The sequence below is a fragment of the Nocardioides sp. ChNu-99 genome (genome assembly GCF_029493445.1).
Classification (GTDB): Bacteria; Actinomycetota; Actinomycetes; order Propionibacteriales; family Nocardioidaceae; genus Nocardioides.
The window spans coordinates 1-42,434 of the sequence record NZ_JAHWBL010000033.1 but is presented as its reverse complement, the minus strand read 5'-3'; the positions used below and the strand labels follow the sequence as shown (position 1 = coordinate 42,434).

At 74.7% G+C, this 42,434-nt stretch carries 36 protein-coding genes; 10 read left to right on the top strand and 26 right to left on the bottom strand.

Translation table 11 applies throughout. The features are described 5' to 3' along the window. The 3 genes from KK617_RS12155 to KK617_RS12145 all read right to left on the bottom strand — a co-directional run. Positions 1 to 613, bottom strand: a 613-nt coding sequence (locus tag KK617_RS12155) for a TerD family protein (RefSeq protein WP_277500295.1), incomplete at its 3' end; no start/stop codon positions are given. A gap of 31 nt (positions 614 to 644) precedes the next feature. After that, positions 645 to 1,727 (bottom strand): GNAT family N-acetyltransferase, encoded by a 1,083-nt coding sequence (locus KK617_RS12150; RefSeq protein ID WP_277500294.1) that lies wholly within the window; start codon positions 1,725 to 1,727, stop codon positions 645 to 647. Positions 1,728 to 1,780: 53 nt separating this feature from the next. Then, positions 1,781 to 2,212 (bottom strand): organic hydroperoxide resistance protein, encoded by a 432-nt coding sequence (locus KK617_RS12145; RefSeq protein WP_277500293.1) that lies wholly within the window; start codon positions 2,210 to 2,212, stop codon positions 1,781 to 1,783. An 81-nt stretch (positions 2,213 to 2,293) separates the two neighbouring features. On the opposite strand from KK617_RS12145, the gene KK617_RS12140 reads away from it, so the two are divergent. After that, on the top strand, positions 2,294 to 3,298 hold the full coding sequence (locus tag KK617_RS12140) for a YihY/virulence factor BrkB family protein (protein WP_277500292.1): 1,005 nt from the start codon (positions 2,294 to 2,296) through the stop codon (positions 3,296 to 3,298). A gap of 90 nt (positions 3,299 to 3,388) precedes the next feature. Here KK617_RS12140 and KK617_RS12135 read toward each other — a convergent pair whose 3' ends face one another. The 4 genes from KK617_RS12135 to KK617_RS12120 all read right to left on the bottom strand — a co-directional run bounded on the left by KK617_RS12135 (position 3,389) and on the right by KK617_RS12120 (position 6,048). Next, on the bottom strand, positions 3,389 to 3,985 hold the full coding sequence (locus KK617_RS12135) for a DUF3618 domain-containing protein (protein ID WP_277500291.1): 597 nt from the start codon (positions 3,983 to 3,985) through the stop codon (positions 3,389 to 3,391). Continuing rightward, positions 3,961 to 4,395: a phage holin family protein gene (locus tag KK617_RS12130; RefSeq protein ID WP_277500290.1), complete on the bottom strand. Its 435-nt coding sequence runs from the start codon at positions 4,393 to 4,395 to the stop codon at positions 3,961 to 3,963. Before KK617_RS12130 ends, KK617_RS12135 begins: the two co-directional genes overlap by 25 nt. Beyond that, positions 4,392 to 5,261: a hypothetical protein gene (locus KK617_RS12125; protein WP_277500288.1), complete on the bottom strand. Its 870-nt coding sequence runs from the start codon at positions 5,259 to 5,261 to the stop codon at positions 4,392 to 4,394. The genes KK617_RS12130 and KK617_RS12125 overlap by 4 nt, the downstream gene beginning before the upstream one ends. 160 nt (positions 5,262 to 5,421) lie before the next feature. Further along, complete coding sequence (locus KK617_RS12120) at positions 5,422 to 6,048, bottom strand: hypothetical protein (protein ID WP_277500286.1); 627 nt, start codon at positions 6,046 to 6,048, stop codon at positions 5,422 to 5,424. 173 nt (positions 6,049 to 6,221) lie between these two features. Here KK617_RS12120 and KK617_RS12115 point away from each other — a divergent pair, with 173 nt between their 5' ends. Further along, positions 6,222 to 7,064, top strand: a complete 843-nt coding sequence (locus KK617_RS12115) for a PRC and DUF2382 domain-containing protein (protein ID WP_277500285.1) — start codon at positions 6,222 to 6,224, stop codon at positions 7,062 to 7,064. Positions 7,065 to 7,153: 89 nt separating this feature from the next. On the opposite strand, the gene glmM is transcribed toward KK617_RS12115, so the two are convergent. The 3 genes from glmM to rplM form a co-directional block, all read right to left on the bottom strand. Then, positions 7,154 to 8,509 carry a phosphoglucosamine mutase gene (gene glmM / locus KK617_RS12110; protein WP_277500284.1) on the bottom strand — a complete coding sequence of 452 codons (1,356 nt, stop codon included), beginning with the start codon at positions 8,507 to 8,509 and terminating at the stop codon, positions 7,154 to 7,156. Positions 8,510 to 8,531: 22 nt separating this feature from the next. Beyond that, on the bottom strand, positions 8,532 to 9,032 hold the full coding sequence (gene rpsI / locus KK617_RS12105; RefSeq protein WP_277500283.1) for a 30S ribosomal protein S9: 501 nt from the start codon (positions 9,030 to 9,032) through the stop codon (positions 8,532 to 8,534). A gap of 64 nt (positions 9,033 to 9,096) precedes the next feature. Beyond that, positions 9,097 to 9,540 carry a 50S ribosomal protein L13 gene (gene rplM, locus KK617_RS12100; protein WP_277500282.1) on the bottom strand — a complete coding sequence of 148 codons (444 nt, stop codon included), beginning with the start codon at positions 9,538 to 9,540 and terminating at the stop codon, positions 9,097 to 9,099. Between the two features lie 350 nt (positions 9,541 to 9,890). Here rplM and KK617_RS12095 point away from each other — a divergent pair, with 350 nt between their 5' ends. Continuing rightward, complete coding sequence (locus KK617_RS12095) at positions 9,891 to 11,198, top strand: citrate synthase (protein WP_277500281.1); 1,308 nt, start codon at positions 9,891 to 9,893, stop codon at positions 11,196 to 11,198. A 167-nt stretch (positions 11,199 to 11,365) separates the two neighbouring features. Here the strand turns inward: KK617_RS12095 and KK617_RS12090 are convergent, their stop codons facing one another. The 12 genes from KK617_RS12090 to wrbA form a co-directional block, all read right to left on the bottom strand. Further along, the gene (locus KK617_RS12090) at positions 11,366 to 12,685 is read right to left on the bottom strand and encodes a M1 family metallopeptidase (RefSeq protein WP_277500280.1); all 1,320 of its coding nucleotides are present in this window, start codon (positions 12,683 to 12,685) and stop codon (positions 11,366 to 11,368) included. Beyond that, positions 12,682 to 16,632: a Pls/PosA family non-ribosomal peptide synthetase gene (locus KK617_RS12085; protein WP_277500279.1), complete on the bottom strand. Its 3,951-nt coding sequence runs from the start codon at positions 16,630 to 16,632 to the stop codon at positions 12,682 to 12,684. Before KK617_RS12085 ends, KK617_RS12090 begins: the two co-directional genes overlap by 4 nt. A gap of 46 nt (positions 16,633 to 16,678) precedes the next feature. Then, positions 16,679 to 18,346 carry a long-chain-fatty-acid--CoA ligase gene (locus KK617_RS12080; RefSeq protein ID WP_277500278.1) on the bottom strand — a complete coding sequence of 556 codons (1,668 nt, stop codon included), beginning with the start codon at positions 18,344 to 18,346 and terminating at the stop codon, positions 16,679 to 16,681. Positions 18,347 to 18,413: 67 nt separating this feature from the next. Continuing rightward, positions 18,414 to 18,971, bottom strand: a complete 558-nt coding sequence (locus KK617_RS12075) for a hypothetical protein (protein ID WP_277500277.1) — start codon at positions 18,969 to 18,971, stop codon at positions 18,414 to 18,416. Then, on the bottom strand, positions 18,968 to 20,929 hold the full coding sequence (locus KK617_RS12070) for an alpha/beta hydrolase (protein WP_277500275.1): 1,962 nt from the start codon (positions 20,927 to 20,929) through the stop codon (positions 18,968 to 18,970). The genes KK617_RS12075 and KK617_RS12070 overlap by 4 nt, the downstream gene beginning before the upstream one ends. Continuing rightward, on the bottom strand, positions 20,926 to 21,249 hold the full coding sequence (locus tag KK617_RS12065) for a hypothetical protein (protein ID WP_277500274.1): 324 nt from the start codon (positions 21,247 to 21,249) through the stop codon (positions 20,926 to 20,928). Before KK617_RS12065 ends, KK617_RS12070 begins: the two co-directional genes overlap by 4 nt. After that, complete coding sequence (locus tag KK617_RS12060; RefSeq protein WP_277500273.1) at positions 21,246 to 22,049, bottom strand: hypothetical protein; 804 nt, start codon at positions 22,047 to 22,049, stop codon at positions 21,246 to 21,248. Before KK617_RS12060 ends, KK617_RS12065 begins: the two co-directional genes overlap by 4 nt. Further along, entirely contained in the window at positions 22,046 to 22,807 is a 762-nt protein-coding gene (locus KK617_RS12055) for a hypothetical protein (protein WP_277500272.1), read from the bottom strand. The genes KK617_RS12060 and KK617_RS12055 overlap by 4 nt, the downstream gene beginning before the upstream one ends. 108 nt (positions 22,808 to 22,915) lie before the next feature. After that, positions 22,916 to 23,329: a nucleoside-diphosphate kinase gene (gene ndk / locus KK617_RS12050; RefSeq protein ID WP_277500271.1), complete on the bottom strand. Its 414-nt coding sequence runs from the start codon at positions 23,327 to 23,329 to the stop codon at positions 22,916 to 22,918. A gap of 34 nt (positions 23,330 to 23,363) precedes the next feature. Continuing rightward, positions 23,364 to 23,792 (bottom strand): DUF4233 domain-containing protein, encoded by a 429-nt coding sequence (locus KK617_RS12045; RefSeq protein ID WP_277500270.1) that lies wholly within the window; start codon positions 23,790 to 23,792, stop codon positions 23,364 to 23,366. After that, positions 23,789 to 25,162, bottom strand: a complete 1,374-nt coding sequence (locus KK617_RS12040; protein ID WP_277500269.1) for a folylpolyglutamate synthase/dihydrofolate synthase family protein — start codon at positions 25,160 to 25,162, stop codon at positions 23,789 to 23,791. The genes KK617_RS12045 and KK617_RS12040 overlap by 4 nt, the downstream gene beginning before the upstream one ends. 40 nt (positions 25,163 to 25,202) lie before the next feature. Further along, on the bottom strand, positions 25,203 to 25,826 hold the full coding sequence (wrbA, locus tag KK617_RS12035) for an NAD(P)H:quinone oxidoreductase (protein ID WP_277500268.1): 624 nt from the start codon (positions 25,824 to 25,826) through the stop codon (positions 25,203 to 25,205). A 163-nt stretch (positions 25,827 to 25,989) separates the two neighbouring features. On the opposite strand from wrbA, the gene valS reads away from it, so the two are divergent. Then, complete coding sequence (gene valS / locus KK617_RS12030; protein WP_277500267.1) at positions 25,990 to 28,611, top strand: valine--tRNA ligase; 2,622 nt, start codon at positions 25,990 to 25,992, stop codon at positions 28,609 to 28,611. Between the two features lie 124 nt (positions 28,612 to 28,735). Here the strand turns inward: valS and clpX are convergent, their stop codons facing one another. The 4 genes from clpX to KK617_RS12010 all read right to left on the bottom strand — a co-directional run bounded on the left by clpX (position 28,736) and on the right by KK617_RS12010 (position 32,842). After that, positions 28,736 to 30,016: an ATP-dependent Clp protease ATP-binding subunit ClpX gene (clpX, locus tag KK617_RS12025; protein ID WP_277500266.1), complete on the bottom strand. Its 1,281-nt coding sequence runs from the start codon at positions 30,014 to 30,016 to the stop codon at positions 28,736 to 28,738. A 187-nt stretch (positions 30,017 to 30,203) separates the two neighbouring features. Further along, positions 30,204 to 30,809, bottom strand: coding sequence for an ATP-dependent Clp protease proteolytic subunit (locus KK617_RS12020; RefSeq protein WP_277500265.1), 606 nt, complete (start codon positions 30,807 to 30,809; stop codon positions 30,204 to 30,206). 17 nt (positions 30,810 to 30,826) lie between these two features. Then, positions 30,827 to 31,432: an ATP-dependent Clp protease proteolytic subunit gene (locus KK617_RS12015; protein WP_277500296.1), complete on the bottom strand. Its 606-nt coding sequence runs from the start codon at positions 31,430 to 31,432 to the stop codon at positions 30,827 to 30,829. Between the two features lie 117 nt (positions 31,433 to 31,549). After that, a complete protein-coding gene (locus KK617_RS12010) occupies positions 31,550 to 32,842 on the bottom strand; it encodes a hypothetical protein (protein WP_277500264.1) in 1,293 nt (430 codons plus the stop codon). Positions 32,843 to 32,990: 148 nt separating this feature from the next. On the opposite strand from KK617_RS12010, the gene KK617_RS12005 reads away from it, so the two are divergent. From KK617_RS12005 to KK617_RS11980, 6 genes are all read left to right on the top strand, one after another. After that, positions 32,991 to 33,842 (top strand): hypothetical protein, encoded by an 852-nt coding sequence (locus KK617_RS12005; RefSeq protein WP_277500263.1) that lies wholly within the window; start codon positions 32,991 to 32,993, stop codon positions 33,840 to 33,842. 63 nt (positions 33,843 to 33,905) lie between these two features. Next, the gene (locus tag KK617_RS12000) at positions 33,906 to 34,175 is read left to right on the top strand and encodes a hypothetical protein (protein WP_277500262.1); all 270 of its coding nucleotides are present in this window, start codon (positions 33,906 to 33,908) and stop codon (positions 34,173 to 34,175) included. Positions 34,176 to 34,407: 232 nt separating this feature from the next. Further along, complete coding sequence (locus KK617_RS11995) at positions 34,408 to 36,126, top strand: peptidoglycan-binding domain-containing protein (RefSeq protein WP_277500261.1); 1,719 nt, start codon at positions 34,408 to 34,410, stop codon at positions 36,124 to 36,126. A gap of 143 nt (positions 36,127 to 36,269) precedes the next feature. Further along, on the top strand, positions 36,270 to 36,533 hold the full coding sequence (locus KK617_RS11990) for a hypothetical protein (protein WP_277500260.1): 264 nt from the start codon (positions 36,270 to 36,272) through the stop codon (positions 36,531 to 36,533). A 272-nt stretch (positions 36,534 to 36,805) separates the two neighbouring features. Continuing rightward, complete coding sequence (locus KK617_RS11985; protein ID WP_277500259.1) at positions 36,806 to 41,098, top strand: FtsK/SpoIIIE domain-containing protein; 4,293 nt, start codon at positions 36,806 to 36,808, stop codon at positions 41,096 to 41,098. After that, on the top strand, positions 41,095 to 42,434 hold a 1,340-nt coding region (locus tag KK617_RS11980; RefSeq protein WP_277500258.1), incomplete at its 3' end, for a hypothetical protein. The genes KK617_RS11985 and KK617_RS11980, both read left to right, overlap by 4 nt.

Below are 42,434 nucleotides of genomic sequence, written 5' to 3'. Positions count from 1 at the left end.
GGGCGGGCGGCTGCTGCGGGGCGGGCGGCTGCTGCGGAGCCGGGGGCGCGGCGGGAGCGGGGGCCGGTGCGGCCGGTGCGGCCGGAGCGGCCGGAGCGGCCGGAGCGGCCGGGGCGTCGTCGACGCTGACCCCGTGGTCGGCGATCAGGTCGCCGAGACCGCCGTCGTACCCGCGGCCGACAGCGCGGACCTTCCAGTCGGTGCCCCGGCGGTAGAGCTCGAGGGCGACGACGATGGTCTCGCGGTCGAGGCCCGTCATGGGGAACTCGGCGACGGGGCCGGTGTCGGCCGACACGCGGGCCACCGGCTGACCGACCTGGCCGAACACCTTGCCGTCGTCGTCGAGGGAGGTCACCAGGCGCACGGCGTGCACGTCGGCCGGCACGGCCGCGAGGTCGACGTCGACCCGCCACTGCCCGCCCCCGCTCGGCGGCACGCAGGTCACGCCGGGGCCGCTCGGCTGGTTGTAGAACACGAAGTCGGCGTCGGTGCGGACCTTGCCCGCCTCGGTCACGAGGAGGGCCGAGAGGTCGGCGGAGGCGGCGACGTCGACGGTCACGGAGACGCGGGACACGGCCAGCGGCGCGTTCCCGCCCTTCGTCAAGGTGATCACGGGACGCGAATCTATCCGACCGCCCGCGATCTCAACCCTGCTCGGACGGATCCGTCAGCCGTCGCTGCAGCTCGACGTCCCGCTCGACGACCCGGAACCCCAGCTGCTCGTTGACGGCGAGCATGGGGCCGTTGTCGGCGGCGTTCCACGTGAGGACCTCCGTCGCGTCCGGCCACACCTCCTGCGCCCGGCGCAGGTTGGCGATCTTGACGGCGAGACCGAGGCGGTGGCCGCGGTGCGCGGTGTCGACGATCGTGCTCCACTGCTGCAGCTGGACCGACCCGGTGCTGCGCCACAGCTCCGTGATCGCGACGACCTGGCCCCCGGCGTCCAGGGCGGCCGTCGCGACGTTGCGCCGGCCCTGGCGCTGCGACTCCGCCTCGCGCTCGCGCCAGACGTCGACGGCGGCGGTGCGCGCCTCGACCTCGAGGCTCCCGCTCGGCGCCTCCACGTCGACGAGGGCGTCCATCCGCGCGTACCCCGCCACGAGGTCGTCGCGCACCGGCCCCTCCCAGGTGCGCAGCGCGTACGCCGTGTGGTGCGGTGCGACCTCGCCCGCCAGACGGTCGAGGACCGCGGGGTCCACCGGGAGCGCCGCCCGGCTCTGCAGCCCGGCCAGGGCCACCTCGTAGCCGCGGGCGCGGGCGAACGGGAGCCCGCCCAGGGCGGTCTCGGCTGCCGCGTCGTCGCCGGTGTGCGCGTCGGCCTGCAGGACGTGGCGTCCCAGGTCGCGCACGGCGTCCTCCTGGGCGGCGGCGAGCGCCGTGCCGACGCCCTGGCGCCTCCACCGCGGTGGCACCCAGACCGCGATCGACGCGGTGTCGCGGTTGTCGAGCAGCGGGAGGTCGAGCAGCCCGGCCCCCACCACCGTGCCCTGGGGCGCGCCCGGGAGGGCACCCTCCCGGGCGCGGGCCACCCAGGCGGTGCGCCGCGTGTGGGACGCCCCCGCCGTCAGGGACACGACGATCTCGTCGAGCGACCACGGGTTCGCCGTGGCCGCGCGCAGGTGGCGGGCCACCTCGTCGTACACGGCGTGCCAGGCGGCGACGTCGTCGGCCCAGGTGGGGGCGGTCGGGTCGAGGGCGACGACCTCGACGGCAGCGGCGCGCGTCATGGCCCGGGAGCCTAGGACGCGCGCCGCTGCGAGGGCGACGGGTTTTCCGGGGCTCAGGCCCCCACGCCGCGCACCGTCACGGGGACGTTGCCGCGGGTGGCGCGGGAGTACGGGCAGACCTGGTGGGCCTGCTCGACGAGGTCCTGCGCGGTGGCGTCGTCGACGCCCGGGATGGTCGCCGTGATGTCGACGGTGAGGGCGAAGGAGGTGGCGTCGGGACCGAAGCCCACGGCGATGTCGAGCGTCGACCCGGACGCGTCGACGCCCGCCTTCTTCGCGACGAGCCCGAGCGCGCCCTGGAAGCACGCGCCGTACCCGACGGCGAACAGCTGCTCGGGGTTCGTGCCCGTGCCGGGGCCGCCGGTCTCCTTCGGCGCGGTGAGGTCGAGGTCGAGGACCCCGTCCTCGGACCGGGCCCGGCCCTGGCGACCACCGGTGACGGTGGCGCGGGCGGTGTAGACGATCTTGTCGGGTGTGTTGGTCATGCTGGCGACGCTACGGACCCGCCGGTTGGCGCGCGCCCACCCGGTGCGGCGCCGGCCCGCCGGGTGCGGCACCGTGACCCCATGACCACCGCGCGCCTCGTGCCCGTGACCACCGAGATGGACGGCGACGAGCTCGACGCCGAGGACGCGTTCCACCTGCTGCGCCGCGTCGGCGTGCGCCGGGTGCTCGTCGACGCGTTCGTGCGGTTCCGGTACGGCGACGGGTTCAGCAGCAGCCGGGCCCTCGCCCTCCAGGCGACCCTGGCCGTGGTGCCGTTCCTGCTGGCCCTGACGGGCCTGGCCGCCGACCTCGACGCGGAGCGGCCCGCGAAGGTCATCGCGGCCACCGTCGACGCCGTCTCGCCCGGCACCGCCGGCGACGACGCGCTCGTCGACGCCCTCACCCAGGCCGACGACGCCGACGGCGACGAGGACGCCCAGGAGATGGCGGGCGAGATCGCGCTCGGCGGCGGTCTCGCCTTCGCGCTGTTCTCGATGACGGTGGCGATGGCGCAGGTCGAGCGCGGCACCAACCGCGTCTACGGGATCCGGCGTGACCGGCCGGCGCCCGCGAAGTACGGCCGCGCCGCCCTCCTGGCCGCCTGCCTGGCCGGCCCGGTCGGCATCGGGTTCCTGCTCCTCGTCACCGGCCCCACGTTCGTCGAGGCCATGGCGACCGAGTACGGGTGGGGCGAGACCGCGCAGACCGCCTGGAGCGTCGGGCGCTGGCCCGTCGGGATCCTGCTCCTCGTCGTCACCATCGCGGTGCTGCTCGAGCGGGCGCCGCGGCGCCGGCAGCCGGCGCTGTCGTGGGTCGCGTTCGGCTCGGCCGTGACGGTGGTGCTGGTGCTCGTCGCGTCGGGCGGGCTCGCGGCGTACGTCGGGGCGACCGGCTCGTTCAGCACCGTCTACGGCCCGCTGACGGGCGTGATCGCCCTGCTGCTGTGGGCGCTGCTCTCCGCGGGCGCGCTCTTCTACGGCGCCGCCGTCTGCGCGCAGATGGAGGCCTGCCGCGCCGGCGAGCCGGAGCCGGCGTACGACGACCCCGGTCGCCCGCACGGCACGGTCGTCGGCGACGCGGACTGAGGCCCCCCGCAGACGACTCCGGGCCCCCGTGCAAGCACGGGGACCCGGGGTCGGTGGGACGTCGGGCGCCCGAGGACGGCCGACGCGGTGTCAGCTCGTCGTCTCGGACTTCACGTTCTGCGCCGACGACGCGCCTTCCTCCTGCACGTGCGAGGCCGCGTCCTGCGCGGTCTGCTTGACCTCCTCGACCGAGGAGGCGGCGCTGTCGCGCAGGCTCTGGCCCACGTCGGCGGCCGCAGCCTTGGCGTCGTCCACGAGGGGCGCCGCCTGCTCCTTGATCGTGTCGGTGACCTGCGCGGCCGCGCGGGCCTCGACCTTGCTCGCCGGGATCAGCGCGGAGATGACCATGCCGAGGCCGAAGGCGGCCACGCCGGCGGCCAGCGGGGCGCCGTCGTAGCGCTGCTGGGCGGTCTCGGCTGCCTGGTGCGCGGTGTCGGCCGCCTGCGAGGCGACGTTCGAGGCGGCGTTGGACGCACCCTCGGCCCCGCCGGCGACCTTGCCGCGGGCGTCGTTGGCGCCCCCCATGACCTTCTCCCGCACACCCAGCACGCGCTCGCGGGCCGCGGCCTTCTTGCGGTCGACGATGGCGCTCGGGCTCACCTTGTCCTGCAGCTCGTCGAGGTCCGAGGCGAGGGCGCCACGGGTCCGGGCGATCTCTGCGGTCAGCTCTTCTGGGCTCTGGCCCATGATGCGTCCTCCTTGAGGGTCTGCTGCGTCTTCGGCAGCTGGGGGTTGGCCTTCTTCAGCTCGGAACGACCGAGGGCGGCGAGCACGCCGGCGGCCACGGCCCACAGGAGCGTGGTGATGAGCGCGGCGAGCTCGATCGGCATCCAGTTGTCGAGCAGGAACATGAGCGTCAGCGACAGGAACACCAGCACGAGGTGGCCCGCGACCGCGGCACCGCCGAGCATGCCGGCGCCCTTGCCGGCCTGGGTCGCCTCCTGCTTGAGCTCCGCCTTCGCGAGGTCGAGCTCCTGCTTGACGAGCGTGCTGAGGTCCTGGGAGACGTCGCTGACGATCTCGCCGAGGCTCCGCTCACCGCCGTGGCTGCGCGGACCCGCCGGATCGTGGGGCGGGGGGTTGACGGGGGTGCTCACGCGGGCCCCTCGAGGCCGTCGCGGCGGCCGTAGCCGGCGGCGTTCGTCCCCATCGGCCCGTCGTCGTCGAGGGCGGGGCCCGGGTCGACCGTGCCGGGCGTCTCGCCCGGGAGCGGCGGGAGGGGCGGGAGGCCCTGGCCCGGGTCCGCGACGTGCTGCGGACGGGTGTCACCGGCGAGCGGGTCGCTGCCGTAGCCCTGGCCGACGGGCGGGGCCGAGACCGGGGTGGGGCTCACCGGCGGCGGCGGGTAGGAGCCGACGGCGCCGGGGGTCTCGCCGTACCCGGGGGCCGCGTAGCCCGAGCCGTAGCCCGAGCCCGAGCTGTAGCCGGACGTGGGCGTGGCCACGGGAGCCACGGGCGTCGTCGGGGTGGGGGCCGTGCTGCCGGCGCCGGCCTGCGGGGCGTCCTTGGCCCCGCGCACCACGCGGCCGGCGACCACGCCGGCGACGAGCGCGCCGAGCAGGAACACGCCCGGACGACGACGGGCGAAGTCACGTGCGTCGTCGAGGAGCTCGCTGGGGTCGCGGCCGTCGAGGTAGGACTGCAGCGAGCGGGTGCGGTCGGCGACCTCGCGGGCGGCCTGCACGGCGAGGCCGGAGCTCTCGCTGCGGTCGGCCATCTGCGACAGGTCGTCGCTCAGGGTGCCGAGCGTGCCGACCAGCTTGTCCCGCTGCTGCCGCGACTGGTCGTCGAGCTGCTGCGCGACCTGCTGGCGGGTCTCGCCCACGAGCTGGCGCGTCTGCGCGGAGACCTCGGAGGCCACGTTCTGCGCCTCGTCCTTGGCGACGCCGGTGACGTGACGGCCCTCGTCGACCGCGGTGGACGCGGCGGCCTGGGCCTTTTCGGTGGTGGATGGGTCGGTCATCTGTTCCTCCTGGGTGGTGGAGCCATGCGGTTCGTGCTCTGCGGGGCCGAGGTGCTCCGCCGCAGGTGGGTGGGCGACGTCCTGTCGGAGGTCGTCACCCGGGGAGACGGCGTCGGGCGTGCCGTCGAAGGACCGGGAAGGTGCGGGGGGGTGCGGGGGGTCAGTGCCGGATCACGGCGCGGTCGACGCGGTCGTGGTAGCGGTGGCCGACCTTGCCGCCGAGCACGGCGGCGAGCAGGGTGCCGGCCACGACCGCGAGCGCGGTGATCACGGCGCCGATGCTGAGGTCCTGAGTGGAGACGGGGATCCGGGGCAGGCTGACGCGGTCGAGGATGTTGTACTGCGAGCCGAAGACGGCGCCGAGCACGACGGCCGCGATCGTCACGACGAGCCCGATGACCCAGACGCCCACCCCCTGGCGCCCGCCGTCGAAGCGCGACATGCGCCCCGCGACGTAGCCCCCGGCGTAGTAGCCGACCAGCAGGACGACCAGCAGCACGACGGCCGCGGTCACCCCGATCGTGCCGCTCTCCCGCTCGGCGTCGGTCTGCGTGATGCCGGTCGAGGAGCCGACGGCCGCGACCACGGCGCCGACGATGCTGGTGAGCAGGATCGCCACGGCCACGGCCACGAGCCACCCGAAGAAGCAGGCCCCGAGGTTGAGCCCCGCGAAGCGGTCGCGTGCAGCCGAGTCGTCGACGGCCGTCCGCCGCCGCTCCTGCACGGCGTCGAAGGTGCTGGCGCCGCCGCCCTCGGTGGGCCGGTCGTCCCTGTGGTGTCGTGTCACGTCGCTCTCCTTCGTCGTGCCCCGCGGACCACCGGTTACCCGATCCGCGCGGTTCACCCGGTCTGATCGCCGTTTCGTCCGAATTTCAGAAAATTGCCGCCTCCCACGTCTAGGACGCCCGACGCGGGTACCGGTGGGCGGTCAGCAACGGGGAACCTCAGAAGGAGAACCACATGCTCAACGAGACCCAGGCCCGCGACGCCATCGGCACCACCGCCTACACCCAGAGCGGGGACAAGATCGGCAAGGTCGGGCAGCTCTACCTCAACGACTCCACCGGTCAGCCGGAGTTCGTCACCGTGAACACGGGGCTGTTCGGGATGAAGGAGTCCTTCGTGCCGGTGACCGACGCGACCCTCGACGGCGACCGCCTGACGGTGCCGTTCACCAAGGACCAGATCAAGGACGCCCCCTCGATCGACGTCGACGGCGGCCACCTGGACGAGGCCGAGGAGGCCCGTCTCTGGCAGCACTACGCCGGGCACCGCGGCCAGCACGTCGGCCACGACACGCACGACACGCACACGACGGACACGACCGTGGGCCACGACGCGACCGCCGGCCACCACACCGCGGGCACGGACTCCGTCACCACCGGTCGTGCGCCCGTCGGCCACGACACGTCCGGTCGCACCACGGACGAGGCCATGACCCGCTCCGAGGAGCACGTCGAGGTCGGCACCACCACGCAGGAGGCGGGCCGCGCCCGGCTCCGCAAGTACGTCACCACCGAGCACGTCACGCAGACCGTCCCGGTCCGCAAGGAGCACGCGGTGCTCGAGACCGAGCCCATCACCGAGGCGAACGCCGGCCAGGCCCTCGACGGCCCGACCATCTCGGAGGAGGAGCACGAGGTCGTGCTGCACGAGGAGAAGCCCGTCGTGCAGAAGACCGCCGAGCCCGTCGAGCGGGTGCGTCTCGGCACCGAGACGGTCGTCGACGAGGAGACCGTCGGCGAGGACGTCCGCAAGGAGCACATCGAGGTCGAGGGCGACGTGGCCGACCGCCGCCACTGATCCACCCCGCACGAGCAGGTGCCCCCGTCGGTCGGACCGACGGGGGCACCTTTGTGTCAAGGCCGCTGCAGCGGCAGCGGCGGGCGGGCCTAGGCCAGGGTCAGGCGCCGGCGTACGACGTCGGCGAGCCGGTCCGCGACGTCGCGCGCCTCGGTGTCCGTCGTCGCCTCGACCATCACGCGCACGAGCGGCTCGGTGCCCGAGGCCCGCAGCAGGATGCGACCGGAGTCGCCGAGGCGGGACTGCTCCGCGGCGACCGCCTCCTGCAGCACGTCGTCGTCGGTGCGGGCCTTGTCGACGTCGGGCACGTTCACGAGCACCTGCGGCATCCGCGTCATGACGCCGGCGAGGGCCGCGAGGCTCTCCCCCGTGACCGCCATCCGCTGCGCGACGTGGAGCGCCGTCAGCAGCCCGTCGCCCGTCGTGGCGTGACGACGCATGACGACGTGGCCCGACTGCTCGCCGCCCAGCACGCGGCCGGCGGCGTTCATCTCCTCCAGCACGTAGCGGTCGCCCACCTGCGTGGCCGACACGGCGATGCCGTGCGCGGCCAGGGCGCGGGTGAACCCGAGGTTGCTCATGACGGTCGCCACGACGGTGTCACCGGCGAGCTCGCCGGCGTCCTTGAGGGCCACGGCGAGCACGGCGAGGATCTGGTCGCCGTCGACGACCTCCCCGTCGGCGTCGACCGCCAGGCAGCGGTCGGCATCGCCGTCGAGCGCGAACCCGGCGTCGGCGCCGTGCGCGAGCACGGCGGCACGCAGGGGCCCGAGGTGCGTGGACCCGCAGCCGTCGTTGATGTTGAGCCCGTCCGGCGAGGCGTGGATGGCCACGACCTCGGCGCCGGCGGCACGCAGCGCCGCGGGACCGACCTCGCTCGCCGCACCCTCGGCGCAGTCGAGCACGAGGCGCAGGCCGCTCAGCGACGTGCCCAGCGTGCCGGCGAGGTGCGCGACGTACTGCTCCTGCCCGCCGGGGTACGGCGTGACGCGGCCGACCGCTGCCCCCGTCGGGCGCTGCCACGGCTCGCGCAGGCGGGCCTCGATGGCCTGCTCGAGGGCGTCGTCGAGCTTGACGCCGCCACGCGAGAGGAACTTGATGCCGTTGTCCGGCATCGGGTTGTGCGAGGCCGACAGCATGACGCCGAGGTCGGCGTCGAGCGCGTCGGTCAGGTGGGCCACCGCGGGGGTCGGCAGGACGCCCAGGAGCAGGACGTCGACGCCGGCCGAGGCGAGGCCGGCGACCACGGCGGCCTCGAGGAACTGCCCCGAGACGCGCGTGTCGCGGCCCACGACGGCCAGCGGGCGGGACCCGTCGCGGTGGGAGAGCTCGCCGGACTCGGCGAGCACGTGGGCGGCAGCAACGGAAAGGTCCAGGGCCAGCTCAGCGGTGAGCACACCGTTGGCCAGGCCCCGGACCCCGTCCGTGCCGAAGAGTCGCGTCACGAAGGAAGACGCAGGACCGCGATCAGCGCTTGCTGAACTGCGGAGCCTTGCGGGCCTTCTTGAGACCGGCCTTCTTGCGCTCGATGACGCGCGCGTCGCGACGCAGCAGACCGGCCTTCTTGAGCGAGGGACGGTTGGCGTCGACGTCGACCGCGTTGAGGGCGCGGGCCACGCCGAGACGCAGGGCGCCGGCCTGACCGGTGATGCCGCCGCCGTGGATGCGGGCGATGACGTCGAAGCGGCCCTCGAGCTGCGTCGTCGCGAACGGCTCGTTCACGACCTGCTGGTGCAGCTTGTTCGGGAAGTACGAGTCGAGCGTGCGGCCGTTGATGGTCCAGACGCCGGTGCCCGGCACGATGCGGACGCGGGCGACGGCCTCCTTGCGACGGCCGGTGGCCGCCGACGGGGCGATCGTGGCGATGCGCTCGGGGGCGTCGGCGCTGGGGGCGCTCTCGCTGCTGTAGGCGATGCCCTGCTCGTTGACCTCGAAGGTCTCCTCGACCTCGGTCTCGGAAGTGCTCACGGTGTTCCTCACTGATCCTGGGAAGTACGGGGGTGCGCGATGGCGGTGTCGGTGGAGGCCAGCGTCACTGCGAGATCTGGGTGATCTCGAAGGGCTTGGCCTGCTGGGCGCTGTGCGGGTGCTCGGGGCCGGAGTAGACCTTGAGCTTCTTCAGCTGCTGCCGGCCGAGGCGGTTCTTGGGGAGCATGCCCCACACCGCGTTCTCGATCGCCTTGCGCGCGTCCTTCTCCAGGAGCTCACCGATGGGGGTGGCCGTGAGACCGCCCGGGTAGCCCGAGTGACGGTAGGCGACCTTCGTCGTCTTCTTGTTGCCGGACAGCGCGACCTTCTCGGCGTTCACGATGACGACGAAGTCGCCCGTGTCGGCGTTGGGGGCGAACTGCGGCTTGTGCTTGCCGCGCAGGAGGTTGGCCGTCTGCACGGCGAGGCGGCCGAGGACCACGTCGGTCGCGTCGATGACGTGCCACTCACGCTGGATGTCAGCGGGCTTCGGGGCGTACGTACGCACGATGAGCCTTCTTCTCGTTCGTCGGTCCCGACGGGAGGTCCCCGTCGGGTGGGGTGGAACCACGTCCTCTGACGAACACGGCCCGGCTCGACCCACCTGGTGGGCCGTCCGGATCTGCACCGGGGTCGTCGCTCCCGGAGGGATCCGGGCGACCTCGACGCGGCAGGGGACGCGACGGGTCACGATACGCAGCCCGGCGGGAGGGGGTCAAAACGGCCGCGACCCTCCGTCGTACCCGCCGGTAACCAGCCCCCCAGGAGAACGGTCGGGCGGGAGGGCTAGGTTGGGCGACGATCCCATCCGGCAGGGTGCACCCCCGGGCGCGCCCGCCCGACCGACGAGGAGTCGACGTGACCGACGCAGGAACTGCGGGCGCCTCCCTGACCATCCGTGACAACCGCACGGGTCAGGAGTACGACCTCCCCATCGTCGACGGCACCATCCGCGCCGCCGACCTGGGCAAGATCAAGACGGACGACGAGCAGCCCGGCCTGGCGGTCTACGACCCCGGGTTCACCAACACCGCCTCGTGTCGCAGCGCGGTGACCTACATCGACGGCGACAAGGGCATCCTGGAGTACCGGGGCTACCCCATCGAGCAGCTGGCCGAGAGCTCGACGTTCCTCGAGGTCGCCTACCTGCTCATCCACGGCGAGCTGCCCACCAAGGAGCAGTACGACGCGTGGGAGCACGAGATCACGTTCCACACGTTCGTCCACGAGAACGTGAAGTCGCTGATGCAGGGCTTCCGCTACGACGCGCACCCGATGGGGATGCTGATGTCGTCGGTGGGGGCCCTCTCGACGTTCTACCCCGCGGCGCGCGACATCGCGGACCCGGCGAACCGGCACATGCAGATCGTCCGCATGATCGCCAAGATGCCGACCCTGGGCGCCTGGTCGTTCCGCCACGCGCAGGGCAAGCCGTACGTGTACCCGGACAACGACCTGTCCTACACGGCCAACTTCCTCTCGATGCTCTTCAAGATGAGCGAGGTGAAGTACGAGCCGGACGAGCGCCTGGTGAAGGCCCTCGACGTGCTCTTCATCCTCCACGCCGACCACGAGCAGAACTGCTCGACCAACGCGGTCCGCTCCGTCGGCTCCTCGCAGGTCGACCCGTACTCGGCCGTGGCCTCCGGCATCGGCGCGCTCTTCGGCCCGCTGCACGGCGGCGCCAACGAGGCGGTGCTGCGGATGCTGAAGCGCATCGGCAGCAAGGAGAACATCCCGGCGTTCATCGACGGGGTGAAGAACGGCAACGAGCGCCTCATGGGCTTCGGCCACCGGGTCTACAAGAACTACGACCCGCGCGCCCGGATCATCAAGAAGGCCGCCGACGACGTCTTCGAGGTCACCGGGGTCAACCCGCTCCTGGAGATCGCCCTCGAGCTGGAGAAGATCGCGCTCGAGGACGAGTACTTCGTCAAGCGCAAGCTCTACCCGAACGTGGACTTCTACTCGGGTCTCATCTACGAGGCGCTGCAGTTCCCGCCGGAGATGTTCACCGTGCTCTTCGCGATCGGCCGCACGCCGGGCTGGCTCGCGCAGTGGGACGAGCTCGTGCAGGACAAGGAGCAGAAGATCGCCCGCCCGAAGCAGGTCTACACGGGCGACCGCGGCCTCACCTTCACCCCGCGCCACGAGCGCTGGGCCTGAGGCTCCCGCACCACCAGCACCCCACGGACGCCGTGCGGGGGCGGGCCACGGCCCGTCACCGCACGGCGTCCGTCGTCCGGGGGTACGGCGGAGCGGCGGAGCGGCGGAGCGGCGGAGCGCCCGCGGGCCGGCGCGGCAGGCCGGGAGACCGACAGGCGGGCCGGCGCTCAGGCCGGCAGGTCGGGCAGGTCCGCCTCGGTGAGCCAGGCGTAGAGCAGCACCCCGACGTCGGCGCCCGTCGCGGCCGAGGCGTGGGCCAGGAAGTCCTCCGTCGTGACCGAGCCGCCGCGGTGCTCGGCGACCCACGAGCGCAGCAACCCGAAGAACGCCTCGTCCCCCACCGCTCCGCGCAGCACGTGCAGCGCCAGGGCGCCGCGCTTGTAGACGCGGTCGTCGAACATGAGCTCCGGACCGGGATCGGCGAGCACGAGGTCCTGGTCCTGCTCGGCGAGCCGGGCGTGGTGGTGCTCGGCCCACCACGCGGCGCTCTCGTGGCCCGACTCCTCCGACCACAGCCACTCGCTGTAGCAGGCGAAGCCCTCGTGCAGCCAGATGTCGCGCCACCGGGCGAGGGTGACGGCGTTGCCGAACCACTGGTGGGCCAGCTCGTGGGCCACGAGGCGCACCTGGTCCCAGTCCTCGGAGACGAAGTTCTTGCCGAAGGTCGACAGGCTCTGGCTCTCGAGCGGGATCTCCAGGTCGTCGCCGGTCACGACCGCGGCGTAGGAGGCGAACGGGTAGGGCCCGAACCAGCCCTCGAACGCGCGGACCATGTCGGCCTGGCGGCCGAAGCCGGCGTCGTACGCCGCGCTCCGCTCGCGCGCCGTGCCCTGGGGCACGGCCGAGACCAGCGGGACGGGGGCGTCGTGCTCGACGATGTCGTAGCGCCCGATCTGGACGGTCGCGAGGTAGGTCGCCATGGGCGCGTCCATCTCGTAGGTCCAGGACTCCCCGCTCCCCCGTCGCCGGCGCTCGACCAGCAGGCCGTTGGAGACGACCGTGTAGCCGGCGGCCGTGGTGACCGTGATGCGGTAGGTCGCCTTGTCGTCGGGCCGGTCGTTGCACGGGAACCACGTGGGGGCGCCGTGGGGCTGGCCGGCGACGATGACGCCGTCGGTGAGCTCCTCCCACCCCGCGTCGCCGTGGTGCTTCTCGACCAGCGGCTCGGGGCGTCCGCCGTACTTGACCACGAGGGCGAGCTCGGCGCCGGGCTCGGCCTCCTCGCGCAGCTTGACCACGAGGCGGCCGCGGCGGGTGCTGAACTTGGCGGGCGGCTTGCCGTCGACGCTCACCTTGGCGACGTCGAGACCGGCGAGGTCGAGCACGAGGCGGTCGGTGGGCTCGAGCACCTCGGCCCGGATGCGGGCCTCGCCGTCGAGCCGGTTGCCCTCGAGGCCGTAGGTCAGGTCGAGCGCGTAGGACCGCGCGCCCCACGAGCGGTCGCCGTGACCGGGCAGGTAGTCGTCGGCGCTGGGCAGGCCGCTCACGCGGTCACCGCGGCCGGCTCGGGCACGCCGCCCGTGCCCGGGGCCGGCGGCTCGGCCCAGGGGCCGATCGGGTTGCCGATCCAGACGGTCCCGCCGGGGACGGACTCACCACGCATGACCAGGGACACGGGTCCGACCGTAGCGTGACGGCCCAGCTCGGCCGCGGGCAGGATCACGCTGTTCGGGCCGAGGGTCGCGCCCCGGTGCAGCACGACGCGGTCCATGGTCAGGACGCGGTCGTGGAAGAGGTGGGTCTGCACCACGGTCCCGGAGTTGACCGTCGCCCCGTCGTGCAGGTGGACGAGGTCGGCCTCGGGCAGCCAGTGGGTGTCGCACCACACGCCGCGACCGATGTGGGCGCCCATGGAGCGGAACCACACGTTGAGCAGCGGCGTGCCCGTCACGGTGCGCGCGAACCACGGCACGGCGAGGGTCTCGACGAAGGTGTCGGCGAGCTCGTTGCGCCACACGAACGAGCTCCACAGCGGGTGGTTGCCGGGCCGCATCCGCCCGACCAGCAGCCACTTCGCGCCCGTCGCGACGACGGCCGCCACGAGTCCCCCGACCGCGAGCACGGGGCCGACGAGCAGCACGGCGAGGAGCACACCGAGCGCCGGGTGCCCGGTGTCGAGCAGCGCCCCCAGGGCGACGACGACGCCGACGGTGAGCGCGACCGAGACCACCACGGGCACGAGGCGGCACAGCTCCACCAGCGCCCGGAAGACGTGCAGGCGCCGGGGCGGGGCGTAGGTGCGGCTCGCGTCGGCCTCCTCCGCGGTACGGCGCAGCGGCGCCGGCGGGCTGCCGAGCCACGAGGCGCCCGAGCGGGCCGTCTTGCGCCGGGGGGCCGCGGAGAGCACGGCGACGAGCGACGCCTTGGGGACCTTGCGGCCCGGCGCGGCCATGCCCGAGTTGCCGACGAAGGCGCGCTTGCCGATCTTGACCCGCTCGGCCCGCAGCCAGCCGCCGCCCAGCTCGTAGCCCCCGATGAGGGTGTCGTCGGCGAGGAACGCGTGCTCGTTGACCTGGGTCAGCGATGGGATCATCAGCACCGTCGACGCCTCGACGCCCGGCCCGATGCGGGCGCCGAGCGCCCGCAGCCACCACGGCGTCAGCGAGGAGGAGTAGAGCCCGAAGAGCCACGTGCGGGCCTCGTCGAGCACCCGCATCGTCGTCCAGACCGCGAGCGCGGGCCCGCTGCGCACGGGGTGGACGCCGGTGCGCACGCCGAGCGCGCAGACGCGCACGACGAGGAGCACGAGCGCGGCGAGGACGAGCAGGCCCGCCAGCACCCCCAGGGGCGCGCGCACGAGCAGGTGGGCGAGCAGTCCGCCGTACCCCTCGACGTCGCCGATGCCCGGCAGCGCCACGAGGAGACCCACGAGCACCGCGAGGGCCGGCAGGGTGCCGACGACGGCGGCGCTGACGGCGTACGCACCGATCCAGGCGCGCGAGCGTGCCGGCCGGTCCTGCCACGGACCCCGCGCGGCCTTGCGCCGCCGGCGGGCGGGCGACCCGGCCCAGAACTCCCCGGCGGGCACCGCGCCGAAGACCGCCGACCCGGCGGCGACCTCGGCGTCGGCGCCCACGCTCGCGCCGGGGCACAGCGTCGAGCGGGCGCCCACGCGGGCGCGCGGCCCGACCTCGATCCGGCCGACGTGCACGACGTCGCCGTCGATCCACCAGCCCGACAGGTCGACCTCGGGCTCGACGGAGGCGCCCCGGCCCAGGCGCAGCATGCCCGTGATGCCCGGCAGCGAGTGCAGGTCGACGTCGCGGCCGACGTCGGCGCCCAGCAGCCGCGCGTACCAGGTCATGAGCGGGGCCCCGGCGAGCGCCGTCGCGCCGATCTCGTCGGCCAGCCGGTCGGCCAGCCAGATCCGCAGGTGGACCTTGCCCCCGCGCGGGTAGGTGCCCGGCTCGACGCCCCGCAGCAGCAGGCGCGCCTGCGCGGCCGACAGAAGCATCCGCCCGGGCGGCGTGAGGGCCGCGGCCCAGACGAGCACCAGCACCCACCACGGGTACGACGGCAGCCACCCCAGGCCGGCCACCTCGGCGAGCAGCGTGGAGCCGATCATGGCCCAGGCCACCCACCGCAGCCCGCCGACGGCGCGCGCGAGCAGGGTGCCGAGCACCTGGCCCCGCTGGCTCTTCGCCGGGATGGGGCGCACGGAGCGGTCCGTCGTGGTCGCCGACGGGCCCGCGAGCGTGTCCAGGTGCGCCGCGAGGACGCCGACGGTCGGTCGCTCGTAGACGTCGCCGACGGTGACCTCGGGGAACCGGGTCCGCAGGCGGGAGACGATCTGCGCGGCCGTCAGGCTGCCGCCGCCCAGGTCGAAGAAGTCGTCGGTCGGGGCGGTGACCTCCGCGCCGAGCACGTCGAGCCACAGCTGGGCGATCCACGACTCGGTGTCGGACAGGTCGGCGCCCGCCCCACCGGCCCCGCCCGCTCCCCCGGCCGCGCCCCCGGCCGCGCCCGGCAGTGGCCAGGGCAGCGCGTCGCGGTCGACCTTGCCCGACGTGCGGGTCGGCAGCGTGTCGACGACCGCCAGCCGCGGCACCAGCGCGGCGGGCATGGCGGCGCGCAGCCGGTCGAGCGCCGAGGGCGGGTCGAAGGAGGGGTCGACGGCGACGTAGCCGACGAGCAGCTGGTTGCCCGCCGCCGTACGCCGGACCGCGGCCGCCGCGCCGTGCACGCCGGGCAGGGCCAGCAGCGCCGAGTCGACCTCGCCGAGCTCGATGCGCCGCCCGCCCAGCTTGACCTGGTCGTCGGCGCGCCCCGCGAAGAGCAGCCCGGCCGGGTCGTTCACCACGACGTCGCCGGAGCGGTAGGCACGCTCCCAGCCCAGCGTCGGCATCGGCGCGTACTTCTCGGCGTCCTTGGCCGGGTCGAGGTAGCGGGCCAGGCCGACGCCGCCGATGATCAGCTCGCCCTGCTCGCCCTCGGCGACGGGCTCGCCGGTCGCCGGGTCGACGACCGCGAGGTCCCACCCGTCGAGCGGGAGGCCGATGCGCACCGGCGCCTCGCCGGTGAGCTCGCAGCCGCAGGCCACGACGGTGGCCTCGGTGGGCCCGTACGTGTTCCACACCTCGCGGCCCGGGCGCACGAGGCGAGCGGCGAGCTCGGGCGGGCAGGCCTCGCCGCCCATGATGAGCAGGCGGACCCGCTCGAGCGCCTCGGCCGGCCACAGCGCGACGAGGGTCGGCACCGTGGAGACGACCGTGACGCGGTTGGCCACGAGCCACGGGCCCACGTCGACGCCCGAGCGCACCAGCGCCCGCGGCGCGGGGACGAGGCACCCGCCGTAGCGCCACGCGAGCCACATCTCCTCGCAGCTCGCGTCGAACGCGACGGAGAGCCCGGCCATGACCCGGTCGCCGACGCCGAGCGGGGCCTGCGTCAGGAACATCCGCGCCTCCGCGTCGACGAACGCGGCCGCGTTGCGGTGGGTGACGGCCACGCCCTTCGGCGTGCCGGTCGAGCCCGACGTGAAGATCACCCAGGCGTCGTCGTCGGGCGTCGGCTCCTCCCGCTCGCGCGGCGCCGCCTCCCGACGTACGTCGACCGCGAGGTCGTCGCCGACGACGGCCGCGACCCGGGCCTCGCCGAACACCAGGCGGGCGCGCTCCTCCGGGTCGTCCGCGTCGACCGGCACGTAGGCGGCGCCGGCCAGCAGCACGCCGAGGATCGCGACGTACAGGTCCGTCGTGCCCGACGTGACGCGGATGCCGACCTTGTCGCCGGGCCCCACGCCGAGGCCGGCCAGCTCCTCGGCCAGCGCGTCCGCGGCCTCCTCGAGCTCGGCGTAGGTCAGCACCCCCGCCCCGGCGTCGACGGCCGGCTCCTCGGCCGCCTGGGCCGCGGTGTCGCGGAAGACGTCGACGAGGGTGCGGGGCGCGGGCGCGAGGTGGGCCCGCCGCAGCGGGTCGTGGAGGAGGTCGCTCACCCGGGCATCATCCCCGTGCCGGGTGAACGGACGGTGCCCGCCGGTCTCACACGATCGTCGAGGACCGCCCGTCCCAGTACGGCGCCCGCAGGTCCTTCTTGAGGATCTTGCCCGTCGGGTTGCGCGGCAGGGCCGGGAGGACGTCGACGCTGCGGGGGCACTTGAAGTGCGCGAGCCGCTCGCGGCAGAAGTCGACGATCTCCTGCTCCGTCGCCTCCGTGCCCGGCTTCAGCGCCACGACCGCCTTGACCGTCTCGCCCCACCGGTCGTCCGGCACCCCGATCACGGCGCACTCGAGCACCGCCGGGTGCTCGGCCAGCACCCGCTCGACCTCGGGGCTGTAGATGTTCTCCCCGCCCGAGATGATCATGTCCTTGATGCGGTCGTGCACGTAGAGGAAGCCCTCGGCGTCGAGGCGGCCCACGTCGCCGGAGCGGAACCAGCCGTCGGCCGTGATGACCTTCGCCGTCTCCTCCGGCTTGCCGAGGTAGCCCTTCATCACCTGCGGGCCCCGCAACCAGATCTCGCCGTTCTCGCCGACCGCGACGTCCTCGAGCGTCGCCGGGTCGACGACCCGCACCTCCATCTGGGGGAGCGCGACCCCGGCGGAGACCAGACGCTCCGGGTGCTCGGCGTCGCGGTGGTGCTCGGGCATGAGGTGCGTGGCCACGCCCGCGACCTCGGTGAGGCCGTAGACCTGGATGAAGTCGGTGGCGGGCCACGCCTGCATCGCCGCGCGCAGGAGCGGCGGCGGCATCGGGGCCGCGCCGTACGTGTAGCCCGTCAGGGCGGAGAACAGCTTGATCGCGTCGGGGCCGGACTGCAGCACCTGGGCGAGGACGGCGGGCACGAGGAAGGTCTTGGTGGCGCCGGCCATGATCGCGCCCGCCAGCGAGGCGCCGTCGGGCTCCCGCGTCATGATCGACCGGATGCCGTCGTGGATGCCGAACAGCACGTACGACGAGCCGCCCACGTGGAACAGCGGCATCGCCACCAGCGAGACGTCGTCGGGCTCGAAGGTCCAGCCGTCGTGGCCGTTCACTGTGTGGCTGACCATGTTGCGGTGCGTCAGCATGACGCCCTTCGGCCGGCCCGTCGTGCCCGAGGAGTACATGACCAGGCAGGTGTCGTCGGGCTCCACGGCAGGGTCGCGGGGTCGCGGGGTCGCGGCGGCGAGCCACGCCTCGTACTCGTCGGGCTCCCCGCCCTCCGTCGTCCCGTCGGGGGTGACGACCACGATGCGCTCGACGGCGACGAGGCGGTCGCGGATCGCGTCGATGGTCGGCAGCAGCTCCTCGCCGACGACGAGCAGGCGGGCGCCCGAGTCGTTGACCGCGTAGTCGACCTCGTCGCCGGCGCTGCGCCAGTTGACGATCGCGTTGGCCGCACCCAGCGACGCCGCCGCCAGGGAGAGCTCGACGCAGGCCGGGTGGTTCTTGTCGAGGAACGAGACGACGTCGCCGCGCCCGATGCCCGCCGCCGAGAGCGCCCCCACGAGCCGTCGCACCCGCTCGTCCCACTGCGCCCACGTCCACGTGCGCCCGCGGTAGGTCATCGCCGGTGCGTCGGGCGTGTGCTCGGCCCACCACGCCAGCCGGTCGTCGACCAGCACGGGCGGCGGGGCGTCGGCCGGGTCGCCGAGCACGGGGATGGGGGCGGTCGAGGTGGTCGGGGTGGTCGGGGTGGTCTCCCCGGGTGCGGCGGTGGTGCTCAACGGGTGTCCCTCCGGCATGGCCGCCGCCGTCGGGCGACCGTGCCGCGATTGTGACGGCGATCACAGGTCAGGGCAAGGGGTGCGGTCGCCCGTCCGCGACCGCGCGGGCCGCCTCGGTCCGCAAGGCCCGGGCCCGCTCCCGTCCGACCCGCACCGCCGGGCTCCAACGCTCGAGCACCCACCGCTGCGTGCCGGGGGCGTACGACGCGCGGCAGCGCCCCTGTGGACCCCCCGCGTGCAGCACCGCGAGCGCGGGCCCGGTGGTGCGCCGTACCTCCTGGCCGCGGCCCGCGAGCAGCGAGGCGAGACGCTCGACCGCGTCCGTCGCCGTGGGCTCCTCCACCGTGCGGGCCACGCGGGCGTGCCAGCGCACCGCGTCCGGGCTGCCCCCGGCGAGCAGGCGCACCTCGGGCTCGTCCGGCAGCAGGGCGCCCAGACCGGCCGCCTCGAGCAGCCGGGGCACGTCGAGCACGACCCGCTCGCGCTCGTCGGCCAGGTCCACGTCCCCTGCGGCGGCGCCCGCCACGCCGGGGCGGCGCAGCACGACGTCGACGGTCGGGTGCCGGCGGCGCAGGAGGTCCCAGAACAGGTCCCCGGTCGGGGTGCCGGGGGGCACGACCCTCACCGGGTCAGCTCCGGGTCGAAGCCGTCGCCGAGCCAGCCGGTGTCGGAGTGCGGCACCCGCTCCACGTCGTCGCCGCGCCCGCCCGTGATCAGGCCGAGGTTGTCGAGCGACTCCGAGCCCTCGTCGAAGTAGGAGGTGTGGTGGTCGAGCGGGTTCGAGCTGCCCTCGGAGCGCTCCGCGCCGAAGCGCTGCGCCCCGAACGCCTCGCTCGTGGGGTCGGTGCCCAGCTGGCCCTCCGAGTCGGGGTACGGGCTCGGCAGGTCGTCGCGCGGGTCGTTGTCCTCCCACCAGTCGTCGACGGGGTTGATCTTGTCGACCAGCTGGTCGATCGGCCCCTGCTGCAGCGGGCCGAGCGGGTTGGTGGGGTTGGGCAGCACGTCGAGGGGATCGACGTTCGGCACGAGGCCGAGCCCGGGCGGGCCGAGGCCGAACGGGCCCAGCTGGAACGGCAGGCTCGCGCCCCCCTCGCCCAGCACGGCGACCGGGTCCCGGCTGTCCTTGCCGGCCCACACGTTCTCGCGGTCGGTGTTCTCGTAGTCGCCCGCGTCGTGGTCGTCGCCCCCGTCGCCGGGGCTGCCGAGGAAGACCAGCTCGTCGGTGTCGATGTGGTGGTCCTCCGCGGCGATGCCGACCGTCGTCGAGCCGTAGGAGTGGCCGATGGTCGTCAGGTGGGTCTCGCCGGCGCCCGTGTACGTCGCGCGCAGGCCGTCGATGGTCGAGGCCAGCCGCTCGGCGCCGCGGGCGGCGGCGTCCTGGTCGCGCACCTGCGCCATGTCGGCGGCGTCGTCGGAGGGCGCGTCGTACCCGATCCACGCCACCGTCGCGACGCTCTCGTCGGCCCCGACCGATCCGCGGGTGGTCTCGTAGAGGGCCCAGGCGTCGTCGTGGAAGCCGTCGATGTTGGCGCCCGTGTTCGTGATGCCGGGGACGATGACACCGGTGTGGTCCGCCGTCTCCAGGTCGCCGTAGGCCACCGCCGCCGCCCCGTCCCCGCCGAACGCGGTGGGGTCGTAGATCAGCAGCGACGCGGGCACGGGCTCCCCCGTCACGGGGTCGGTGCGCTCGTCGGCGAGCGCGGACTCCGCTGCCTCCGCGTTGCGCAGCATGTCGCGCTCGGTGTCGGTGAGCTGGTCGTCGTCGAGCTCGCGCAGCGCGGCGAGGTCACGGGTCAGGCGCACGCGGTTGGCCTCGTCGCGGGCCGACGGCGGCACCCCGTCGAGGTTGCCCACGGACCCGGGCGAGGCGGCGAGCACCGCCTGCTGCTCGGCCGTGCTCAGCCCCGCCCACCACTCGGCGACCTCCTCGGGGTCCGACCCCGGTGGCGGCATGCTCGCGAGCGCGGCGTCGGCGGGGTCCTCGACCCCGCCGTACAGCCGGTCCACCTGCTCCAGGTCGAGCACGCGGGCGAGCTCGGCAGCGTAGGCGGCCTCCTCCGCGAGGAGGTCGCGGGTCCAGGTGTCGAGGCCCAGGTCGAAGACCTGGACCCACCGGGTCAGTCGCCCCGCCTCCTCGGCCAGCGCGACCGCGGCCGCCTCCGCGGCGTCGGCGGCCTCCGGGGTCAGCTCGACCCCGCGGGTGCGCACCAGGAGCGCGTTCACGCGCTCGGAGAGGTCGCGGATCTTGGCGACGAGCTCGACCCGCTCGGCCTCGGCCGCGACCCGGCGGACCTCGAGGTCGCGCAGCACGTCGGCGTGCTCGTCGGTGCGCCGACCCACGTGGCGCAGGGCGAGGCTCATGGCGTCCGCCTGCCGGCCGTACGCCGGGAGGCCCGCGTGGTACGACGCGCCGGCCCCCCCCTGCCACCCGTCCACCCGGGCCTCGCCGGCGGTGAAGGAGCCGACGTCGTCGATCTGGGCCGAGGCGGCCAGCAGCTCGACGGCCTGGGCCGCGACCCCGTCGGGGTCGGCGTCGAGGGTGGGGACGGTCCGCGGCAGTGGCGGCAGGGCGATGGTGGTCATCGGCGCTCCTCGAGGGCGCCCCGCAGCAGCAGCGCCGCGGGGTCGAAGACGGAGCCCGAGGCCTCGTCGGTCTCGAGGTAGTCCCGGATCGCGCCGCGCATGCCGTCGGCCCGTTCCTCCGCACCCGCCGCGAGCTCCTCGACGTGCCGGGTCCAGGCCGTGCAGAAGCCCGACACGGCGCCGCGGACCGCCGGGGTGAACGCGGCGGTCGCGCCGCTCACACCCCCGACCTGTCCGCCGGCGGCCCGCAGGTCGACGGCCTGCTGGTCCCACTCCCGAGATCGGCCGGCGACCTCGACGTAGGCGACGTCGATCGTCACGACCGGCCCCCGTCCGTGGCCGGGAAAGCGCGACCGGGCTCGCCCCGCCAGGGCAGCGGCTCGGCGGGCGGCACCTCGGGGGGCGTCGCGTCCCACGGCAGCGGCTGGGGCGCGGGCGGCGCCTCGGGCGACGGGTCGTACGGCAGCGGTCCCCGGTCACCGGGTCGGCGGTCGAACGGGTCGACGGGACGTGCCGGCGGTCGTGGACCGTCGTCGGAGCGGTCGCGCCGCCGCGGGGCATCGCCCGGGCCACCCGGGCCACCCGGGCCCGCGGGCCCCACGGGCCCGTCGGGCACGTCCGCAAGGACACCGTCGAGGACCTGCGCCATGCGCCGCTCCTCGGCGTACACCTCCTCCCACCACCCCTGCACCTCGGCGTCGAACGCCGCGACGTCACCGCGGTAGGCCTCGATGACGGGCAGCAGGGTGGGCAGCACGAGGGGCGAGGCCGCCAGCAGCTCTGCCTGGCGGGCCAGGAGCCCCTCGCGGCGGGCGACCAGCCCGTCGCGGGTGCTCCTCAGCTCGTCGAGGCGGCCCCCGTGGGTCGTCGCGTCCTCACCCAGCCGGCGCAGCGCGGCGGCCAGCGCCGAGGCCTGGGCCGCGATCGGCCCGTTGGCCTCGTGGTACGCCGCGGCGCCCCGGCCCTGCCAGTCGCCGACCCGCGCACCTGCGCGGGCGAAGTCGGCCAGGCCCTCGGGCTCCGCGGCCGCGACGAGGTGCTGCTCGCCGTACGTCGCGACCAGCGCCGGCTCCGCGTGCAGGACGGGCACCTCGGCGGGGGTGGGCAGGACGATGCTCATCGGTCCTCCTCCAGCGGCTCGGCGCTCGGCGCCGCGGGGGCGGGCCGGGGCTCCAGGGGCTCGGCGTCCGGCACCGTGGGGGCGGACTGCCACTCCAGCCGCTCGCCCAGCGGCGCGGCGGGTGCGGGACCCCACTCCAGGCGCTCACCGCCCGGCGCGGCGGGCTCCCACAGACGGTCCGCACCCGGGGTCGGCGCCTGCTCCCACTCCTCGAGGTGGGGCCGGCCCCCCGGCGCCCACGGGGTGCCGATCAGCTCGGCCTCGAGGGTGCGGGGCGGGCGGGGATCGGTCTCGAGCCGCATCGCGAACGCCGCGCGGCCCTCGTCCGACGGGGCGCCACCGGACCCGCCACCCGACCCGCCACCCGACCCACCACCTGCCGACGGGGCGCCACCAGCCGACGGGGCGCCACCGGACGAACCGCCCGACGGCTCGCCACCGGTGGGCGGTGCCGGCGGGGCGGACGAGCCGGCACCGGGAGCGTCGCCGTACCGCGCCCCCTCCCCCGCGTCCGTGCCGGAGAGGTCGTCGCTGAACGCGTCGAGGCCCTCGGCCTGGGCGCGGGCGCGGGACGCGAGCCGCACGAGCGCGGCGGACAGCGCCTCGGCGCACGCGGCGGCCTGTCCCTGCAGCGCCGGGGTGAAGCCGCCCGCGGGCGCCCCCTGCACCGAGCCCGACGCGACCAGCTGGCGGTCGGCCTGCGCCCGCCACTCCTGCGCGAGCGGCGCCAGCCGCTCCGGTCGGTTCACCACTGCCATCGCATCCCCCTCGAGAAGAAGGAGCGCCCGCAGCCGGCGGGCACCCGCCCTAGGGGGTCCCCCGGTGTGACCGGGGTCAAACGCGAGGAGAGGTGGCAGGCGGGTCGATCAGCCGGCGAGCGCGGGGAACCAGAGCGCGATCTCGCGCTCGGCGGACTCCGGGCTGTCGGACCCGTGCACCAGGTTCTCGCGGTTGGACAGCGACAGGTCGCCGCGGATGGTGCCCGGGGCGGCCTTGCGCCCGTCGGTGGCGCCGTTGAGCGCACGCACGACCTCGATCGCCTCGTCGCCCTCCAGGACCGCCGCGAGCAGCGGGCCGCTGGTGACGAAGGTGCGCAGCGGCGGGTAGAAGTCGCGCTCGACGTGCTCGGCGTAGTGCGCGTCCGCCTGCGCGGCGTCGATGGCGCGGAGCTCGAGGGCGACGATCGCGAGGCCCTTCGCCTCGAAGCGGGAGAGGATCTCCCCGACCAGGCCCCGGCGCACGGCGTCGGGCTTGAGGAGGACCAGGGTGCGCTGCGTCATGGCGCTCACCCTAGCGAGGGTCCGGCGACCGCGTTCAGGCGCCGTCGACCGCGTCGTACTGCTGCCAGGCGGCACCGCGCTCGCGGTCGATCTTGCGACCGAGCAGGTCGGCCGTCGCCCACAGGCCGGCGAACAGGCCGCCGAGGAAGAGCATGGCGGGCACGAGCACGGCGAGGCCGACGGCGCCGACCTGCAGCACCCACCCGACGGTGTAGCCCCACGGGCGCCGCAGCAGGCCGCTGACCACCAGGCACGCCAGGGCGAGGCCCCCACCGACCGCGACCGCCACGGCGGGGTCGACGTCGCTCACGCGGATGATCACCGGCACCGTCAGGGCCAGCGCGATGGCCTCGAGGAAGAGGACGGCGGCGCACATGCCCCGACGCGGCGACTTGTGGCGCTCCGGGTCGTCGGGGGCCCCGGCGGGGACGAGGCGGGGGCCCTCCTCCGGAGCCGCGCTCACTTGGGGCCGCCCAGCAGCAGGCGGGCCTCGCCGACGGTGACCACCGAGCCGGTGACGAGCACCGCGCCGGACCCGATCGACGCACCGACCGCCTCGCCCGCCTCGGCGAGCGCCGCGGCCTGGTCGATGGCGTCGGCCAGCGTGTCGGCGACGCTGACGCGGTCCTCGCCGAAGACCGCGCGGGCCTCCGTAGCCAGCGCCTCCGGGTCGAGCGAGCGGGGCGTCGAGTTGCGGGTGCACACCACGTGCGACAGGTGCGGCTCGAAGGCGGCGAGCAGCCCCTCCAGGTCCTTGTCGGCCATGACGGCGAGCACGCCCACGAGCGGCGAGAACGTGAAGGAGTCCTCGAGGGCCGCGGCCGTGGCCTCGGCCCCGGCGGGGTTGTGGGCCGCGTCGAGCACGATGGTCGGGCTGCGGCGGATGATCTCGAGCCGGCCGGGCGAGCTGACGTCCGCGAACGCCGCGCGCACCACCTCGTCGTCCAGCGGGCGGTCGCCCACGAGCGCCTCCACCGCCGCCAGCGCGACCGCCGCGTTCTGGGCCTGGTGCGCGCCGTACAGGGGGAGGAAGAGCTCCGCGTACGTCGCGTTCGCGCCCCGCAGCGTGACGACCTGGCCGCCGACGGCGGGAGCGCGGTCGACGACGCCGAAGTCCACGCCCTCCGCGACGACGCGGGCGCCCACCTCGAGCGCGCGGGCCAGGAGCACCTCGGCGACGTCCTGCTCCTGCGCGGCGAGCACCACGACGGAGCCGGGCTTGATGATGCCGGCCTTCTCCTCGGCGATGGCGACGGGCGTGCCGCCGAGGTACGCCGCGTGGTCGAGCGACACGGGGAGCACCACCGCGACGTCCCCGTCCGCGACGTTCGTGGCGTCCCAGGAGCCGCCCATCCCGACCTCGACGACGGCGACGTCGACCGGCGCGTCGGCGAACGCCGCGAAGGCCATGCCGACGACCGTCTCGAAGAACGACAGCGGGTGGGGCTGGTCGGCGTCGACGAGGTGGGTGAAGGCCGCCACGTCGTTGAAGGCCCGCACGAACGCCTCGTCGTCGAGCGGCGCGCCGTCGATGCTGATGCGCTCCGTCATCCGCTCCACGTGGGGGCTGGTGAAGCGCCCGGTGCGCAGGTCGAGCGCCCGCAGGAGCGCGTCGACCATCCGGGAGGTGGTGGTCTTGCCGTTCGTGCCCGTCAGGTGCACCACGCGGTAGGCGTGCTGCGGGTCGCCCAGCAGCTCGGTGAAGGCACGGATGCGGTCGAGCGAAGGCTCCAGCCGCGTCTCCGGCCAGCGGGAGAGCAGCGCGTCCTCCACCTCGGCGTAGGTCCTCGCGGGGCGGGCGGCCGGGGAGTCCCCGGGAACAGAGTCAGTCATCGCGCGGACGAGTCTAGGCGCGACCCGTCCGCGCGCCGACTCACGCGTCGTCGCGGCTCGCGCCGTTGCCGCCGGCCTCGAGGCGGCGGGAGATGGCGGCCGTGCGGTTGACCAGGTGGTCGATGGCGGCGAGGTCGTCGTCGTCGAGCTCGGCCGACGCGCCGGTCACCTTGCCCACGCCGTACGGGTTGCCGTCGGAGAACTTCTGCGGGTCGGTGTAGCCGGGCGCCACCACGATGCCGCCGAAGTGGTAGAAGCTCGTGTAGAGGTTGAGCAGCGTCGACTCCTGGCCGCCGTGCTTGGTCTGGCTGGCGGTGAAGCCGGCGTAGACCTTGTCGGCCAGCTTGCCCTGGGCCCACAGCGGGCCGAGCGTGTCGATGTAGGCCTGCAGCTGGCTCGTGATGTGCCCGTAGCGGGTCGGCGACCCGAAGAGCGCCACGTCCGCCCAGTCGAGGTCGTCGGGGGTGGCGACCGGCTCGTCGGCGACGTCCCGGCGGTGCTGCACCCACGCCTCCTGGCTCTCGATCGCCTCCTGCGGCGCGAGCTCCGCGACGTGGCGCAGCCGGACGTCGTGACCGGCCGCCTCGGCCGTCGCCGCCGCGCGGCGCGCCATGGCGTCGACCGTGCCCGTCGAGGAGTAGTAGATGATCGCGATCTTCGTCATTCCACGTGCCTTCCGTCGTGTCGTCCACTGGCCCCACCGACGGTAGCCAGCGCCCCCGAACCGCACGGGCGGGGAGGGCGCCGCGCCCGCCCGCGCGACACGCGACGCGACCAGCCCGGATGCGGCGTCGTCCGGCGCCGCGGGCTTCCGTAGCATTCCGCCCATGACCGAGACCCAGAACGCCGAGCAGTCCCCGACGACGCCGGAGGCCCCGGCCGTCGTCGTACCGGACAAGCCGGCACTCGAGGGCCTCGAGGCCAAGTGGTCGCAGGTGTGGAAGGAGCAGGACACCTACGCCTTCGACCGCACGCGCCCGCGCGAGGACGTCTACTCCATCGACACGCCCCCGCCCACCGTCTCGGGGTCGCTGCACGTCGGGCACGTCTTCTCCTACACGCACACCGACGTCGTGGCCCGCTACCAGCGGATGCAGGGCAAGACCGTCTTCTACCCGATGGGCTGGGACGACAACGGCCTGCCCACCGAGCGCCGGGTGCAGAACTACTACGGCGTGCGCTGCGACCCCTCGCTGCCCTACGACCCCGACTTCACGCCGCCGGAGAAGCCGGACCCGAAGAAGCAGGTGCCGGTCAGCCGCCCCAACTTCGTCGAGCTCTGCTCCACCCTGGTGGAGGAGGACGAGAAGGTGTTCGAGTCGCTGTGGCGCACGCTCGGCCTCTCGGTCGACTGGTCGCAGCAGTACACGACGATCGGCCGCCCGGCCCAGACCGTCAGCCAGCGCGCTTTCCTGCGCAACCTGGCCCGGGGCGAGGCCTACCTGCAGGAGGCGCCGACCCTCTGGGACGTCACGTTCCAGACCGCCGTCGCGCAGGCCGAGCTGGAGGCGCGCGAGTACCCCGGCGCCTACCACCGCGTCGCCTACCGACTGCCGTCCGGCGAGGCCCTGCACGTCGAGACCACCCGGCCCGAGCTGGTCGTCAGCGCCGTGGCCCTCATCGCCCACCCCGACGACGAGCGCTACCGCCACCTGTTCGGCACCACCGTCACCTCGCCGGTCTTCGGCGTCGAGATCCCGGTGCTGGCCCACCCCGCCGCCGAGCCCGACAAGGGCGCCGGCATCGCGATGTGCTGCACCTTCGGCGACCTCACCGACGTGCAGTGGTGGCGCGAGCTGCAGCTGCCCGTGCGCACCGTCATCGGTCGCGACGGCCGCTTCCTGCGCGAGACCCCCGAGTGGCTCACCAGCGACGCCGCCCGCGCGGCGTACGACGACCTGGCCGGCAAGACGGTGCACTCCGCCCGCGAGGCGACCGTCGCCAAGCTCCGGGAGAGCGGCGAGCTCGACGGCGAGCCCAAGGCCACGCAGCGCATGGCGAACTTCTACGAGAAGGGCGACAAGCCGCTCGAGATCGTCGCCACCCGCCAGTGGTACATCCGCAACGGCGGCCGCGACGCCGGCCTGCGCCGCGACCTGCTGGCGCGCGCCGAGGAGATCACGTGGGTGCCGACCCACATGAAGCACCGCTACGACAACTGGGTCGGCGGCCTCAACGGCGACTGGCTCGTCTCGCGCCAGCGCTTCTTCGGCATCCCGTTCCCCGTCTGGTACGCCCTCGACGCCGACGGCGAGCCCGACTACGAGCACCCGATCGTGGCCAGCGAGGCCGAGCTGCCGGTCGACCCCTCGACCGACGCCCCGCGGGGGTACGACGAGGCGCAGCGCGGCGTGCCCGGCGGGTTCGTGGGCGACCCCGACGTCATGGACACCTGGGCGACCTCCTCGCTCACCCCGCAGATCGCGGGCGGCTGGGAGTCCGACCCCGACCTGTTCTCCCGGGTCTTCCCCATGGACCTGTGCACGCAGGGCCACGACATCATCCGCACCTGGCTGTTCTCGCGCGTCGTGCGCGCCCACTACGAGTCGGGCGTCGCGCCCTGGTCCCACGCGCTGCTGTCGGGCTGGGTGCTCGACCCGGACCGCAAGAAGATGTCGAAGTCGAAGGGCAACGTCGTCGTCCCGACGGAGATCCTCGAGAAGTACGGCGCGGACGCCGTGCGCTGGCGGGCCGCCATGGCCCGGCCCGGCCTCGACTCCCCCTTCGACGAGACGCAGATGAAGGTCGGGCGCCGCCTCGCGATGAAGGTGCTCAACGCGTCGAAGTTCGTGCTCGGCAGCGTCGGCGCCACCGAGCTCAGCCGCTTCGAGGTCTCCGAGCCCATCGACTGCGCCATGCTCGGCCTCCTGCGCGAGACCCTCGCGCGGGCCACCGACGCGTTCGCCGCCTACGACTACGCCACCGCGCTCGAGGCCGTCGAGCGCACCTTCTGGGAGTTCTGCGACGACTACCTCGAGCTCGTCAAGGAGCGGGCGTACGGCGAGGGGGCCGGCGCCGCCTCCGCGCGGGCCACGCTGGCCATCGCCCTGCACGTGCAGCTGCGCCTGCTGGCGCCGTTCCTGCCGTACGTGACCGAGGAGGTCTGGTCGTGGTGGCAGGAGGGCTCGGTGCACCACGCGGCCTGGCCCGTCGAGGCCGACCTGGGCTCCGCAGCCGCCGCCTCCCCCGCGACGCTGCGCGCGGTCGCCAAGGCCCTCGCCGGCGTGCGGGGCGCGAAGTCGCAGGCCAAGGTCAAGATGCGGGCCGCCGTGGCGCGTGCCGAGATGACCGGCCCCGAGGCCGAGGTCCGTGCCGCCGAGGCCGCGGCCCCCGACCTGCGGGCCGCCGGGGCCATCACCGGCGACCTGGTCTTCACCCCGAGCGAGGCCGGCGACCTCGCCGTCGCCGCCGAGCTGGCGCCCGTCGAGGACGAGCAGCCCCAGGGCTGACACCGCTGTCGACGCGGCACCGACACGCACGACGAAGCCCCGGTCCTCCTCGCGGAGGGCCGGGGCTTCGTGGTCGAGCAGGTGGCACGGCGGGCGGCCCGCCGTGGGCCGCAGCGCGGTCGGCTCAGGCCGACTTCTTCTTCTTGGCCTCGGCCTCGCGCAGCACCAGGGTGGGCGGCACGTCGTGGAGCACCGACTCCTGCGTCACCACGACCGTGGCGACGTCCCCGCGCGACGGCACGTCGTACATGGCGTGGAGGAGGGTCTCCTCGATGATGGCGCGCAGGCCGCGCGCACCCGTGCCGCGCTCCAGCGCCTTGTCGGCGATGGCCTGCACGGCCTCGTCGGTGAACTCGAGCTCGACGCCGTCGAGCTCGAAGAGCTTCTGGTACTGCTTCACCAGGGCGTTCTTCGGCTCCGTGAGGATCTGCACGAGCGCCTCGTTGTCGAGCTTCTTGACGCTGGCGATGAGCGGCAGACGACCGATGAACTCGGGGATGAGACCGAACTTGGTCAGGTCCTCCGGGCGCACCTGGGCCAGCAGGTCGTCGGCCTCGCGCTCGGACTCGCCGCGCACCTCGGCGGTGAAGCCCAGCGACTTCTTGCCGACGCGCTGCTCGATGATGTGCTCGAGCCCGGCGAAGGCCCCGCCCACGACGAAGAGGATGTTCGTCGTGTCGATCTGGATGAACTCCTGGTGCGGGTGCTTGCGCCCGCCCTGCGGCGGCACCGACGCCGTCGTCCCCTCGAGGATCTTCAGCAGCGCCTGCTGCACCCCCTCGCCGGAGACGTCGCGCGTGATCGAGGGGTTCTCCGCCTTGCGGGCCACCTTGTCGATCTCGTCGATGTAGATGATCCCGGTCTCGGCCTTCTTGACGTCGTAGTCGGCCGCCTGGATCAGCTTGAGCAGGATGTTCTCGACGTCCTCGCCCACGTAGCCGGCCTCGGTCAGCGCGGTGGCGTCGGCGATCGCGAACGGCACGTTGAGCATGCGGGCGAGCGTCTGCGCCAGGTAGGTCTTGCCGCAGCCCGTGGGGCCGACGACGAGGATGTTGGACTTGGCGACCTCGACCTGCTCGTCCTTGCTGTGCCGCCCCGACGTCGAGCCCGTGGCCTGCACCCGCTTGTAGTGGTTGTAGACCGCGACGGCCAACGACTTCTTCGCCTGCTCCTGGCCGATCACGTAGGAGTTGAGGAAGTCGAAGATCTCACGGGGCTTCGGCAGCTCGTCGAGACCGACCTCGGCGCCCTCCCCGAGCTCCTCCTCGATGATCTCGTTGCACAGCTCGATGCACTCCGTGCAGATGTACACGCCGGGACCGGCGATCAGCTTCTGCACCTGCTTCTGGCTCTTGCCGCAGAAGGAGCACTTCAGCAGGTCTCCTCCGTCACCGATGCGTGCCACGGGTGATCATCCTCCGGTCGTGCCCGGGGCGGTGTGCCCCGGACGGGTGGTGCGTCGTTCGGTCGCGGCGTCCGTGCCGCGGGGGCCGCCCGGCTGGTCGCCGAGGGCCGTCTGCGACGGTACCCCGCGCCGGACCGCTGCGCGGTCCGACACGGGGGCTCGTCCCCGCCGGGTCGACGGGGACCCCTCAGACGAGGAGGGCGGCCTTGCGGGAGTCGAGCACGGCGTCGATGAGGCCGTACTCCACCGCCGCCTCCGCGGTCAGGATCTTGTCGCGCTCGATGTCGCGGCTGACCTGCTCGCGGTCCTTGCCCGAGTGCTCCGAGATCATGGTCTCGAGCAGCTCGCGCATGCGCAGGATCTCGTTGGCCTGGATCTCGATGTCGGAGGTCTGCCCGAAGGTGCCCTCCGTGTAGGGCTGGTGGATCAGGATGCGGCTGTTCGGCAGCGCCAGGCGCTTGCCGGGGGCACCGGCCGCGAGCAGGATCGCCGCCGCCGAGGCCGCCTGGCCCAGGCACACGGTCTGCACGTCGGGCTTGATGAAGCGCATCGTGTCGTAGATCGCCGTCAGCGCCGTGAACGAACCACCGGGGCTGTTGATGTAGATCTGGATGTCCTGGTCGGGGTTCATCGACTCCAGGCACAGCAGCTGCGCCATGACGGCGTTCGCGACGTCGTCGGAGATCGGCGTGCCGAGGAAGATGATGCGGTCCTCGAAGAGCTTGCCGTAGGGGTCGATGCGGCGGAACCCGTAGGAGGTCCGCTCCTCCCACTGGGGGATGTAGTAGTTCATCAGTCCAAGCCCTTCGCTCAGTCGTTCTTCCGGGCCGGACGGCCCTCGTCGGCGGCCTCGCGGGCGCTCGTGATGACGTGGTCGACCAGGCCGTAGTCCTTGGCCTCGGCCGCGGTGAACCAGCGGTCGCGGTCGGCGTCGGTGGTCACCTGCTCGATGCTCTGGCCCGTGTGCTCGGCGATGAGCTCGAGCAGCACCTTCTTGATGTGCAGCGACTGCTGCGCCTGGATCTTGATGTCGGAGGCCGAGCCGCCCATGCCGGACGACGGCTGGTGCATCATGATCCGCGCGTGCGGGAGCGCGTAGCGCTTGCCCTCCGCACCGGCGCACAGGAGGAACTGACCCATCGACGCCGCCAGGCCCATGCCCACGGTCGCGACGTCGTTCGGGATGTAGTTCATGGTGTCGTAGATCGCCATGCCGGCGTCGACCGAGCCACCCGGCGAGTTGATGTGGAGGAAGATGTCCGCCTCCGGGTCCTCCGCCGAGAGCAGCAGCAGCTGGGCGCAGATCGCGTTCGCGTTCTGGTCGCGCACCTCGGAACCGAGGAACACGATCCGCTCGCGCAGCAGCCGGGAGTAGATGTGGTCGTCGAGCGGGTTGAACCCCGCGGCACCGTTCATCTGTGGGTTCTGGTTCACGCTCGCGACACTAGCCCGGAGCGCTGACAGTTCCACGGGTTTCGGGGCCCTGTTCGCCGACAGCGGATTCACGGGCCCGTCGCCCGCTCACCCGCCCCCTCACGCCAGCCAGCGGGCCAGCGCGCGGGCCACGTCGGGGTGGTTGACGAGCGCGAAGTGGTCGACGCCCCCCACGTGCAGCGTGTCGACGTCGGCGTCCGCGAACACGTCGCCCGCCCCTGCGCGTCGGCCGTACGCCGAGTGCTCCCGCACGAGCAGGTCGCCGACGAGGCGTCCCAGGGGGTGGCGGGGCGAGCGGGTCAGCGTGGCGGAGACCAGCCGGTAGCGCGCGTGCGGCAGCAGCGGCACGTCGTGGCCCAGCCCCTCGACCAGGTCGCGGATGCCCACCGACCGCTCGTCGAGGATGCGGCCGAACGCCCCGGTCTCCGCCAGCCCGCCGAGCAGGGAGCTGCCGTCGCCCACGAGCCCGGCGAGCGGCGCGCCGCGGTGCGGGGTGCCGAGGGTGACGACGTCGGTGACCCGCTCGGTCCAGTCGCGCGCGTCGGGACCGTCACCGGCGCCCTCGGTGCGCACCGCCGACGCGGCCCGCACGACGAGGCCGCCCATCGAGTGCCCGACCAGCGCCATGCGCTCGACCGGCACCGGCCACTCCTCGACCAGCCGCGCGAGCAGCGCCGCGAGGGCGACGCCGTTGACCCGCAGCCCGAGCCCCGTGTTCATCCGCAGCAGCACCGGGGTCCACCCGGCGGCCTCGAGCTCCTCGGGGTACGTCGTGCCCCGGGCCTCGCGACCCAGCGTCCAGATCGCCTCGCTCTCGCCCAGCCCGTGCAGCAGCACCGCGACCCGCGGCCCCGCACCCGGGTACGCCGCCGCGAGGGCCGCGTGCGTCGGCTCGACGTCGCGTCCGTCCACCCGCGCGGCGAGGGGGATCGCCATCCGCCGGTCCTCCGCGGCGAGGCGGTCGCCGATGAGCCCGTTGACGGCGGCGCGCAGGTGGCGTCCCGCCGGGTGCGCCTCGATCGACGGGCCGCGCCCGCCGGCGGCGAGCGCCGTCGTACCCCGCGCCGCGGCGCGCAGGCCGGCGCCGATCCCGCCGTACACGCCCCCGGCGATGCCGTCGTGCACGCGGCGGGGGCCCTCCGCGGCCCCGAGGGTGAGGAGCGCGGCGAGGCCCTGGGCGCGGTCCGCGACCGCCCGGTGGGTGTCCCGCGCGCTGCGCACGACGAGCTCGTCGGCGACCTCCAGGAGCAGGGCGAGCGCGTCGAGGACCGTCGGCTCACCCGACGCCGCGGCCGCCCGCTGGGCGTCGAGGGGGGACCGGCCGAGGCGCGGACCGTCGGGCAGCCGCCCGGTGGTGGTCACGGAGGTCGGGTCGGGGGACGTCACGGACATCCACCCAGGGTCCGTCGCGCGACGGCCGCGGTCAAGAGAGCCAGTGCACACCCGTGCACCGAGTCGGGCGGGCGCGGTCAGCGTCCGGCCCCAGGACGTCACGTCGCGCTCGGCCTGCGTTCTCCTGCGCTGTGGTTGGATCGCAGCCATGCTGCGCGTGACCCTGCGAGGGGCGGGACTCCCGACCGTCACGCTCGGGTCCGGCGAGACCTTGTTCTTCGGCCGCTCCCCGGACCGCGCCGTCCCCGTCGACAGCCCGAAGAACGCGCTGCGCGTCACCGCCATCGCGCTCCCCCGCTGCGCACCGCACGTGTCGCGCGTGCTCGGCGAGCTGATCGTGGGCGAGGAGATCGCCCGCCTGCGCTGGCACGGCTCCGGCGAGACGCAGGTCTCCAGCCTCTTCGACGCCCCCGGGGGCGCCCGGCGCGTCACGCTCGCCGAGGGCATGTCGCTGCTGCTCGACGAGGGGGAGAACCAGCTCGTCCTCCTGCGCGGGCGGATCGGTCCGGGCGGCGAGGGCACCTACGACGACCTCGCCGTGAGCATCGAGGTCACCCCGAGCGGCCGCGGGCCCGTCCTCCCCCGCCCCCGCCCCGAGGAGGACGACGTCGACGGCGGCGCCACCGCGCCGGCCCCGATGCTGCCCCGCCTCGGCCGGGAGTGGTACGTCGCGCTCGCCCTCGCCGAGCCGTGGCTGACCGGCACCGACGACTACCCCCGGCCGCCGTCGAACCGCGAGATCTACGAGCGGGTGCTGCACTGGCACGGCTACGCCTGGAACCTCGAGCGGGCGCAGCGCGTCGACGACGCCATCCGGTCCATCTCCGCGCTCGCGTTCGGCCCGCGCGACGACCCGTTCCGCGCCGGCAGCGGCCGGGCCCAGAACGTGCGGTTCGCCATCGGCCGGCGCACCGCGGAGGTCCGCCTCGTCACCGCGGACGACCTCGACGAGGTCGAGCGGGCCGCCGCGCGCCGGAACGTTCCACCCGCGCGGGCCTAGGCCCCGGCGGCCCGCGGTCCCTAGCCTCGGTGGCCACGACGCGCACCGCCCCGAGGAGGACACGTGAGCAGCAGCATGCAGGGCATGGACACCGAGTACGCCCGCCAGGTCGGTCAGAACATGGGCGAGCACGCCGGCCAGGTCGCCGGCGTCGTCTCCAGCATCACGGCCATGATCAGCGGCCTGAAGTGGCAGGGCCCCGACCGCCAGGGCTTCGAGTCCGACTGGACGGGCTCGTTCGCCCCGAGCGCGAACGCCGCGTCGGAGTCGCTGTCCGACCAGGGCCGCGTGCTCTGCGTGCACGCCGACCGCCAGGACGAGGCCAGCCGCTGACACCCGTCCTGACGCCCGCTCCCACCGCCGAGCCGGCGGCCCCGCACGGGGCCGCCGGCTCGCTGCGTCCGGCGGCCCGTTCCGGGGTCCCGACGGGGCGGAACCTTCCACCCGCCCGACCCTCGACCGGCGTGGACGGGCCGCCCTAGCGTCCTCGGCGCGACGACCCGACGGACGGCGCGGCCCACCAGACCGGCAGCACCCGGCACCCACGACAGCAGGAGGAGGGGACATGGCCCTGATCGGAGCGGACACCGACGAGCTCCGCGAGGCCGCGCAGCTGTGCCAGGACGGCAAGGAGGTCACCGACACGGTGATCGCGTTCGTGAAGGCGCTCATCGCGCTGCTGCGGGCGGCCTCCTTCTTCACCGGCGGTGCCAGCGCGGCGTACGCGACCTTCCTCGAGACGCAGGTCCTCCCCTGGCTGCAGAAGATCTCCACCGCCCTCGGCACCTTCGCCCAGGTGCTGGGCGCGAACGCCGAGGCGCAGGACCAGATCAGCGCCGGCGAGACCGTGGACCTCTCGAAACTGCCGACCTACACGAGCCCCCTGCAGACCGAGCAGTCGCGGGCCCCGATGACGGGCTGGCAGGGCGGCTCCATCGCCCCCACCCAGCCGCTCGCCCCCGGCACCCCCGGCACCACCACGACGACGACGTCGACCACCACGACGGGCGCCGACGGCGTCACCATCCCGGGCACCACGACGACCACGACGACGCCGATCGGCGCCTCCCCGGCCGGCACGTCGCCCAGCTTCGGCGTGCCCTCGCTCGGCGGGGGCCTCGGGTCCGGTGTCAGCACGCCCGCCCCGATGAGCGCCAAGCCCGAGATCGGCGGCGTCCTGCCGGGCTCCGTCTCCGGCTCGACCGGCACCCCCGCGCTCGGCTCCGGCGGCGGCGGTCTCGGCTCGGGCGGCGGCATCGGCTCGGGCGGCGCCATCGGCGCCAGTCCCACCGGTGGTGGCACGGGTGGCGGCACGGGCGGCGGGGCACCCGCGCTCGGCGGCGGCAGCATCGACGGCGCGTCGGTGCCGGCCGGCGCCCCCGCGCCCTCCGACGTCACCCCGGCGAGCAGCACCACGCCCGGCGCCGACTCCCTCACCACCGCCGCCCCGACCCCCACGGGCGACTCGGTCACGAGCTCGGGCGACCGCCCGTCGTACGGCGCGGCCGCCGGTCTCGCCGGGGGCGCGGCCGCCCTCGGGCTGGGCGGGGCAGCGCTCGCGAGCCGCGGCGCGGGCGGCGACGCGGCCATCGAGAAGCTGGTCGGCGAGAACGGTCGCGGCAGCCGCGGCGAGGGCGTCCGCGAGCTGCAGCAGCGACTCACCGCGGCCGGGTACGACACCCGCGGCGCCGACGGCCAGTGGGGCGGCAACACGCAGGCCGCCTACGAGGCCTGGCGCGCCGACCACCCGCTGCAGGTCGCGCAGGGCACCGGCTTCACCTCGCCCAGCGGCTACGACTACACCCAGATCCAGGGCGTGCAGGGCAACCGCAACGTCACCCCGGAGTTCCTCCGCGAGGTCGAGGCCGTGGCCGGCCGCGTCGGCGCCGCGCCCGAGCACCTGCTGGCCACAATGAGCTTCGAGACCGGCGGCCGGTTCAGCACCGACGTCGTCAACCCGCGCAGCGGGGCGACCGGCCTCATCCAGTTCATGCCCGACACCGCGGCCGGGCTCGGCACCTCCACCGAGGCGCTCTCCCGGATGACCCCGACGGAGCAGCTCGCGTACGTCGAGCGCTACTTCGAGCCGCACCGGGGACGGCTCGACACGCTGGAGAACGTCTACACCAGCGTGCTCGGCGGGCGCCCGATGGAGCCGGGCCAGACGATGTTCAGCCAGGGCACGCCGGAGTACCACCAGAACCGCGAGCTCGACGTCGACCGTGACGGCCGCATCACCGCCGCCGAGGCCACCTCGCACGTCCGCTCCCGCATGGGCTCCTGACCGCACCGGTCCGAGAACCCCCACCGACAGCCCGACCCGCACGACCCGCACGACCGCAGCACCCGCCGCAGGACCCACCGCAGCACCCCACCGCAGCACCCACCGCACCCGCGCAGGAACACACGGAGAGAAGGAGAACCGCCATGGCCATGAAGGGTATGGACATCGAGGGTGGACGTCAGTCCGCGCAGCAGATCACGCAGGGCGCCGGCGAGCTCGAGCAGCTGACCGGCCGTCTCACCCAGTCCCTCGAGAGCTTCGAGTGGGTCGGCCCCGACGCCGAGCGCACCCGCACGTCGTGGAACTCGGAGTACCGCACGATGCTCACCCAGGTCGTGGCGCAGCTCAACGACTTCGCCACGCTCATCAACAACCAGGCGCAGGAGCAGGAGCAGGTCTCGGCCTGACCGACCTCCCCGGGCCGCCCGGGACCGCGGGGCCGCCGGCACGAGCCGGCGGCCCCGCGGCGTACCCCCCACCCGGCACCCGCCCGGCACCCGCCCGGCACCCGCCCGGCACCCGCCCGGCACCCACCTGTCACCGGACGGTGGGGTTCGCGCCGGCTGCGAGGGGGTACGTCGCCCCCCGGCCCGCTCCCACCTCGTCCGACCCCGCTCCCCCGCCCCGCCCCGCCCCGCCCCGCCCCGCCCCGCCCCGCCCCGACCGGAGGACCACGACCGTGCAGCAGTGGACGCTCTCGCTGAGCACCCCGCCGGAGTCCGGCCTGCCGTCGGTCGACGTCACGGTGCACGCGAAGGACGACGCCACGGTCGCCGACCTCGCCCGGGCCTTCGGGCGGCACCTCGCACCGCACCAGGCCAACCTCCTCCTCGTGCCCGTCGACGGCGGCCACCCCTGGCCCGCCGACCGGTCGGTCGCCGAGTGCGGCCTGCGCACGGGCGACCTGCTCGACGTCGTCACCGCTCCCGCCTCGTGGCTGCACCGGGCGAGCAGCACCGCCCGGCCGCGGGCCGTGCTGCGCGTGGTGGACGGCCCGGACTCCGGCCAGCGGCTCCACGTGCGCTCCAGCGCGCTGACCGTGGGGCGCGGCCCGACCTGCACCATGCGGCTGTCGGACCCCCTGGTCTCCACCCAGCACGTGCGGGTCGTGCTCGGCACCCGCCCGACCGTGTACGACGCCGGCTCGGCCAACGGCACGACCGTGGCCGGCGAGCAGGTCACGACCGGCCGGGAGGTCGACTGGGGCACGCCGATCCACCTGGGCCGCACCACGGTCGTCGTCGACCCCGGCGAGGTGCCCGTCGACGACACGGCCGTCTCAGTGTTCCGCCCGCCGCGCTTCGGGGAGCCGCTGCTCGACGAGGTGCTCGACGTGCCCTCGCCGCCCAACCGCAACCGGCCCTCGCCCCTGCCGTGGGCGATGCTCGCGCTGCCGATGATCATGGGGCTGGCGATCTTCGCGCGCTCGCGCACGTCGTACGCGCTCGTCTACATGCTGGCCTGGCCGGTGCTCGGCTACCTCGGGTGGCGTCAGCAGCAGCGCGCGGCGCGCCGGCAGTTCGAGGAGGAGGCCGCGGAGTGGCGCACCGACGTGGACCAGCTCCTCGCCACCATCGACGACCAGGCGAAGCGCCAGCGCGAGCAGTTCCACGACGACTACCCCGACGCCGAGACCCTGCGCACCCGCGCGGCGCGGCGTGACCCCTACCTGTGGGCCCGCAGCGAGACGCGCCAGGCGTTCCTCCACACGCGCCTCGGCATCGGCACGGTCCCGGCGCTGCTGCGCGGCACCATCAAGGACGGCGGCGACCGTCCCCTGCGGCGCGAGGCCGCGGCCGACCTGGCGCAGCGCGACACCCTTCCCGACATGCCGGTCGTCACCGACCTAACCGCGCACCCCCTGGTCGCGCTCACCGGGCAGGAGGGCCAGGTCGACGACCTCGTGCGTGCCCTGGTGCTCCGGCTCGCGTTCGACCACTCCCCCGCCGACCTGACCGTCGCCGCCTGCCTCGGCCGCGGCCGCGCCCACCACGAGACGTGGCTGCGCTGGCTGCCGCACGCGACCGCCCGGGTGGGCGGCGAGCCCCCCGTGGCGGTCGGGCCCGGCGCGGCGACCGCGCTGCTCGACCACCTCGCCAGCGAGGACGGCGCCCGCGGACACACGCTCTGCCTCGTCGACGAGGGGGCCGGGATCCCCCGGCGCACGCTGGAGGCGGTCGCCGGCGTCGCCGCCGAGCGCGGGCTGCACCTCGTGTGGCTGGGCCGCAGCCGGGCCGAGGTGCCCGCGGCGACGAGCCTGCTCGTCGACCTGGCCGACGGCAGCGTCAACGTGGGCGACCGCGGCGGCGTCACCCGCATCGACACCCCCGACGCCGTCTCGCTGGCCCACGCGTGGCGCAGCGCGCGCACCATGACGGCGTACGTCGACGAGGCCGCCGTGCTGCCGGCCTCCACCTCGATCCCGGCCGTCGTGCGGCTGCCCGAGGTCAGCGGCGACCTGCAGGACCTCGACGACTCCGACGCCGTGCTGCGCCGCTGGAGCGCGAGCCGCGGGCTGCGGGCGCAGATCGGGGCGGGCGTCGACGGCACGGTCACCATCGACCTGCGCGACGACGGACCCCACGGCCTCGTCGCGGGCACGACCGGCTCCGGCAAGTCCGAGCTGCTGCAGACCCTCATCTGCTCGCTGGCGCTCAACAACCCGACGAGCCGCATCAGCTTCCTGCTCGTCGACTACAAGGGCGGCGCCGCGTTCCGCGAGTGCGCCGACCTGCCGCACACGGTCGGCTACATCACCGACCTCACGCCGGCCCTCGTGCAGCGGGCGCTCACCTCGCTCGGCGCCGAGATCACCGCCCGCGAGCACCTGCTGGGGCAGTACGGCGTCAAGGACCTCACCCAGCTGGAGCGCGAGCACCCCGAGGCGGCGCCGCCGAGCCTGCTCATCTGCGTCGACGAGTTCGCGGCGCTCACCGCCGAGGTGCCCGACTTCGTCGACGGCATGGTCAACATCGCCCAGCGCGGCCGCTCGCTCGGGATGCACGTGCTGCTCGCGACCCAGCGGCCCGCCGGGGTCGTCACCGGCAACATCCGGGCCAACACCGACCTGCGCATCGCGCTGCGCGTCTCGGCCCCCGACGACTCCCGCGACGTCATCGACGCCCCCGACGCCGCGCACCTGTCCCGGCGTACCCCCGGCCGGGCGTGGCTGCGCCGCACGGGGCACGGTACGGCGGAGCTCGTGCAGTCGGCGTGGACCGGCGCGCGCCAGCCGATCGACGGCACCGGGGCGGCGGTGACGGTCGGGGCGTTCACGGCCGCGAGCGCCGCGCGCGCCGACACCACGACCGAGGCGCGCCTGCACCCCCGCACCGACCTCGAGCGCTGCGTCAGCACGATCGTCACCGCGTTCCGCCGCTCCGGGGTGCCCGCGCCCCCGAAGCCGTGGCTGCCCCCGCTCCCCGCCGAGCTGCTGCTCGACGCCGACGAGCTCGTCCGCGAGGCCGCGACCCGGCCCTCGGGCCACCTCCACCTCGGTGGCATCGACGACCCGGCCCACCAGCGCCAGCCCCGCCTCGACCTCGACCTGTCCGCGGTGGGCCACGTGCTCGTGCACGGGGCGTCGGGCTCGGGCAAGACCGAGCTGCTGCGAACCGCGGCGATCACCGCGTCGCTGGGGGACGCGGCGAGCACGCACGGGGTGGCGCCCTACGTGTACGCCGTGGACTACGCCGGCGGCGGCCTGTCGGCACTCGCCGGCCTCCCCACGGTGGAGGCCGTGGTCGGCGAGACCCAGCAGGGGCGCGTGCTGCGCCTCGTGCGGCTGCTGCGTCGCACCGTCACCGACCGCAGCGCCGCGCTCGCCGCCAACGGGTGCGCGGACCTCGAGGAGCTGGCCCGCGCCGGGCACGTGCTCCCCCGCGTCTACCTCCTGCTCGACAACCTGCCGTCGCTGCTGGAGTCGTTCGAGAAGGCCGGCGGCCTGGCCCGCGACCACGTCGAGCTCCTCCAGAACGTGCTGCAGAACGGGCGGCGCGTGGGCGTGCACGTCATCGCGACCGCGCCCGGCCGTACGGGCGTGCCGACGGCGATCGCAGCGTCCTTCGGCCGTCGCGTCGTGCTGCGCATGACGACGAACGACGACTACCTGATGCTCGGCGCGCCCGGGAACGTCCTCGACGCCGAGACCACGCCGGGCACGGGCCTGCTGGGCAAGCAGGTGCTCCAGGTGGCCACGACCGGCGGGGCGGGCACGCCGCAGCAGGCCGACCTGATCCGCGCGGTGGCCGACCGGCTGGCCCCGGCCACCGCGGGCCGCGCCGGCGCCGCCGTCCCGCCGATGCCGGGCCACCTGCCCTCCGGCGCTCTGCCGTCGCCCACGGGCGCCCGGGTCCCGCTCGCGGTCGACGCCGACGCGGTCGCCGTGCTGACCGTCGACCTGCTCGGCGGGCCGGTCCTCGTGGCCGGGCGCGGCGGCACCGGTCGCACCAGCGCGCTGCGCGGGGTGGTCGAGCTGGCCCGGCGCTCCGACGTACCCCCGCGGGTGGTGTGGTGCGACGACCTGCCGGCCGCCGTGGCCGGCGTCGAGGAGGCCCTGACGGCCGCGGACGCGGCTCCTCCCGGGACGGAAGGTTCCTGGGTGCTGACCGTGGTCGACGACGTCCAGCGGTGGGACACTGCCTGCACGGACGACGCCCACAAGACCGCCCGTGCCCGGCTGCTGGAGATCCTCGACACCGCGGCCGGACGGGTGGCCCTGGTGGCGTCGGTCGACGTCGCCGAGGCACGACGACCCGGTCTCCAGCCGGGCCTGGTCACGGCCCTGAAGCAGCGCCGCCGCGGGTTCCTGCTCCACCCGGAGTGGAACGAGGGCGACGTGCTCGGGGTCTCCGTGCCCACGAAGACGTTGGAGCCGCTCGCGGGCCCGGGCCGAGGCCTGTGGTGCGAGAGCGGCGCCGCGACGGTCGCGCAGCTCGTGGCCGGCGAGGGTGACGAGGAGGGACGGGGATGACGTCGCAGCCGACAGCGGGCACGAACGCGGGGACCGACCCGGGCACGGGCGGGTCGCTGCTCGACCGCGCGCGCCGCCTCCTGCCCGCCGGCCGGCGCGACGAGCGCCGGCGCGGGTCCGCCCGCCGCGGCTCGCGCGGCAGCGCCGAGCTGTCGGTGGTCGTCGTGGCCGCCTCCCTCGTGGCCGGCCTCGCGTTCGGCGAGGGCCTCTCGCGCACCGTCGTCGACATCACCGACGGCCTCACGTGGATCAGCGACGACCCGACCGGCGAGGTCATCCAGGTCAACCCCGCGACCGGCCGGCCCGAGAAGCGGCTGGCCGTCGGCGCGCCCGGCGAGGACCTCGACGTCAGCCAGGCCGACGGCCGGCTCTTCGTCACGAACCGCACGACCGGCGAGGTCTTCTCGATCGACCTGGCCTCCGTGCTCGTCTCCGGGCAGCGCCGCGTCGCCACGGGCAACGCCTCCGACCTCCTCCTCCACGACGGGGCCGCGTTCCTGGTCGACCGGGCCAACGGCACCGTGTCGCGCATCGACCCCTCGACGACCGACGCGATCGGCGAGCGCTGGGTCGCCACCGAGGGCCTGGCCGACGCGACCATCGACGGTGAGGGCATCGTCTGGGTCATCGACACCACCGGCCGGCTCTCGCGGTTGCGCTGGTCGGACGGCGAGCGGCGCTTCGTCACCGAGGACAGCCGGCAGGTCGAGTACGCCGGCGAGGGCTCGGTGCTCGTCGCGCACCCCGCCGGGGTGACCGTCTTCGGCCCCGACGCGGGCATCGTCGTGCAGGTCGGCACGGGCAGCGACGTGGTCGCCGACGCCCCGGCCCTCAACGGCACGCTCCTCGCCCCCGATGACGCGCCCGCCGACCTCTCCCCCGTGGCCGCTCCGCAGACCGGGTCGCTGGTGATCGTCGGGTCCGGCGAGCTGCGCGAGGTCGACCTCCGCGGCATCGGCTGCGGCAAGCCGGGCCGCCCGGCCGTGCACCGCTCCCTCGTCTACGTGCCGTGCGACGGCGACGGCCGCATCGTCGTGCTCGACCGCACCGGCCAGCGGGCCGCCCGCGACATCCCCGTCCCCGGCGACCGCGACGCCGAGCTCGTCGTCGACGACGGCAACCTCGTCGTCAACGTGCCGGGCGCGCAGGCCGGGCTCGTCGTGCGGGCCGACGGGCGCATCGACGACCTCACCCGCTACGACGAGCGCGTCGCCCCGACGCGGCTGTCGAGCACCCGCCCGCCCGCGACCGCCACCGGCGCCCGCGCGGCCGCCGACCGCGACCGGCGGCCCCCCGTCGCCGTCACCCCGCCGGTCGTCCCGCCGGTCAGCCCGCC

What these genes read in the sequence shown, in the direction of transcription:
- KK617_RS11990 (WP_277500260.1), top strand. Translation starts at nt 36,270, where the DNA reads ATGGCCATGAAGGGTATGGACATCGAGGGTGGACGTCAGTCCGCGCAG.
- KK617_RS12140 (WP_277500292.1), top strand. Translation starts at nt 2,294, where the DNA reads ATGACCACCGCGCGCCTCGTGCCCGTGACCACCGAGATGGACGGCGAC.
- KK617_RS12055 (WP_277500272.1), bottom strand. Translation starts at nt 22,807, where the DNA reads ATGGCAGTGGTGAACCGACCGGAGCGGCTGGCGCCGCTCGCGCAGGAG.
- KK617_RS12135 (WP_277500291.1), bottom strand. Translation starts at nt 3,985, where the DNA reads ATGGGCCAGAGCCCAGAAGAGCTGACCGCAGAGATCGCCCGGACCCGT.
- wrbA (WP_277500268.1), bottom strand. Translation starts at nt 25,826, where the DNA reads ATGACGAAGATCGCGATCATCTACTACTCCTCGACGGGCACGGTCGAC.
- valS (WP_277500267.1), top strand. Translation starts at nt 25,990, where the DNA reads ATGACCGAGACCCAGAACGCCGAGCAGTCCCCGACGACGCCGGAGGCC.
- KK617_RS12070 (WP_277500275.1), bottom strand. Translation starts at nt 20,929, where the DNA reads ATGACCACCATCGCCCTGCCGCCACTGCCGCGGACCGTCCCCACCCTC.
- KK617_RS12115 (WP_277500285.1), top strand. Translation starts at nt 6,222, where the DNA reads ATGCTCAACGAGACCCAGGCCCGCGACGCCATCGGCACCACCGCCTAC.
- ndk (WP_277500271.1), bottom strand. Translation starts at nt 23,329, where the DNA reads ATGACGCAGCGCACCCTGGTCCTCCTCAAGCCCGACGCCGTGCGCCGG.
- KK617_RS12040 (WP_277500269.1), bottom strand. Translation starts at nt 25,162, where the DNA reads ATGACTGACTCTGTTCCCGGGGACTCCCCGGCCGCCCGCCCCGCGAGG.
- KK617_RS11995 (WP_277500261.1), top strand. Translation starts at nt 34,408, where the DNA reads ATGGCCCTGATCGGAGCGGACACCGACGAGCTCCGCGAGGCCGCGCAG.
- KK617_RS12125 (WP_277500288.1), bottom strand. Translation starts at nt 5,261, where the DNA reads ATGACCGACCCATCCACCACCGAAAAGGCCCAGGCCGCCGCGTCCACC.
- KK617_RS12005 (WP_277500263.1), top strand. Translation starts at nt 32,991, where the DNA reads ATGCTGCGCGTGACCCTGCGAGGGGCGGGACTCCCGACCGTCACGCTC.
- KK617_RS12145 (WP_277500293.1), bottom strand. Translation starts at nt 2,212, where the DNA reads ATGACCAACACACCCGACAAGATCGTCTACACCGCCCGCGCCACCGTC.
- KK617_RS12020 (WP_277500265.1), bottom strand. Translation starts at nt 30,809, where the DNA reads ATGAACTACTACATCCCCCAGTGGGAGGAGCGGACCTCCTACGGGTTC.
- KK617_RS12060 (WP_277500273.1), bottom strand. Translation starts at nt 22,049, where the DNA reads ATGAGCATCGTCCTGCCCACCCCCGCCGAGGTGCCCGTCCTGCACGCG.
- KK617_RS12010 (WP_277500264.1), bottom strand. Translation starts at nt 32,842, where the DNA reads ATGTCCGTGACGTCCCCCGACCCGACCTCCGTGACCACCACCGGGCGG.
- KK617_RS12015 (WP_277500296.1), bottom strand. Translation starts at nt 31,432, where the DNA reads ATGAACGGTGCCGCGGGGTTCAACCCGCTCGACGACCACATCTACTCC.
- KK617_RS12150 (WP_277500294.1), bottom strand. Translation starts at nt 1,727, where the DNA reads ATGACGCGCGCCGCTGCCGTCGAGGTCGTCGCCCTCGACCCGACCGCC.